Genomic DNA, 57,671 nt, shown 5'->3' on the forward strand with positions numbered 1-57,671 from the left:
CGCTGAAAAAGTAAAACAAACGAATAGCTATGATTTAGCTTTTGAAGAGCTTGAAAAAGAAAAAGACTTCTTACAAGTGATTGTCAAAGAAGATAATGAACAACTACCTGCTGATCAAGGTGCTACACAATTGGTAGAAGAATTGCGCACAGAAATTCAAAAAATGCGTGAAGAACGTCAAATGCTCGGTCAAATGATCAGCCAAGTTCACCAACAACAAACGGAATTAAAAGAACTTCAAAATCAAATCACTGAAAAATTAGATACTCACAATCAATCATTATTAGCTATTCAAAATTCACAAGAAGCCATCCAAACAGCTCAAAAAGAGCAATCTGAATACACTAAAAATAATTTAGTTAAAGAAATTAATGATAATAATCAACAATCTATCGATACTTTAAAAGAAGATATTAAAACGCAATCTTCTCTTAATAGACCTAATGATGAGAAGAAAGGTTTCTTTGCGAGATTATTTAATTTATAAAGACTTCAATTATTTAATGATTGATAACAGGACCTATTTGTCGCAATACTAACTCTTTATACAAAGGTGAGACAGAATTCATTTTGAATTCATTGTCTCACCTTTTTTCATTTCTATATTAATATGATTAACGATTTAAATCTTTAAATTATTTTAATTCAATTAACTATTGTGTGTTTTCAAAAACTTATAATTTATACTTTTTATTTCAACCTATTGAAATATAAAATAAATAGTATTATCCTTATTAAGTATGTCGGAATTAGAATATTCAAAGGAGACTAATTATGGGGACTTTTTTTACAGTTATTAATATTGTCGTTATGATATTGTTTTTAATTGGGTTATTCATAATGGCTAAAAAGCACGTCTCATTCCCTAAAAGAGTATTTACCGCATTAGGATTGGGAATTGTGTTTGGTATAGCGTTACATCTTATTTATGGAGCAAACTCCAAAGTACTTGAAACAACTACTGACTGGTTTAGTATTGTGGGAGACGGCTATGTGGCTTTGTTACAAATGATTGTAATGCCACTAATATTCATTTCAATTGTGTCAGCATTCAGTAAAATACAAATTGGTGATAAATTCGCTAAAATTGGTACTTATATTTTTATGTTTTTAATTGGTACTGTAGCTATAGCCGCTATAGTAGGAATTTTTTATGCCATTGTCTTTGGACTTGATGCCTCAAGCATTGATTTAGGTAGTGCAGAAAACTCAAGAGGAAGCGAAATTAGTAGCCAAGCCAAAGATCTGACTGCTAATACGTTACCACAGCAAATTCTTGAATTATTACCTAGCAATCCGTTCTTAGATTTCACTGGTCAGAGAACAACTTCTACAATTGCAGTGGTTATTTTTGCAATCTTTGTAGGATTTGCATATTTACGTGTTGCTCGCAAACAACCAGAAAGTGGTAGTTTGTTAAAACGCGGTATCGATGCTATATACGCATTAGTAATGTCTATCGTTACATTCGTTTTAAGACTAACACCATATGGTATCATCGCGATTATGGCATCTACAATCGCTACGAGTGATTTTCAAGCGATATGGACATTAGGTAAATTTATGATTGCATCTTATGCAGCATTAATCACAATGTACATTATCCATTTAATATTATTAGCAGTAATGGGAATCAATCCAGTGCGTTACGTTAAGAAAACTTTAGAAGTGCTTATATTTGCATTTACTTCTCGCTCAAGTGCTGGTGCATTACCTTTAAACATTCAAACTCAAACACAACGATTAGGTGTACCAGATGGTATCGCTAATTTCTCAGCATCATTCGGCTTATCAATAGGTCAAAATGGTTGTGCGGGTATTTATCCTGCTATGTTAGCCATTATGGTAGCACCAGTTGCAAATGTAGATATTGATTTACCATTTGTTCTTACATTAATTGGCGTTGTTATAATCAGTTCATTTGGTGTAGCTGGTGTCGGCGGTGGTGCAACTTTCGCATCTATCCTAGTATTATCAACTTTAAATCTACCAGTTGCACTTGCAGGGGTACTTATTTCAATAGAACCAATTATTGATATGGGACGTACTGCCCTTAATGTTAATGATTCAATATTAGCAGGTACTGGAACTGCAAAACTTACAGGTAATATGGATAAAGATAAATTCAATTCAAATGAATATGGAGATTTATCAACAAATTAATATTTAAAAAAAGCGTAGCTAAAACATTACAATGTTTATTTCGAACAATTGTAATCATTAGCTACGCTTTATTTATAAATAGCTTATTTTTTCATTAATCCAGATTTATTTAGCTCTTCCAACATATCTAAACGTGTTTTACCACTTAAGAACCCAGCAACTTGTTGTGACCATGTTTCTTGACGTTTTCCATTCGTACGTTCTTTATAATACTCACTGATTTCCTCATCATATTTCTGAATAGCTTCTCTTTGTTCTTTAGCATTGCTATTGTAAACGTTTTTATGGAATACATGTTCAAACGGTAAACGTGGCTTAGGTGCACCATTTTCATCATCTGCTGGCTCGCCAACAGCCATTCCAAATAATGGAAAAGCATATTCAGGTAAATCTAAAATTTCTTTAACACGCGCAACATCATTTCGTAGTGAACCTAAGTAAACAATACCATAACCCATATCCTCAGCAGCTAAAGCAACATTTTCAGAAACTAATGCCACATCAATAGCCCCTACTAATAATCCTTCTGCCGATTCAAAAGAAGTTTGCATATCAAAGTCTACATTTTCATTTATTAAATTATGACGATAGTAATCTAAAACAAATACAAATAAATATCCATTATCGACAACATATGGCTGTCCTGAAACTTCTTTCAATTGTTTTTTAATTTCAGGATCATCTACACCTATAATTGAATATGTTTGTAAGTAACTAGACGTTGATGCGCTCTGCCCTGCTTCTACTAACTTTTGAACTGTTTCATCACTTAGTGCTTTATCTTTAAATTGTCTCACTGAGTGGTGTTTTTTCATCAAATCGTAAACATAGTCTGACATGATATCTACTCCTTCAAGTCTATTTATTACATCGTAACAATTTATATTTCATTTTGCTTTTATAAAGGTTTAACTATCTTCCGTAAAACATTTGCATGATAATAATTTTATAGTTATCATAATAGTAACAATTTTCAGATATTTAAGGAGAGATATCATGAGTCAAGCAAACAAAGAAGTATCAAACGCTTTATTTCAAGCATACATTTCAAAAGAACCTATCGAATTTGTAAGCAAAACATACAATCTAACTGAACCAGAAGCTTATAAAACACAAGATGATCTTATCCATCAAATTCAAGCCGAGAAGAATGTACCTGTCAAAGGTTATAAAGTTAGTATGACGAGTGCTGCAACTCAAGCAATTGCTAATACTAATGAACCAGCATACGGTACTATTTTATCTCATCAAGTCGTAGAAAACGGTCATGGTGTGTCTCTTACAACGTTATTTGCACCATTATTGGAGCCTGAAATTATTTTCGAATTAACTGCAGATTTACCTGAAGATGCTGATACACAAACGATATTAGAAAGCGTAAAAATCGCACCAGGCATCGAAATTCCAGATGCACGTTATAAAGATTGGTTCCCAAATTTCACTTTAGGTGATTTAATTTCTGATAATACAGCTACTGGACTTATTGTGGTTGGTGAACGTATCACACCTCTTGATTACGAGGCATTTGCTGATATTAATTTAAAGTTATTCAAGGATGATAACCAAATTGAAACGGGTCACTCTAGTGAAGTGCTTGGCAATCCAATTGAATCAGTAAAATGGTTAAACAAAAAATTACATTCTCATGGTAAATCATTAAAAAGAGGACAATTTATTTCTTCTGGAACCTTCATTTCTCCTTTAAATTTAGAAGAAGGTACTTATACTGCTGACTATGATAGAGTAGGATCTGTCACAGTTAAAGTTATTGATTAACTGACTATTTAAGTTATAAAGAACCAACCCATACATTAGCCATTATTGAACGGGATATGAAATCTTCATAATTAATGTTGATTTCTATTCCGTTTTTTTAATTATTCATATTATTTATTATCAAAAAAATAAGTTTAGTTGAGAATGGAAAAGGTTAATTGATATTCAGAAGCACTTTTAAAATAACATTTTCAAAATAAACACTAAAACTTTAACACATATTTACTTTCTCAATATATGATTCAAAAAACCTATTTGAACAATGTTAAATCAACATTTTAATGGTTATAAGTGCATTAAGTTGACGAATAAGAAATAGCATGTGATAATAATACTTAAGAAATTAGAATTATTATAAACAAGCAATAATTATTATGTAGTTCTAATTAATATTCATGATAATCAGGAGGAATTTAAGTTATGTCATTAATCAATAAAGAAATTCTACCATTCATAGCGCAAGCTTATGATCCTAAAAAAGACGAATTCAAAGAAGTAAGCCAAGATGATTTAAAAGGTTCTTGGAGCGTAGTATGTTTCTACCCAGCTGACTTCTCATTCGTATGCCCAACTGAATTAGAAGATTTACAAAACCAATATGATAAGTTACAAGACTTAGGTGTAAATGTATTCTCAGTATCAACTGATACTCATTTCGTACACAAAGCTTGGCATGATCATTCAGATGCAATCAGTAAAATCCAATATCAAATGATCGGTGACCCTTCTCAAACAATCACTCGTAATTTTGATGTATTAGATGAAGAAGCTGGTCTAGCTCAACGTGGTACTTTCATCATTGATCCAGACGGCGTTGTTCAAGCAGCTGAAATAAATGCAGATGGTATTGGCCGTGACGCAAGCACATTAGTAAATAAAATCAAAGCCGCTCAATATGTACGTCAACATCCAGGTGAAGTATGCCCGGCTAAATGGGAAGAAGGTTCTGAATCATTACAACCAGGATTAGACTTAGTAGGTAAAATTTAAGGAGGCATTAAAGAATGCTTAATGCTGATTTAAAACAACAATTACAACAACTTTTAGGACTAATGGAAGGCGATGTAGAATTCAGAACTAGTATCGGTTCTGACGACAAATCTAAAGAACTTAAAGAACTTTTAGATGAAATCGCTGAAATGTCTGAGCATATAACAATCGTAGAAAAAGAATTAAAACGTACACCAAGCTTCTCAGTCAGCAAACCTGATGAAGAAGCTGGCGTAACGTTTGCCGGAATTCCATTAGGTCATGAATTTAATTCACTTGTATTAGCAATTTTACAAGTAAGTGGTCGTGCACCTAAAGAGAAACAATCAATTATTGATCAAATTAAAGGTTTAGAAGGTAAATACAACTTTGAAACCTACGTTAGTTTGACATGTCAAAAATGTCCTGACGTTGTTCAAGCATTAAATCTAATGAGCGTTGTTAACCCTAATATCACTCATACAATGATTGATGGTTCTGTATTCCGTGAAGAATCAGAAGATATCATGGCTGTGCCAGCTGTATTCTTAGATGGTGAAGAATTCGGCAATGGACGTATGACTATTTCAGATATCTTAACTAAATTAGGTAGTACCCAAGATGCTTCTGAATTCGAAGGTAAAGATCCATACGATGTTTTAATCATCGGTGGTGGTCCAGCTAGTGGTAGTGCCGCAATTTATACGGCTCGTAAAGGATTACGTACAGGTATTATTGCTGACCGTATTGGTGGTCAAGTTAATGATACTGCTGGCATCGAAAACTTTATCACTGTAAAAGAAACAACAGGTTCTCAATTCTCAGCTAATTTAGCTGCTCATATTGAAGAATATGATATTGATACAATGACAGGCATCCGTGCTACTAATATCGAGAAGACAGACCAAGCTATTCGTGTAACACTTGAAAATAATGCAGTTTTAGAAACTAAGACCGCTATTATTTCAACAGGTGCAAGCTGGCGTAAACTTAACATTCCTGGTGAAGATCGCTTAATCAATAAAGGTGTTGCTTTCTGCCCTCACTGTGATGGTCCTTTATTTGAAAACAAAGACGTTGCAGTTATCGGCGGAGGAAACTCTGGTGTTGAAGCTGCTATCGACTTAGCAGGAATTGTTAAACATGTTACTTTATTTGAATATTCATCAGAACTTAAAGCAGACACTGTATTACAAGATCGTTTACGTTCACTATCAAACGTAGATATCCACACTAATGCAAGAACTGCTGAAGTATTAGGTGAAGATCATGTAACTGGTATCAGCTATGAAGATTTAAATTCTGGCGAAATGAAAGAATTAAGTTTAGATGGTATCTTCGTTCAAATCGGACTAGTTCCAAACACAAGTTGGATTGGTGATGCAGTTGAACTAAATAACCGTGGCGAAGTTGTTATTGACCGTAATAACAACACAAACGTTCCAGGTATATTTGCTGCTGGTGACGTTACCGATCAGAAAAATAAACAAATTATTATTTCTATGGGTGCAGGTGCCAATGCGGCATTAAATGCATTTGATTATATCATTAGAAACTAATAATCTTTTTAGGATATTTTAGAAGTTTATTTACTTCACATTTATCCATATTAAACACTTAACCTATCAAATATCTTCATATATAGCAGAGACGTTTCTTACAAGCGTCTCTGTTTTTTTATGTGATGGTTGTCTTATTGATTCTAAAGATAAGGATCTTGTTTTGCTAGATGTTTTATTTTAAATTAAAAACAAAATATATAAATCGATAAATGCCACAAATTGTTCATAGATGACTATGAATTTAAGTACTTAACGTTCAATTATTTTTCGATAAATGATAATCTATTATTATGTAAAATTATAGTTGCGTTACTAATAAAGGAGATTTATAAACCTATGAAGAAGAATATATTAATAGGTCTCTTTTTATCATTATTACTAACATTAAGTGCTTGTGCACCTGAGGATGATAATGATACAACAGACCATCATAGTAATGGCGTCAATGCACCAAAACACGCTAAAAATTTAACAGAAAGTGATATTTTCACTTCAAATAAAGAGAACCAAAAACTTAGCGAAGATGAAATGAATAAAGCCATTAAAAAATATTTAGATGTTAATAGCGATATTTTAGATAATAAATACGTGATGCAAAGTCAAATTGACCGACAAAGTACAGGACAAACAAGAGTCACTGATAAACAAGCTAAAAAGCTCAGCAAATTATCAAACTTAGCTGTTAAAAATGATTTACATTTCAAAAAATTCGTTAAAAACAATACCTTACCTTCTGGGTATAATGAAAACACTGAGCGTATTATTAATTATTTCCATGCCTTAAATAGCACAATCGCAGACGTAGATAAGAGCATTGAGCAGCTTAATTATGAACCACAAAATACAATTAACGTTGTCGATGTGCCTACACATTATGCAGGTGATGTAAATGGTAAACAACAAGATAAAATTCAAAAATTCTTAGACGATAAAAATATTAAATCTGACGTTTTAGATAAATAAAACGTTGTGACTGACGTACTTTTCTAGGCACATAAAAATCCAAACCGTTAAAATATGCGGTTTGGATTTTTGCGTGTTAATTAATTGTTATTATACATTTTACACTTCTAAAAAGTATGGTTTACAATTTTCGACATTGTAATCTAATGCTTCTTCTTCACCAATTACATTGAAATATGCAAATATACAACGAATAACTACTTGATGTGCTACGATTACAATTGTTTCATCGTCACTCATATTCATTTGTTCAAAGAATTGATGAACTCTATGATATACATCTCTATAACTTTCACCCTTAGGCGCTTTTTGAGTGAAACTATGACGAAAATCTTTATATTCAGGATCGTTAAAGTAACGATGATATTGCGCATCTTGCATTAACTTATCTTTATACTCACCTTCAAATACGCCTAAAGAACGTTCTCGAAGCAATGAAGTGACAGTAGAAGGTATGTCATAAGGAAAGATATAACGATAGGTTTCCTGTGTTCGTGTTAAATCAGATATATAAACATGATCAATACGTTTGTCTTTGAAGTAGCTTTCCAAATTTTTTGCGCCTTCAATACCTTTCTTAGTTAATGGCACATCTAATTGACCACAGAAATAAGCTCGATTATGTTTATTATCATAATTTGATTGTGATTCTCCATGTCTCACTAAATATAATTTCATATACTACAATCCTTTACTGAAATTTAACTACTCTTGCTTAATAATAAATTAATTGATAATCCAATTAAAATAAAACCTACAGTATAATCAAATATAGCTTTTACTTTAGGCTGACTGAATAATAATTTAATATATTGAAATACAAATACACAGAATAAAAACCAAATTAAGATAACCATAATGACTGCTAAAGATAAAATGGCTACTTGTGATTTCACTTCAATTCCGCCAGTTGACAAAAATTGTGGTAAAACACTCACATAATAAAGTAACGCTTTAGGATTCAAAATTGTGCTTAGAAAGCCTTGTCGATATGAGGTAAAACAACTCACATCATTGACTTTAATACCACCCGTATTAAAGTTCATCGACTGACGAGCTGAACGAATACTTTGTACGCCAAGATAAATCAGATAACAGGCACCTAGTATTTTTATAATCAAAAATACGTAATATAAACTTGTAAGAATATATATAATCCCCAATACAGCTAACGATGAATAAATGATATGAGCAGAAGTAATACCTAAAGCTGCCATAGAACCATTTAGTTTGCCCGAATGGATTGTGTTTTTCATGACAATCAAAAAGTCTGGACCAGGTACAATGATAATAAGTAGTGTAATAGTAATAAACGTTATTATGCCATCCATATATACATCCTCTTCAATCAAATATTATAAAAATTATGCCATAACTTAAACAAATATGTAAGCCTACGGATAGTTTAAATGTTAATAGGCGACACAATCATTTTAAGTTTAAAAAATAACTTGAATATAACTTTTTACAAATAATAGTACTAAACGAAATTTTTTTATATTTTAAACACTTTTTATTGTCATTATGGTAGGTAACATGATAGTATTAGGGTGTAGTTAATTAATAACTACAAAGTCTTTTATATTCATGAACATAATACTCCTGGGTGACGCCTTAACCCGACGTCACCCTCTTTTTATGCCCAATTTTAAACTATAACCCCTCAAAAAGATAAGTGAAATGATAATCATTAACATTTAAGTAAAATTACTGTCATCATGCATTTTTACACGCTACATTATAACTAAGTAATCACACTTATTGGGGGGAATCAATAATGGAATTACTAGGTTATAAAATGGTAAACGACGAACTCATGGCAACTGTTAAATCGGATCACGGACATATATTTAGGTATTCATTTAAAATTGAAACGCCTGAGTATGAAATTCTGGAAGTATTAGAAGAAGTTAATAGGCACGTTGATAATGGTAGACATCCACTAGGATGTGAGATTATAAAGAACTATGATTTTGAAGATATTCATAACAATCAGGCTTTAATTAATTAAAATTTCATTAAATCAAAACCACCCGTGTGAACGGGTGGTTTGTTCTACGGCTATAAGCCTTCCTTTTTATTTCTACCTACTGTATCGACATAAAATCCTTTACATCAAAACTTTCTATTACCATATCTATATTTTAAATTAGCATGTCTATCAAAAATCATTAAACTACTTTTACCTTTTAAATATCCAACAAATGAGGATACTCCTAATTTAGGCGAAATACTAACTAACATGTGAATATGATCTTTACATGCTTCTGCTTCTATTATTTCTACGCCTTTTCTTTCACATAGTTGACGCAAAATAACTCCAATATCCCTTTTTATCTTTCCGTATATCACTTGTCTTCTATATTTTGGTGCAAAGACTATGTGATACTTACAATTCCATTTTGTATGTGCTAAACTGTTTGTGTCGGATGACATTAAATAGCATCTCCTCGTGTTGAATATTTGGTTGGCTGACCAATATATATTCTAGCACGTAGAGATGCATTTTTTTAGATAACGGTGAAACCTTTTCTGGAGTCCGGGACATAAAGTAAAAAGTAAAGAAAAAAATAGCTACTTTTGTCTTCAGAAATGTTTTGTTTTTGGAAATATTACAAACATGAGAGTCTTTTTAAAGAGTATTTGACATGAGCATAAGGAAATCCAGTACCACCTTTGGTGGTATTCAGCATAGCTGAAGGATTATCCTACTAGCCATTTTGCTCATGTCCTCTCAAAAAATCGTTATAAATACTGTTATTTCAATATTTATAGCCTATACTATTATCACTGAGATTTAGTGTAAAATTAACTAATATTACAGACTCATTACAATCATGACAAGACCACTTTTAATTGTCAGAAGACTCCTTTTTTTGTTGATTTCATAGTCCTCAGGCGACGTCGAGACTCTTAAGAGTCTTAATTTTTTTAGCCAAAGACTCTTAAGACTCCTACTTTTAGTATTAATTTCAACAACAAAATCACTAAAAGAGTAATCTAAGTAATTCATACATTTGTTTCACTTTTTGAAATTGATTAAATACTTTTTTCTCAATATCAAATTCAATAATGATCATATTCTTTATTTTTAAATTCAAAAAAAGAGAAAGAATAAAACAATTTCTATACGTTTCTATGCTCAATTTTATTAAAAAGTGACTCGAAATAAAGAGCTAAGTATTATTTATTTTAGACTGTCTAAAGAAATAAAATAGAACGGAAAACATGCCAAATTGCATTTTCTAAAAGAAGGTGATTTGACAGTATATTTTTATATTTGGAATAAAAAAGAGTATTTAACGAGTGAACTTTTTGATTTAACAGAAAGTGAAAAACAAGAAATTAATCATCAAGTGATTGATGAAATTGAAGAAGAAAAATAAAAATAAATTTTCTTAAACGTTAGAAAAGGTTAACGTTTTTTGTTGAAAATACGCTAAAAATGGCGGGGACATTTTGGGTACAGACACAATATGATATGGGTACATTCTGGGTACAAAACAAATTTTAGGCACCTAATGTAAAATGTTGTAACCCTTGAAATGTCTGGCTTCGACAGACCCACCTTTTTAAAAGGTGGCAAATTCCCCTTATGCTCTTACAAAGAATTTGGAGTCAATTCAAAATTTTGGTGTTTTAAAAGAAAAATGTCTCTGCAAGAACTAAAAATCAGAACTACTTTTTGAATGATTTTATGCCAATTTTTAATTTGCATGTAGATGGGCAGTGTCTAAAAAAACGACAATGGTTAAGTAAAAAAGTTTAGGTTTGTTTTTCTGATTTTTAAATTTAGCTAATATTTTCGTTTTAAGGGTCATTAAATAGTTTTGGGCACAAAATATATAAAACAACCTCTACTTGTTCTAAAAAGTATCTTAAAATTGCAAATAAGGGTATTTTATATTTTAAAAATTCTTGTGATAAATTTTGTTAAAAATATTTTATAAATCTTGTAACTTAAATAAGAGTTAGGATAAGGAGACAGAATGAATTTTATTATTAGGAAAGAAAAAAAAGAAGATTATAAGATTACAGAAGAAGTTGTAAAAGAAGCGTTTGCTAATGAAGAGTATAGTGATCAGAGTGAACATAGATTAGTTGCGAGTTTGAGAAATTCTGATGAGTTTATTCCAGATTTATCTTTAGTAGCATTGCATAAAGATAAAATTATAGGTCATATATTGTTATCTAAAATTTTTATTGTTAAAGGTGAAAAATCTATAGAATCATTAGCTTTAGCGCCTATTTCTGTTTTACCTAATTATCAAAATAAAGGCGTAGGCCAAAGTTTAATACAAAGATCTTTAGAAATAGCAGAAGAGCTTAATTTTGATTCGGTTATAGTGATGGGACACTCAGAGTATTATCCGAAATTCGGGTTTAAAAAAGCTTCTAACTGGTGTATTCAAGCACCTTTTGAAGTACCAGACGAATTTTTAATGGCTATTGAATTAAAGAAAAATGCTTTGGATAAAACTTCTAGGATAATTCAATATTCAGATGCTTTTTTTGAATGAAAAATTTATTTTTAAAATCGACTGAATAGATAAAGACCACGCATTTATGCCGAGAAAATTTATTGTACGTTGAGAAGAACCCTTAACTAAACTTGTAGACGAATATCGGCATAGCGTGAGCTATTAAGCCGACCATTCGACAAGTTTTGGGATTGTTAAGGGTGCCGAGGCTCAACGTCAATAAAGTAATTGGAATAAAGCAATGTTTTTAGTAAATTAAAAAGAAAAGGGGTTTTTTTATGAAGCTGTACGTTAACGAAATTGTTAGAACAAATAACTTTGAAGATGATGATATTATGAATAAAATTTTAGGGATGTGGGATACTTTTTATAAAAATAATGATGATTATAAAGGGAAAGTATATGCAATTTATCATGATTATGAATCGGATTATAAAGGTGATTATTCATTAGCTTTGTGTACAGAAGATATTTCGGCAGATAAATTTTTCGAAGTTGACTTTGCTAATAGTATTGAATACAAGTGTTCTGGAAAAGATGAAATTGTAAACGTATGGAAACGTATTTGGGAAGATGAAGAAGAGAACAAAATTCAAAGAAGATATGATATTGATTGCGAAGAATATAAAGAAGATGGATCAGTTGTTATACATCTTTTTTAGGTTTTATGAAACGAGTTTCTTCTTGTCTTGATTTTGAAATAAAAAATCGACTAAGGTCGATTATGGTTTTGCACCGTTTGGAACAAACGTATAAGTGCGCCCTTGTGATAAAGTTTGTTAAGAAAAGGAGGTATTAATTTGATATTTATATATATAATATTTTCGGCTATTTTACTTTATTATGCTTTAAAATATGGAATTAGAAATGGTTTTGTTGAACTTGAAGCGAATAAAGACGGTTTAGTTTACTATAAAAAAAGTGCGAGTTTACTTGAAGAGATAGGAAATATTTATAGTAGGGTTTCTACATCTAAATCTAAAGAAGCGAAAGCTATCTATAATGAGGCTTTTGACATATTGCTTTCTGAAAAAAACCGAAGATTATATTTAAAGAATTAACTGAGAAGAAAGAAGAAATTTTTAAATTGAGTATAGATGACTAACTAACTTTAAATGACGCATTTATGCCGACCATTCGACAAGTTTTGGGATTATTAAGGATTCCAAGGCTCAATGTCAATAAAGCAATTTTATTTTTTGAAAAGAAAACAAAAGGAGTTTTTTGTATGAAATTTGGGAATTATAAAATTGATTCGTTTTACTTAATTATGATTATAGGTTTTTTAGCTACTTCTTTATTTTTCCCATTTATGCTTTTGTCTATTTTTGTTTTATTGATTATTGGTTTAGAAAAAGACGATAAAGAGGGTTAATTTTAGTTTTCGATTTTGATTTTTGAAATGAGTTGAAAACGAGTTTCTTCTTGTCTTGATACTATAAAAATAAGCAAATATATAACATAAAATGACTTATCGGAAGTACATATGCTTCAAAAGATGCAGATGGTATAATAATGGAGTCGCCTATCTCTCAGGCGTCAATTTGACGTAGGGAGGAGGTGTTATTCATGTTGGAAATCCTTGTTCACATCACGACCACAGTCATCAGTGGTTGTATTATTGCGTTATTTACGCATTGGCTGCGTAATCGCAAAGACAAATAGGCGACAATAGCCACACCTACAAAAATCCCCTCACTATTTGCGGTAGTGAGGGGATTGGTGTATCCATGCTGGATTCCTTGTTAAGTGCATTATAACATCATAGTGTAGAGGAATGCAAAATTCTATTTTAAGTAGCTACTTTAGTTTCATAATTATATTATAATTATAATAATAAAGAAGTTGGAGGATATTTATGACTATACCTACAAAAAAATTGGATTATTGGTCTCAAAAAGGTGCTACACAAGCACCTAAAAATTTAAGAGAAAAAATAGAGAAAGTACTTACTGCTAATGAATCGAAAATTAAGAGGAAAAATCAACTTGATATCTATCTTCAAGGATCTTACCGAAATAATACGAATATCTTTGGGAGTAGTGATGTAGATATTGTTGTTCAAAGTAATGCTACTTTTTTTAGCAATATTTCAAAACTAGAAGCTTATGAACGAAAAATATATAACCAAACATTTGATGAAGCAACTTACACTTGGAGATATTTCAAAAATGATGTAATAAAAACTTTACAATATGCTTTTGGAAGTTCAAATGTTGAAATTGGTAACAAATCAATAAAGATATTTACAGAAGACTATGAAGCTGATGTTATACCATGCTTTGAGTATAGAAATTACTTGTCTTTTGGAAATAGTGAAGAAGATAGAGAATATATTCCTGGAATTAAATTTTTTACTACTGACAAAGGGGAGAGTATCATTAATTATCCGAAAAAGCACTACGTCTTTGGAGTTGATAAAAATGAGAGAACAAATAATTACTATAAACCTACTATAAGAATATTTAAAAATATAAAAAAACAATTAATTAAACAAAAAAGAATTACAAAAAAAGTAGTTTCATCTTATTTTATAGAAAGTTTATTATATAATGTTCCAGACCGATATTTTTGTATTGATAATGCTTCTAATAGAGTTGCAGATATTCTTAATTGGTTAACTAAAAATCAAGATTCTTTTTCAACATTTATATGTCAAAATGAGCAAATGAATTTGTTTGCCTCTTCGCAAGAACAGTGGAATGAAGAAGATGCAGATAAATTTATTTTTGAAATAAATAAATTTTGGAATGAGTGGTAAATAATGCATGAGTACAGTGTTGATGTAGAAAATAATAAAGTCATCTTTTATTTATCTATAGTCTCAATTTTTATTTCGAGTGTTTTAACTATGATTATAAATTTATGGATAGAAAAAATTCCCTATATTGAGATTACTATATCTATTACAACAATCAGTATTTTTGGCATTTTATATTCTTTATTTGATAAATTTATTTGGAAATGGAAAATTCTTCATAAATTAGGGATAATTAAAATTCCAAATTTGAATGGAAAATGGAAAGGTAATTTTCAATCTTCTTACCATGATTTCAAAGAAAATCTCCCAGTTATATTAATTATTGAACAATCATGGTCAAAAATTTGTATTAAAGGAAAGTTTAATCATTCTAAATCATCAAGTGATACAGCTTCAATAAAAGTTAATTTAGGTAAAGAAATTATGTTACATTATTCTTATTATAATGATAAAAAACCAGAATATTATAAGATGGGAACTAGTAATCATAGAGGATATGCAAATTTGGAAATAAATGGAAATTCAATGGAAGGAAATTATTTTAATGATCCTTCTAATAATAAAAATTGGGGTAAGCTAAATTTAAAAAAAGTTATTGAATCATAAGTGTATTGTAGAGGTACACCATAATCATACAAAATAAGTTATTGAATTTATAGTAACTTGTCACTTTATTCGATATATGAGAATGACTTTACCTAATCAATGAGAAAAGCAACGCACTATATTAAAATGCGTTGCTTTTTCTATTATCGAATACCTATAACTAAACTATCTCTAACTGTTTCTATAACTTCTGTACTTATTTTATCTAAACCATTTATATCCATAATTTAATTTCTTTTTGGAGGCCACACAAAATATGAAATACAAATAATTAAGTCTATAATAATAACAATTGTCCAAATATGGATAACACCATCCATAGCTTCTGTACTTATTTTATCATTAATCAAATAAACAACTAAATGTAAAATCCCAGTACCTATAATGTAAGACAGTAAATGTTTCAACCAACTTTTAGCATAGTTTTTAGAGTAATCTAAACCGTCAAGTTTATAAGGTTTGGAACCTTGCTTCATCACATAATATCTAAATCTATCATCTGCCCAATTTATCATGCTTTTGCCAAAGACAAGAGAAATTGAAATATAAACTGCTGCTATAGCATGTGGCATTTCAGCTGTTGCACCATTCATAAGGTCTACAACCGTTGTTATAATAAGTATTAAATCTATAATAGGCGTAAGTGCAAGGAAGAATAAACCCAATGTTTGTTGATTTAAGATATATCTTGTTACTAAACCAAGTAATATTACAAACCAAAAGGCTATTTCACAAAAAATTATAAGCCATGCTATAAAGTTCACGGGCCGTCCTCCTTTATTGCGTTAATCTAACTATTTCTTCATCTACAATGATTTGAATATCATCGTTTGAAACACCGTTTGGATTAAGCAATTTATGTAAAGCTAAACCGTCAATTAATGCATGTAATTTCATCGAATTAAGATGAATATTCACATTGTTCTTCAACAAATGATCGTTTTTTAATAATGTCAAAATACTATTACATAATTGGTCTAACCCATCATCAAGTGTACTTTGACCGTACTCATGTATGTCATTGCGAAACGCCATCCAAACTTCCATATCAGCTAGTCTCTCTTTATCCAATGGTAGTACTGTTAATAAACTCGCTTTTGCTTTATCTATTGTAGTAAGGTTTTCAGATTTAAATATTGCTTCAATTCTCCTCCTTACTTTTAATTCTACTGTAGACATTACAGCATTTAATAACTCTGAATGATTCGGAAAATAATATCTAATCTGTCCAGGTGTCATATCAGCTAATTTCGCAATTTGTCTTACAGTAGATCCCTTAACTCCTTTTTCTACAATGGAGTCGAAAGCGTATTGAATGATTTGTTTTTTCTTTTCTTTATGATTAATTATTTTTGGCATACCTATATGTTAACACATTTTAATACACTTGTATTAAAAAAGTGTACAGAATACAACCATTTTCTGTACACCCTCTTTTTATATCTAGATATATAGCTAGTATACATATTTTAGTGTTCAATAACCCAACATAAAATCTATGTTCATAAATATGGTTATAATTAAGTTATGGTACAATGAAAATACATATAGGAGGTTCGTATTTTGAAAATAGGTTATGCAAGAGTTTCAACTGGTTTGCAAAATTTGAATTTGCAGGAAGATCGATTAAATCAATATGGTTGTGAAAAAATATTTAGCGATCACATAAGTGGAGCAAAAAGTAAACGTCCTGGTTTAGATAGAGCCATTGAATTTGCGAGGTCAGGAGATACGATTGTTGTTTGGAGACTAGATAGACTAGGACGTAACATGGCAGATTTAATCACATTAGTTAATGAACTTAATAATCGAGGCGTGAGTTTTCATAGTTTAGAAGAAAATATAACAATGGATAAATCAAGTTCTACAGGACAATTGTTATTTCATTTATTCGCAGCATTTGCAGAATTTGAACGTAATTTAATTTTAGAACGTTCTTCAGCGGGGCGAATTGCAGCTCGTGCTAGAGGACGCTATGGAGGTCGACCCGAAAAATTAAATAAACAAGATTTGACTTTACTCAAAACACTTTATGATAATGGAACTCCAATTAAAACTATTGCAGAGCAATGGAAAGTTTCACGTACAACTATTTATCGTTACCTCAATAAATTAGAGAGACAAGAGAATAAACACAAGTAGAGTAACCAATCAATTTTATGAAAAAGAATCTAGTAAATAATTATATATATCGTTAACATATAAAAACACCTTGTTTCAATATTGTTCGATGCAAATGAAGCCTTCTCTCAGCGTCTAGAAATCTTGTATTGTTGTTAAAACGATATTTTATATATAAAAAGAAAGCTGAGCAATTTTTGGCTCAGCTTTTAAAATTTTCATCATCTTACTATAATTGTAATAATTAAATAAATAACTAAAAATTTTAAACGTTTCATCATTTTCCCTTTTCAAAATATATAATGTATTTAAACTTCATCAAACTTAAAATATAAAGACGTATTTATAATATATTAACCACCAATACTTAAATTGAAAATACAATTTATATTAAATTTTGATTTCAGTTCGAAGATCTTAATCTTTAGATTTTCATCAGAACATCTTCGTATAAATGGGATTGAGGTTATCGAAAAGACTATACAACTTCAAAATAAAATCCGTCATACTTTTCTATTTCTTAATCATACTTCATAAAAAAATGCCGACAAAGTATACACTTTTGTCGACATTTCAAGACATTTATTAAACTATTTAATTATATTTTAATTAGTATAAGCCTTTTGTTTCATTACTTGTATCAATAAAGATGTTTTTAACTTGTTGATAGTTTTTAATTGCATCTTTATAAACTTCACGGCCGATACCAGATTTTTTATAACCACCAAATGGTGCACCAGATGGAATTTGATTATACGTATTAACCCAAATACGACCAGTACGAATTGCTTTTGCAACATTTAATGCACGAAGTAAGTTTGTAGTGAAGACACCACCAGCTAAACCATATTCTGAATCATTAGCAATGTTAATTGCTTCTTCTTCATCTTCGAATTTTTCAACAACAATAACAGGTCCAAAAATCTCTTCTTGAGCTAATTTATGACTATTATCTGAAAGTTCAATGATTGTTGGTTCGAAGAAGTAGCCCTTATCTAAACCATTATCAGTAATACGATGTCCACCCGTTAAGATATTTGCTTTGTCATCTTCTTCTGCTAATTTAATATAACTTTCGATTTTTTCAATTTGTTCTGGACCAGTTTGTGCACCCATTTTTGTATCTTCAGCGAATGGGTCACCCACTTTAATATTTTCGAACGCTTCTTTTAATTTTGGTAATAATTTATCATATAAAGATGATTGTACTAATAAACGTGAACCGGCACTACATACTTCACCTTGGTTGAATAGAATACCAAATTGAACGCCTTCAATGACTTGATCTAAATTTGCATCATCAAAGATAATATTAGCACTTTTACCACCAAGTTCTAATGTAGTTGGCACAATACGTTCAGCGCCTACTTTAGCAACACCATAACCTACACTTGTTGAACCAGTGAATGACAATTTATTTACACCTTCATGTTTGAAAATCGCATCGCCTGATTCTGAACCTTTACCAGTAATGACGTTGACTACACCTTTAGGTAACACATCTTGAAGAATTTTAGCTAATTCAATTAAGCTTAATGGTGTAGAAGAAGAAGGGTGAATTACCACTGTATTACCCGCTGCTAATGCTGGACCTAATTTCCAAGATGCAAGTAGGATTGGGAAGTTCCATGCTACTACTGCACCTACTACTCCCACAGGTTCATTTACAACTAAACTCATCGTGTTATGATCTATTTGGTTAACCGAACCTTCATCAGTCGTTAATACTCCTGCAAAATATTTAAATTGTTCAGCTACTTGAGGAACATCAATTGTTGATGTTTCACGGTAAGGTTTACCATTTTGAAGTGATTCAACTGTTGCTAAGTGTTCCTTATTTTCTTCAATACGACGACTAATTTCTAATAAATAATCTGCACGTTCTGCTTTAGAAATTTTACTCCAACTATCAAATGCCTCATGTGCTGATTGCACTGCTTTATCAACATCTTTTTCATTTGCTTTAGCAACTTTGGCTAATTCTTCACCATTTGCTGGGTTAGTTACCGTAAGTGTTTCTCCACTTTCACTTGGTTGGAATTCACCATTTATAAATAAATCATATTGTTCATCTAAAAAATCTCTAACATTTACTTTTGCCATACGTTTTCATCCCTCTTTCTTTGTTTATAAATCATAACGTAATTCTATATAAAGTAATGTTAAATTCACTTCATTCATTGATACGTTTTGTAGGATTCTCTTTTCTATAACCAAAAGCTACCATAACTGAAGGTGCAAACTGATTACTATCAATGATCCCTTCATGTTCTAATAACTCAGTTACGCCATCTAAATCGAAACCTTCCATTAAGATTTATTTGTAAAAATTCAATTTTTAAAAAAGTTTTCATCGATAAAATCTTTTGCACTCATTGTCATAATGAATCGCTCATTTTTAATTAAAACATCGTAGATACATGTGGACAAATACCAATATTATGTGTTAACTTCACTGTTTTTTTCTTGGTACTGGATAGAAATCATCATTTAAACGTTTCCAAAGTTTCGGTGGTAAATCGTGTTTATCTTGGCGATCTTCATCGAATTCGGAAATGATTGTTTCATCTTTACCATTTACAATTTTGTTCACAAAATTGTGGTCGATAAGAAGTTCTCTTCCTAAGGCAATCATTTCAATGTAAGGAGATTCAATTGCTTCTAAAGCTTCTTCAGCAGTAAAGATGGATCCAATACCAATGAGAGGCATACGACCATTTATCCAACCATGAAGTAACTTGATTCTTTCTTCGCCAGTGTATTTACCTTCGCGTGTTTGAGAATGAACATCCATAAGTGATACGTGAAGATAATCCAAAGGCTGCTCTCTTAATTGTTTAATCAAAGATTCTGTAATTTCCATTGTTATACCACCATCTTCAGGCTCTTCAGGTGAAAAACGATAGCCTACAATAAAATTTTCTAAATCATGAGATTTAACTGTTCTAATAACTTCATCAATGACAGCTAATGGGAATTTAAATCTATCTGTACCCCACTCATCATTTCTGCGATTGTAATAAGGTGATACAAATTGTTGAATGAGATAATGATTTGCACCATGAATCTCAACGCCGTCAAATCCTGCTTGAATTGCTCTACGTGTCGCTTCGCCGAAAGCTGTAATTGTGTCTAGAATTTCAGTTTTAGTCATTTCTCGTGCATCGTGTGGCTGTGTTTCATCATAACTCTTCATTGTGATTGGACTAGGGCCAGCAACATCGCCATTTGGTGTTAAACGAAGTAGTGATTGCACACCACCATGGTGAATTTGGATAATTGCTTTAGCACCATTCTGTTTCATCGCTGTTGCTAATTTAGTTAATCCTTCTAAATCAGAATCATGTGCGACGGATGGTTGACCAGGGAATGCTTTTCCTAAGTCTGTAACATTACTGGCAGCAGTAAGTGCAAGACTCACATCTGATGAACGTTGAGCCATATAAGTGATTACATCATCATTAATGGTACCGTCATCATTAGAAGATTCATGTGTTAAAGGTGCTAATACAAAACGATTGCGCAATTCTAAACCGTTGGGTAACTTCAATGTTTCAAAAAGTGGTTCAAATGCTTTCTTCATAATAAAAAATCCTCCTCAAAAAATATATGCATGAGTCATACATATAAATTAATCCTAAATTTTTTTATGTCAAGAAAAGGAAGAGGGAGCGAAATCAAATTTTCTTATTGAGATTTTGTAGCCCGCCCCTGCCAGGATGACTAGGGTTAAAAAAGAGTCTGAGACATCTATATATGTTCCAGACTCTTAGTTACTTTATATTAAATTGATTGAACAAAATTTTTCATCAAGACCTCTACATCTACAGAACCAAAATGTTTTGCTAAGATTTCTCGGAAAATATTCAAACTGCCTGTTAATTTTTGTTCACCGATATCGGTAATTCGCGTATATGTCCCTCTACGGTCATCATCGCAGATACATTTTTCTAACGCACCGCATTTACTTGATTCCATATTTGTTACAATTCTAGAAAGAGCACTCTGACTTAATAAAATTAATTTTTGTAGTTCTTGTAATCTTAATTTTTTGTCAGGCGCAATAGAAAGATAGTAAAGTACATAAAACTCTTTTAATGATAAATGATATTCGTATTGTAAAACACCTTCTAATTCTTTTTTGACAATACTTTGAATATCATCCATTTTAAGCCAATAAGTCATAAAATCATTATTTGAATCCATCTGATGTCACCTACTTTACAATTTAATGATACATTTCTTTTGAAAATGATGGATTAGCTATTGTTATATACATTCATTACATTTTGAGCGTCATGCTTAAATTTGAGATTTCTAATTATGGGACAGTTGGGTTTGTAAATAATTACCCCTAAAAGCTGATAAGTATAAAAAGTATAAGCCTTTACTATAAAAGATAATACCATATATTTCAAATTGAGCACGTTTTTAAATTCAAGCAATTAGTTTATCTTTTTATAATAAAAATATCAAATTTCAAAGCACAACCCTCCAATATACGTATTTAGTGTACAATAATTTAGTTTTAACCATATTTTTTCGGTTTTTGAATACTCACTTATTAAGAAACAAAAAAGTGTATAGAAAAGGATATTTTCTTAACAAGCTATTTTAATACAACTTACTTGTTAAAAGATAAAGCATTAGAGAAGTTCAAATGTAATTATAATTACATTAAAGAAAAAATTTTTATAAGTAATCGACACTTTAAGATTTAAAAGGATAGTTCTTAGCTATCCTTTTTCTCATTTATTAGGGAAATAATTTTCATATATCAAGTAAAGTTACAGTTGCGATAATTTCAACAACTTACTTTGTATGATTAGGGTGTACTCAAGTTAGGCACTTATAATATTTTCATTCTTCATCTATAAAAATATAAGTCTTCGTAAACCAATAGCTATCATATTAATGATATATAAATTTAAAGAAGAAAATACGTTTAAAAGGAACCAATATCATTGTTCAAAATGTCTATTAAACAAACACAGTCTTAAAAATATTATTTATTGCATATGTGAGTTCTTTCGGTGATTCTTGTCTGCCTCTTTGAACCCAATCTTGTAATACACCAAAAATAGCATTACTCATAAATATTATTAGTAAGTACTTTTCTTTATTTGTTAGTGAATTAGTATTTATTATAGGTACTAAATGAACTTCAATATTTTGTTGAAAATTTTTCTTTATTGCTTGATGAATAATGTATGCACTCTCATCTTTTAATAGTAGTAACAATAATTCCCCTTCATAAAGCCAAAAATTTAATACATATTCAAAAAATTGTATTCGTTCTATATGTTCATTTTTTCTCAACCATTTTTTCAATTTTTTCATCATTTCTTTTTGATATTGATATAAAAAATCATCTTTATTTGTATAATGCTGATAAAAAGTCCCTCTACTAATACCACTTTCTCGACAAATATCTTTGACATTTATATCTTTATAAGGTTTGTCCTCTAATAGTCGAATCATATCGTTTTCAATTTTAGTTAATGTTTTATATACACGCTTATCTATAATATTTTCATTCATTTATTGAATTCTCCTAAACGTTTTTGAACACTTATTATTATTGTGTTTGATTATTTTTAATTAATACACTCTAACTTAGAAAATTAACTTATATTGAATATACAGTAATTAAACACAGTGTCAAATAAGGAGGAAAAATCATATGGCACAAACGATTGCAAAATTAACTGATGCAGTAAAGCAGTACGATAAACATAAAGTATTAGATCATATTAGCTTAAATATTCAAGAAGGAGAGTTAATCGGTCTCATAGGCCCTAGTGGATCTGGTAAAACCACGACAATCAAATGTTTACTTGGTATGGAAAAATTAAATTCAGGAACGACAGAAATATTTGAACAACGTATGCCTAACCGTCAAGTGTTAAGCCATATTGGTTATATGGGGCAGAGTGATGCACTCTACGAATCATTATCCGCTAAAGAGAATCTTATCTTTTTTGGTCATCTAGCGGGAATAAAAGGCAAACAGTTAATAAGTAGTATTAATCATAATATGGGGCTAGTTAATTTGGAAGAGAAATTGAATAAGACTGTTAATACATTTTCAGGTGGTATGAAACGTCGTTTATCATTAGCAATCACACTTTTATCTGACCCAAGTCTCATCATACTAGATGAACCTACAGTAGGTATTGACCCTAAATTAAGACAACAAATATGGAATCAATTAAAGTATCTAACTAAACAAGGTAAAGCGGTTATCGTTACGACACATGTCATGGATGAAGCTGAACGTTGTGATAAAATCGGCCTCATTGTAGAGGGTCGACTCTTCGCAATAGGTACACCAAATGAATTAAAACAAAAATTCAATGTTGAAACAATAGAAGAAGTCTTTATTAAAGGTGAGGAGGTTAAAAATCAATGAAACTTTTAGCAATGATTCAACGTGTCATCATTGAATTATTAAAAGATAAACGTACACTAGCACTTATGTTTTTAGCACCTTTATTAGTCCTTACATTAATGTATTTTATTTTTAATTCAGATGAAGATACAACATTAACTATTGGTATTGACAACTCTGTATCAACTCAAATTACAGATTCTATTGAAAGTAACAATGTTAAATTTAAGGATTTTACATCAAGCCAACATATTAAATCTAAAATTGAACATCATCATTTAGATGCTTTTATTTATCAAAATAATCAAACCATACATGTTACGTACACTAATGAAGATCCAAGTAAATCGGCTTCGATTAAACAACTCCTTCATCAATCCATTCAAAAAAATAAAATGAATGATATAAAAAAAGTAATGGTGTCTTTACCACAGTCTGCTAAAAATAAAGACACTAAAGATATCCAATTAGATAATACCTATTTATATGGTGATGAAGATAGTAATTATTTCGATAAAATGTTCCCTATTCTCATGAGTTTCTTTGTCTTTTTATTTGTTTTTCTTATCTCAGGCATAGCACTTTTAAGAGAGCGCACAACTGGAACAATAGAACGTGTACTAGCGACACCAATTAAAAGAAGTGAAATTGTTTTTGGTTACTTAATTGGATATGGTATTTTTGCTATAATTCAGACTTTAATTATTGTACTTTTCTCAATATATTTATTAAATATCAATTTAGCAGGCAGTCTGGCTTACGTTATACTTATTAATATTTTATTAGCTATTGCAGCATTAGTAATGGGAATTTTCATTTCGACCTTTGCAAATTCAGAATTTCAAATGATTCAATTCATACCTATTGTTGCTATTCCACAGGTATTCTTTTCTGGAATCTTCCCATTAGAAAATATGTCACCATGGTTAAGTAATATTGGCTACTTATTCCCACTACGATATGCTGGTCATGCCTTAACAAATATTATGATTAAGGGTCAAGGATGGTCTAATATATGGTTTGATGTATTGATACTTTTTGTTTTCATTATAGTATTTACTACTATGAATATTATTGGCTTAAAACGATATAGAAAAGTCTAATATGACTTTAATTTTAAAATTTTATCCATCAATGAATGGGATTTTTATGCCTTTTCTTTCAAATTTCATACAAAATAGGAGTATATTATTGAATCCAACGGCTATAGTGATTACGTCATTATTAAATTGCTTATATCTAAAATAATTCATAGAGAGCGCTCTTTTTTGTTAAATTTAATACTATAAATTGACTTGGCAATAGAACCATATTATGAGGATAATCTTATGAACTCTCATTATACATCTTTTTGCATTCTTCTACTAACCAGTGTTATAATTTAGACAACAAGAGCTTCGTGCATTATATGCACCAATCCCCTCACTACTCGCAATAGTGAGGGGATTTTTAGGTGCTGGCTAATATCGCCTATTTTTTCTTATTGTTACGTGTACGTAGCCAATACGTAAATAACGCAACAATACAACCACTGATGACTGTGGTCGTGATGTGAACAAGAGCTTCGACCATCTGATATGCACCTCCTCTCTGCGTCTAAATTGACGCCTGAGAGATAGGCGACCTGTATATTATATCATCTGTACTAGATGAGTTACAGATAACTTCCGATAAGCCGTCTTATGTTATATAACTTTGTTTTTTATGGTATCAAGACAAGAAGATCATCCTCCAAAAACTTGTCGAATGGTCAGTTTAATAGCTCACGCTATACCGACATTCGTCTCCAAGTTTAGTTAAGGGTTCTTCTCAACAATCAATAAATTTTCTCGGCATAAATGCGTGTCCTATTATTTATTTTATTCACTTTAAATAAAAAAAACGTGAAGTAAGCGAATTTGCAACTTACCTCACGGTTTATACCTAAAATGTCTTATTCACTCATAATTTGACATTTATTCACATAGCCATTGTCAATATAAAATCGGACATTTTTATTACCAATTTTGTACATATATACCTCACCCCATGCTGAAGTAGGAGAGTAATAATTTGGTTGACCATAATTTTGAATTAAAGTATTTTCATTAATAGAGTTTCCATCGAGAGAAAAGAAAACACCATTAGCTTTATTCTCAGATACACTATAAAGTGTTTGATCGTATAAATTTATTCGATTGTCACCAGTTGGATTCTTTGATATTTGATATCCGTTGATAGTAAAATTATCGTATTTCAATGACTCTTTGAAATTTTTGTCTAATATAAATCCACTTTGATACGCAGTATAACCATCATAATTATAATAAGGTTCGATAGACTCTTGCGCCTGTGCTTCCGTTGCATTAAATAGTTCGGGCGTTACAGAGAAACCCAAAACAATACCACTAGCTAGAACAATTTTAGAAAATTTCTTCATAAAAACCCTCCTAATTATTTATAATACATCTATTATTATTACATATATATTACAAAAAACATCAAAATTACAAAAAAATTACAAAAATTACAAAAATATCTAAAGTTATTACTTTATCAACTTCGAAATTTAAATCATCAATCATTTTTTGTGACGCTCATAGTTAAACTCTGTTTACTTATAAACTCTTTTTATGTGATACCTATAGACAATTGAAATTCCAAAACAAAAAATGAGTCCGGGACATAAAGTTCTTGGATAAGTGAAAAAAAGACAATTTCTATTGAAATAATATAGAAATTGTCTTTTTTATAAATTTTTTGATTATTTTCAGCTCGTTGAGCTACTACTTTTCTTATATTAAGTGCCATTAATACAAAACCAAGTTCTCTTTTGACTTTATTGAGTCCTCGGACAGACATCCGAGTGAAACCCAAAATAGCCTTCATAAATCCAAAAACAGGTTCCACATCAATTTTTCTTTGACTGTAGATATTTTTTGTTTCTGGTTCTGAAAGCTTTTTGTTAATTTGGGATTTAAAATATTCCCAGTTATAATTCTTCATTATTTTTTTGTTTGTTTTTGAATTGAAGTTCATACATTGATTTTTCAGAGGACATTCTGAACAATCATCACATTCATATAATTTGAAGTCTCGCTTATAACCATACTTATCATGACGATAGGCATATCTTTTAAAACCTAGCCGTTTATTATTCGGACAAATGAATTCGTCATTAATTTCGTCATAGTTCCAATTTTGAGTATTAAAGATGTCACTTTTATATTTTTTAGTTTTATCTTTTATAAACATTCCATATGTTATGAGTGGCGTTCGATTAAAGTCATCTATAATTGCCTTATAATTTGATTCACTACCATAACCTGCATCAGCTACAATATATTCAGGTAAATGACCGTAGGTCTCTTGAATTGAATTTAAAAATGGAATCATCGTTCTAGTATCCGTTGGATTTTGATACACATTATAAGATAAAACAAATTGGGAATTTGTCGCTATTTGTAAATTATACCCTGGCTTAAGTTGTCCATTTTTCATGTGATCTTCTTTCATTCTCATAAATGTCGCATCATGATCTGTCTTAGAATAACTATTTCTATCCTTTAAAATAGATTTTTGAAATTCGTATCGATACTTTCGCTCAAAATAATCATTGATTTGCTTTTTGTATTTTTTGATTTTAGTTCTTTTGAGACGTATTTGTTTTCTTGTTTTAGTACATTTTTCATTGTTGATATGTTGGTTTAAATCTTCGATTTCTTTATCTAAGTGACTACCAATCAAATCTATTTCTTCTTTTGTTAATTCATTATCATGATCTTCTTTAATTTCCGGTATGATTTTATTGGTTACCAATTCATGGTAGAGGGCTTTAGAATCCTCATTCATCTTTGATTCATGGTTTTGAATACTCTTTTTCCATACAAATGTATATCGATTGGCATTTGCTTCAATTTTTGTACCATCAATAAAAATAGCTTTATCATCTATAAGATTTTGTTTTACACACTGACTGTAAAATTGAATAAATAAAGATTCTAATAAAGCATCTACTTTTGGATTTACTCTAAATCGATTAATTGTTTTATAAGAAGGTTTTTGATTTTGTGATAGCCACATCATTCGGATGCTATCATTAAGCATTTTTTCTATTTTACGACCTGAGAATACAGATTGTGTGTAGGCATATAGAATCACTTTTAACATCATTTTAGGATGGTACGAAGTTGCACCACGGTGATGTCTGAATTCGTCGAATTCATTGTCAGGAATTGTTTCAACAATATCATTTACATGTCGTGAAATATCATTTGTGGGGATAAGAACTGAAGTTTCCATTGGTAGAGTAAGTTGAGTCATGTTATAATTTTTATACATAAGGCACCTCGTTAATTTAGTTTAGTGATGTTTATTAAATTATACGAAAGTGCTTTATTTTTTTAAAGTATTACAATGTAAAATTACATATAAATACAAAGTATTTTGGCGAGACTCTTGAGGGAACAGGACAAGCTGAAGACTACAGGCTGAAGCTGTCCCCTAAGAAAGCGAGCCAACAATACGGAGTATTGTAAATAAAGAAGCCAGTAAATGAATTTGTTAAAACTCATTTACTGGCTATTTCTCTAGGGTTTATGTCCCAGACTCATTTTTAATTAGTTTATTCAATTTTTCAATATAAAAGATACTATTGATATTATACTCTTGACGATTATAGATAAATTTAATATTCAATATTTGGTATTTTATTTACATGTTTTTGATAGCGCTTAAGTACACTATAACCAATAGTACAAATAGCTATTGTTACAAATAATTTTTTCAAATTTGTCATTCCTTTTCTCTATTTGTTTTCATAATAATTTAATTCTAAGTCTTTAGATGTTTGTTTTCGAATGCTTCTCATTAATCCAATATCATTAACTAATGATTGACCGTAAGATGGTATCATTTTTTTGATTTTTGGTGTCCATTTTGATTCATATTCTGAGAAGTTTTTTTCAAGTACTTCTAAAGCTACAGAAACTGAAGTTGAAGCTCCAGGTGACTCTCCTAGTAAAGCAATAACTGAGTAATCTTTAGAATTAACTACTTCCGTTCCAAATTGAATATAACCTTTTCCATGGGCAGGTGTATCTTTAATGACTTGTACACGTTTACCAGCAGTATATAACTGCCAATCTTCATCACGTGCTTCTGGATAAAACGTACGTAAATGATTCATACAACCTTCTTTAGTCATTAATATTTGATCAAACGAATATTTAATTAAAGGTAAGTTTTTTACTGCGGCAGATAAAAGCGTTGAAATATTATATGGTTTAATTGATTTAAATAAATCTAAATTTGAACCGTTTTTTAAGAATTTAGGACCTACACTAGCAAATGGGCCAAATAATAGTGTACGTTCACCATCAATATAACGCGTATCCAAGTGAGGTACAGTCATAGGTGGTGTACCTTTGGGCTCTTTACCATATACCTTAGCGTCATGCTTGGCTATGATATCAGGGTTAGTACAAATTAAGAATTGACCTGTAATTGGGAATCCTCCCAAATTTTTACTTTCTGGAATACCTGTTTTTTGTAGTAATGGAATTGCTCCACCACCAGCACCAATAAATACATAATCAGCAAGTTCTGTTTGCACATCACCACTATTGCGTTGACGTATTTTAACTTCCCATTTACCACCTTTTTGATGATTAAAATCTATGACTTCATGATTATATTGAACATTAGCATTTGGATGTTGTTCAATATTTTTAGCCATTTTTCGAGTAAGCTCACCAAAATTAACATCGGTACCTTCATTAATTTTACTAGCGGCCATAATATCACTCGAATTATGCCCTTTCATCATTAAAGGAATCCATTTTCTCATTTCCTCAATATCTTCCGTATATTCAATATTGTCAAACATCGGAAAATCTTTCATCGCATAATAGCGATCTTTTAAAAATTGAACATTATTTTTACCTCTTACAAAGCTAATATGAGGTAAAGGCTGAATAAATTCTTTAGGGTTAGAAATACTTTTATTTTTAACTAAGTGACTCCAAAATTGTTTCGAAATTTCGAATTGCTCATTAATTTCTTTTGCTTTTTCAATATCAATTGAGCCATCAGGTTTTCTTACTGTATAGTTCAGTTCACATAAAGCAGCATGACCAGTTCCAGCGTTATGACGTTCATTAGAACTTTCAATTCCTGGACGATCTAAACGTTCATATAGTTTAATATTCCAATTAGGTTCTATTTCTTTAAGCATAGAACCAAAAGTAGTACTTAATACCCCGGCACCAATAATGACAACTGTTTTTGACTCTTTAGTATTCATAAATGATTCCTCTTCCTTTTTTGTGACTAAGTAGTAGTGTAATACAATTCATCTTATAATAAAAATACTCATTTTTAATACGACCTATTCCATAAAAGAATAGATTTAAAAGCAACTAAAAAGCTCTAAAAGGTGCATTAAAGTTTTGTAAAACTTTAATGCACCTTTTTTGGTGAAAACTTCTGATAATTGTAGGTTCTCTCGTTATCTATGATTATTACTTTTAACTGTATCTAGAAAATCATCTCCCCAATCACAAATTGAAAAGACTACTTTATCAAGCTTTAAACCTATTTCAGTCAATCTATAATCCACTTTAGGAGGGACTACTGGATAAACCGTCCTTTCAAGAATTTTATCTTGTTCTAGTTCTCTAAGTTGTCTTATTAACATTCGTTGGTTGATATCAGGTAGTTTATTTTGTAATTCACTTAATCTTAAGCGCTCATTTTGTAAAAGATGGTAAACAATGGCAATTTTCCATCTTCCACCAATGACAGACAGGGCTAAATCTTTCGATGTATAAAATTCTTTATTATTATATTCAATTAACAAAACAAATCCTCCATTTTATATAGTGACAAAAATGTCAGTATTGTTATTTGAAGTAACTAATACCATAATAGCATTATAAAAGATAGAGAGGAGAAACTTTAATGAAATTACAATTAGCAATCGATCTATTAGACCAAAAAGAAGCAGCAAAATTAGCTCAAGAAGTAGAGGAATTCATTGATATTGTAGAAATTGGAACACCAATTGTTATAAATGAAGGACTATCTGCTGTTGAACATATGAGTAAATCAGTCACTAACACACAAGTATTAGCAGACCTGAAAATTATGGATGCTGCTAGTTATGAAGTAAGTCAAGCTGTAAAATTCGGTGCTGACATCATAACAATTCTGGGTGTTTCTGAAGATGCTTCAATTAAAAGTGCTATCGAAGAAGCACATAACCATGGCAAAGAATTATTAGTTGATATGATCGCGGTTCAAAATTTAGAACAACGTGCAGCTGAATTAGATAAAATGGGTGCTGACTATATTGCAGTACATACTGGTTACGATTTACAAGCTAAAGGTGTATCACCTTTAGAAAGTTTACGTACTGTTAAATCAGTTATTTCAAATTCAAAAGTAGCCGTAGCAGGTGGTATCAAACCCGATACAATTAAATCAGTGGCAGTTGAACAACCAGATTTAATTATTGTTGGTGGTGGCATAGCAAACGCTGACGATCCAAAAGCTGCTGCTAAACAATGTCGTGATATAATTGATGGAAATGCTTAACCATTTTTAATATATGTTTAAACTCCCCCCTTCTTAGTGTATATAATATCTAGATTTAAAAATTATAATTGAAAGGTAATGTTGTAATATGACTAAAAAAGTAGCAATCATTTTAGCAGATGAATTTGAAGATATAGAATTAACTAGTCCAAAAGAAGCATTAAAAAATGCTGGATTTGAGACTGAGATTATTGGTGATACAGCTAATCATGAAGTTGTTGGTAAACATGGTAAAAAAGTAACTGTAGATGTTAGTATCGCAGATGCTAAACCAGAAAATTATGATGCATTATTAATTCCTGGTGGATTTTCACCTGACCATTTACGTGGTGATGAAGAAGGACGTTATGGTACCTTTACTAAGTACTTTACTCAAAATGATGTACCAACATTTGCGATTTGTCATGGTCCACTTTTACTAGTTGATACTGATGATTTAAATGGACGTACAATAACTGGTGTTATCAATGTACGTAAAGATTTATCTAATGCAGGAGCACATGTTGTCGATGAATCAGTTGTAGTAGATAACAATATTGTAACAAGTCGTGTACCAGATGACTTAGATGATTTCAATAGAGAGATTATTAAACAATTAGAAGCATAAATTAAGATACATTATAAATAATTATTTGATAGATTAGACTATCGTCAAAGATCTAAACTTTGTCGATAGTTTTTTATTATTAATTTTGAAGCTCCAATTTTATTAAGATATATACATCAAATAATTCATAACGTCGTATTACATATTTTGCATTCCTATGCACTATGATGTTATAATACATTTAACGAAGATTATATGCATATATGCACCAATCCCCTCACTATTTGTGGTAGTGAGGGGATTTCTGATGCGGCTTAACGTCGCCTTCTATTTATTGCGTTTACTACTAAGCCAGTAAGTAAAATACGCAACTGCACAGCCACTAATGATTGGTGCAATGATGTGAACGAAGATCATAAGCATATTAAGCACCTCCTTCCGTCGAAAATACAGCCGGAAGTTAAGGCGACTCTATTATTATATCATCTGTAAACACGTAAGCATATCCACTTCAGATAAGTCATTTTATGTTATATCTTTGCTTTTTTATAGTATCAAGACAAGAAAAACTCGTTTTCAACTCATTTCAAAAATCAAAATCGAAAACTAAAATTAACCCTCTTTATCGTCTTTTTCTAAACCTATAATCATAATTAAGTAAAACGAATCAATTTTATAATTTCCAAATTTCATACAAAAAACTCCTTTTGTTTTCTTTTCAAAAAATAAAATTGCTTTATTGACGTTTAGCCTCGGAACCCTTGACATTCCCTAAACTTGTCGAATGGTCGGTTTAATAGCTCACGCTATACCGACATTCGTCTACAAATTTAGTTAAGGGTTCTTCTCAACGATCAATAAATTTTCTCGTCATAACTGCTATGTTATAATTAAAATATTCTTTCTTGATTTTTAATACTTTACCACTTTTTAATCAGCCAAAAAGTGAGTAAGAGCTACTTAAATTTTAAATGGTAGCTCTTTTTTATATTCTACTTTATTACAAATCAGAATACCTTTATTTTTAATTTTAAGGCAATATTTTGAAAAATTTGAGCAATCATTCCTGTTGAACATTTTAATTATAAAAGTCATTAAAAATAAAAAATAACGCCAGCTTTTTGCTAACGTTATTCCAAGTGTATAAAATATATTAAGTCAAAATTAGTCTTCTTTTTCTTTAAAACCTTCTTTTTTCATTTCCTTCTCAGTTTTCTTCATACTAAAACCATTCCCTGTATTACCAGACATACTAACAATATCTTTAGATTTTAAAGTATCAATATCAGCATTTTTTAAATCTATAGTTATAGTTTCTACAATCCCTTCATCATTCTCTTTAACAGTTTCCTTTACGCCTTTAACGTCTTGCATTTTTTTACTTTCTTTCTCTATTGCTTCCTTCATTATTTTTTTAGATGTATCATCATTCAGACTAAAATCGCTATATTTCAAAGTATTTACAGATTTTTGTTTAATTATTTCGTCCCCTTTATATGTATAAGTTACCTCCATTTTCACATTAGATTCTTCTCCAACAAATGTTTTAGTTTTTTCAGCTCCACAAGCAGATAAAGTAATTAAAAAAACAATACTTACTACCAAACCAGTAACTTTTTTCATAATTTAATCTCCTTTGTTTTAATATTATATAAAATATTATATACCATTCATCCTAAAAATATGACCCTTACTTTAGTTAAAAATATATTAAATTTAGCGAAAAAAGAAATTGTTATAAACAACAAAATTCAATAATTTTATTTATTTATCACTTTATGCTTTTATTTTTAATTTTAAAGGAGAATTTTGAAAAATTAGAGTTATTTATATAGTTTTTTATACCCAAAAACTTATATTGGCTCTTAAAACGCAAATGAGAGCCAAATAAATATATTTTAATTTCACAAACAAAAATTTGAGCAAAACCAGTGACGATTTTTAGACACTGACCAGCTATATGCAAACTAAAATTTTGCATAAAATGGCTCAAAAAATCATCAACTTTTTTAGTTCCTGCAGGAGCAATTTCTTTCAAAAAACCACCGAATTTTGAATTGGCTCCAAATTCTTTGTAAGAGCATAAGGGAAATTTGCATACATTAAAAAATGTATGGTCTGGCGAAGCCAGACATTTCAAGGGATACAGAGATTTTAAAAAGGTATACATTTTTTGCGTTTTGTACCCCGATTGTACCCAGGCATTTTTAACATATTTTCAATCAAAGAGTCCGGGACATAAAGTTCTTGGATAAGTGAAAAAAGACAATTTCTATTGAAATAATATAGAAATTGTCTTTTTTATAAATTTTTTGATTATTTTCAGCTCGTTGAGCTACTACTTTTCTTATATTAAGTGCCATTAATACAAAACCAAGTTCTCTTTTGACTTTATTGAGTCCTCGGACAGACATCCGAGTGAAACCCAAAATAGCCTTCATAAATCCAAAAACAGGTTCCACATCAATTTTTCTTTGACTGTAGATATTTTTTGTTTCTGGTTCTGAAAGCTTTTTGTTAATTTGGGATTTAAAATATTCCCAGTTATAATTCTTCATTATTTTTTTGTTTGTTTTTGAATTGAAGTTCATACATTGATTTTTCAGAGGACATTCTGAACAATCATCACATTCATATAATTTGAAGTCTCGCTTATAACCATACTTATCATGACGATAGGCATATCTTTTAAAACCTAGCCGTTTATTATTCGGACAAATGAATTCGTCATTAATTTCGTCATAGTTCCAATTTTGAGTATTAAAGATGTCACTTTTATATTTTTTAGTTTTATCTTTTATAAACATTCCATATGTTATGAGTGGCGTTCGATTAAAGTCATCTATAATTGCCTTATAATTTGATTCACTACCATAACCTGCATCAGCTACAATATATTCAGGTAAATGACCGTAGGTCTCTTGAATTGAATTTAAAAATGGAATCATCGTTCTAGTATCCGTTGGATTTTGATACACATTATAAGATAAAACAAATTGGGAATTTGTCGCTATTTGTAAATTATACCCTGGCTTAAGTTGTCCATTTTTCATGTGATCTTCTTTCATTCTCATAAATGTCGCATCATGATCTGTCTTAGAATAACTATTTCTATCCTTTAAAATAGATTTTTGAAATTCGTATCGATACTTTCGCTCAAAATAATCATTGATTTGCTTTTTGTATTTTTTGATTTTAGTTCTTTTGAGACGTATTTGTTTTCTTGTTTTAGTACATTTTTCATTGTTGATATGTTGGTTTAAATCTTCGATTTCTTTATCTAAGTGACTACCAATCAAATCTATTTCTTCTTTTGTTAATTCATTATCATGATCTTCTTTAATTTCCGGTATGATTTTATTGGTTACCAATTCATGGTAGAGGGCTTTAGAATCCTCATTCATCTTTGATTCATGGTTTTGAATACTCTTTTTCCATACAAATGTATATCGATTGGCATTTGCTTCAATTTTTGTACCATCAATAAAAATAGCTTTATCATCTATAAGATTTTGTTTTACACACTGACTGTAAAATTGAATAAATAAAGATTCTAATAAAGCATCTACTTTTGGATTTACTCTAAATCGATTAATTGTTTTATAAGAAGGTTTTTGATTTTGTGATAGCCACATCATTCGGATGCTATCATTAAGCATTTTTTCTATTTTACGACCTGAGAATACAGATTGTGTGTAGGCATATAGAATCACTTTTAACATCATTTTAGGATGGTACGAAGTTGCACCACGGTGATGTCTGAATTCGTCGAATTCATTGTCAGGAATTGTTTCAACAATATCATTTACATGTCGTGAAATATCATTTGTGGGGATAAGAACTGAAGTTTCCATTGGTAGAGTAAGTTGAGTCATGTTATAATTTTTATACATAAGGCACCTCGTTAATTTAGTTTAGTGATGTTTATTAAATTATACGAAAGTGCTTTATTTTTTTAAAGTATTACAATGTAAAATTACATATAAATACAAAGTATTTTGGCGAGACTCTTGAGGGAACAGGACAAGCTGAAGACTACAGGCTGAAGCTGTCCCCTAAGAAAGCGAGCCAACAATACGGAGTATTGTAAATAAAGAAGCCAGTAAATGAATTTGTTAAAACTCATTTACTGGCTATTTCTCTAGGGTTTATGTCCCAGACTCTTAATATGGCTATTATTTTCTAAGTGCTTTTAAAATTAAAGAAACAACGAAAATAACAATAATTGCACCGATTAGTGCTGGAATGATTGGTACGCCACCCCATACAGGTCCCCAAGTACCTAACAATTTACTACCTACAGCTGAACCGATTAAACCAGCGATAATGTTACCGATGATACCACCTGGAATATCTTTACCCATGATCATACCGGCAACCCAGCCGATTAATCCTCCGACTATTAACATAACAATAAAGCCCATATTCAGAACTCTCCTTACATCTTCTATTTTTGTATACTTCTTTTATATACCACGCATCAATATGAATAAACATTAGGATATAATTTTATTATATTTTTATTTAAACTTATATCAAATCTCATTATAAAAATTATGGATAATTTATATATTCGTTTTCCACTACTACAAATTCGATTTTCATTCTGAAATTCTGTAAAATTTTAATGTATTTTTATAAAAGATCTTCTCTTGTGTCTCTTCATCAAAATGCTTTTGAATTAACTCAATATCTTGTTCACTAAAAGGGCGCTTTGCTCGCGTGGAAGGTAAATCTGTACCAAACATAATGGCATCAGGATTAATGTCAATCAGTTCCTTAATGGCTGCAATAGGCTCAACTTCTATACGTCCAAATCCTGTTGCTTTAACATAAACACCTTGTTTGACTAATGCTTTTAAATCTTCAAAACCTTCTACGGTCAAGCCAAGATGATCGATTGATACTTTAGGTAACGAACTTATAATTTCTTTATAATCTTTTAATTGTTTGGATTCAATATATATTTCAGAATGCCAGCCAACTAAATCATAGACTCTTTACGCAAACGTCTTAATAAGCGCTATATCTTCAGACCCACCACGTTTAACATTAAATCGAATAGCTCTAACTCCTTCATCATGTAATCGAAGAATTTCATCGTCAGATGTTGAGGCAGGTAGCTGCGTTATCCCAACAAATTAACCCTGAAGTTGATTTAAAGCCGATATTAAATAATCTTGGTCAAATCCTTGAAATGACCCTGATAAAATTGCGCCACCAACAACATTTAATTGCTGAGTATGATTTAAATAGTCATTAACCTTAAATGATGGAGGTATATAGCCGTTATTTTCCTTCACCGGAAAATCATAATCAATGATATGAAAATGCGAATCAAATATTTTCATTATAAATTTCTCCTTTATTTATATTTTTTGAAATAAAGATAACATAATTAATATTTATCAGCTAAAAGACTTGATAATTATTGTGAACAAGACTAGTATAGTTAAATAACTTAGGTTGTATATAAAAGACTCAATTATTTACTTATAATTAATTAAATTGGAAAGTAAGTAAAAATAATTTAAATTCAAACTTGTTTTTTAGGAGGTTATGTTTCATGAGTTCACATACACTTTTTAATTTAAGAACTAAACGAAATCTTGAAATTAACGAATTAACAGAATTAATTAATAAAAAATATGGTACACATTATGAACCCCATCAATTATGGGAATGGGAAAATCATCAACACGAACCTAAGTTTAAAGATGCAATGATTCTTGCAGACTTCTTTGACACACCTTACCAAATGTTAGTCGAAAGTAAATACAAAGAATATCAACAGCAAATTGACGATATCGATATTCGTTTATAATTTCTATTAAATGCCTGTCATACTATATATTTAGTGTATGACAGGCTTTTTTATCATATTTTTCGTTTTAAATAAAATTAATCACGATATAATGACTTGAATTTAAATTAATGTCATAAAATAAATTTAATAGCTATTGTATGTAATTTTTAATTTATGTATGATTGTAATAAGTGTTAACCAACTACAAGGAGGATATTTTAATGGCGTTTAATGAAGAGCCACCAAATAATACCAATTCATCCCAAGAACAATCACAAGAAACCAATATATATAATCAAGATAAAAATGAAAGTGTGAGTAATAATGAAAGTACTCAAAACGATGATTCCAATAGTTCGAATAAAGGGAAATATTGGCTTATTGGATGCGGCGCCGGTTGTGGCTGTCTAGTTATTTTAATTATATTAGTACTAGCAGCTTGTGTGATTTTTATGAAAGTCTCAGACTCAATTTCATCAAGTGATAGTGAAAATGCAACGCATGAATCCAAACAAGAAGGTAACTCTCGTAAAACTGGCGGGAATGATAAAGAAGAAGCTTTGCAACGTGCTGAAACTTATGCTAAATCAATGTACATGTCTAAAAAAGGTATCTATAATCAATTGACTTCTAGTAGTGGTGATAAATTTAATTCTAGTACAGCTAAATATGCTGTTAATCATTTAAAAGATGTAGATTATAAGGAAAATGCGTTAAAAACTGCAGAAGAAAGTAGTGATAACTTACATTTTTCGAAAAAAGAATTAACTGATTATCTTAAAAATGATGAAAATTCAGGTCAATTTACTAGTGAACAAGTAGATTATGCAATGAAGCATGCAAAAATTGACTATAAAGAAAATGCATTAGAAACAGCAAAACATATTAGTGACCAATCTTATTCTTCAAAATCGCAACTTGAAGACGAACTTACGTCTAAAGATGGGCGTCAATTTACGAAAGATGAAGCAGATTACGCAATGAAACATTTGAAGACGGATTTTAAAAAGAATGCATTAAAAAATGCCCAACGATATATGCAAGACTCTATCGAATCAAAAAGTGAACTTTATAATAAGTTAGTAGAATACGACGATTTCACAGAAGATGAAGCAAAATATGCTGCCGATAATGTAAAAGTAGACTACAAAGAGAATGCACTAGAAAGAGCAAAATCTTTATCTAAAGATGGCGATACTTCTAAATCAGATATTAAGGATATGTTGTCTTCTAAAGATGGTTTCAAATTTACTGAAGAAGAAGCACAGTATGCCGTTGATCATTTAAAATAATGATTTAATGACAATAAAATATTAGTATTTATAATATCGAATCCCCTTCAAGCTAAATTATTAATTTAGTATCGGTGGGGATTTTCTTGATATAGTACAACTTAGTGTTTAATGTAAAATTATTATTATATCCTTTTTCTGTCCTTTCCCTAAAATTCAAAGCAAAAAAGTAACCCCATAAGCCTTAAGCCTACGGGGTTTAACCAATACTTATATATTAGTTTTCGTCTTTAACATATGGTAATAAAGCCATATGACGAGCACGTTTGATAGCTGTAGTCAACATACGTTGATATTTAGCTGAAGTACCAGTTACACGACGTGGTAAAATTTTACCGCGTTCTGAGATAAAACGTTTTAATAATTCAGTGTCTTTATAGTCAATGTGTGTAATACCATTTGCTGTGAAATAGCATACTTTTTTACGACGACGTCCGCCTCTTCTTGGTCCACCTGCCATGGTTAATTACCTCCTTTGGAATATTTTTTTATACGTTCATTTTGTTATTAGAATGGTAAGTCATCATCACTAATATCAATCGGTCCGTTTGCGTTTGCAAATGGATTATCAGATTGTTTATTATTTGATGAATTATTGTTATTGTAAGATGTATTTTGTCCTGATTGTTGACCACCAAATCCTTGACCGTAGTCTTGGAAATCATTGTTATTACTTTGATTACGTTGGCCACCTTGAGCATTTTTAGGTTCAAGGAATTGAACACTATCTGCTACAACTTCAGTAACAAAGATACGACGACCTTCTTGATTTTCATAACTGCGTGATTGTATGCGACCATCAACGCCAGCTAGACTACCTTTGAATAAATAATTATTCACATTCTCTGCTTGTCTTCTAAATACAACAACATTGATGAAGTCAGCTTCGCGTTCCCCTTGAGCATTCGTGAAAGTACGATTAACTGCTAGAGTAAATGTCGCTACACTTACGCCTGAGGGAGTGGTTCTGTATTCTGGATCTTTAGTTAAACGACCTACTAATACAACTCTGTTTATCATTAAAACGCCCCCATTAATTTATTACTTATCTTGGTCTTCACGGATAACGATATAACGGATGATATCGTCACTGATTTTAGCTAAACGTTGGAATTCGTCTGTGGCTCTGTTGTTATCAGTTTTAATGCGTACGATGTTATAGAAACCTTCTTTGAAATCTTCAATTTCATAAGCAAGACGGCGTTTACCCCAGTCTTTTTCTTCTAAAACTTCTGATCCTTCTGAAGCTAAGATACCGTTGAAGCGTTCAACAACTGCTTTTTTAGCATCTTCTTCAATGTTTGGACGTACGACATACATAATTTCATATGTTCTCATTTTATACTTGCACCTCCTTGTGGTCTATGCGGCCTATCGAATACTAACGATAAGCAAGGAATAATTTTCATTACTCACAATCAAGAATTATAGCACAGAGTATTACTTTTTACAATATATTTTATTCAGCATCAGTTCCGCTAATTTACATTGTTTATAATCTTATTTTTCAACATATGTGTCGTGTCAATTATAAAGTTGCGAATCATTAGTTTTTGTACTACCATCACAACTGCATTTTGCATATTAATATTATTTTTAAAAAATAAAATATCTAAAGGAGAGCTCAAATGTTCAAGAAAACAACATCATCTATTGCATGTTTAACTATTATGGCGACTTCTATAGGTGCGTTAAATGCAAACGCTTCTGAACAGACTGAAGGTAGCCAAAAAGGAACGATGGGGTATGGATATCAAAAATATCTAAAAAATCATCCCAATGAACAAAGCAACGCTACTAGTAACCGTTCAACCTTTTCAACAAAATCTAAAGTAATCACAACACAAAATGGCGATCGTGTGTTAGATATTTCAGAATGGCAAGGAAACTTAACGGATTCGCAAGTTAAACAACTAAAAAAAGATTATAATTTCATCATTATCAGAGGTCAATATGGTTCTGAATATGTTGATCAATGTTTGGAGAATAATTCAGCTTTATTAGATAAAAATAATATGAAATTCGGCGTCTATTCATATAGCCTGTATGAAAATGCTGATGATGCTCGAAATGAAGCTCAAACGCTTTATAGTCGTGCACCTAAAGCTTCATTCTATGTAAATGATTTTGAACAAAATTCAATCACTTCTGGTGATGCTGACACTGCTACAAAAGCTTGGGCTGATGAAATGAAACAACTTGCAGGGAATAAAAAAGTATTATTTTATTCTTATGAGAACTTTATGACCAACAACGTTCCGAATGCTGTAAGTGCCTATGATGGTTATTGGTTAGCAGCTTATCAAGAGCAAGAACCTAATAGAGAGAAAGTTTTATGGCAATACACAGATAGTTACTATGCCCCTGAACTAAACCAAAACGTTGATGCTAATTACATAGATGCGAATGTTACTGCTGATTGGTTTACTAGTTAAAAAATTTATACATAACACTTTATTTTTACGAACACTTGTTCTATAATATAGTCGAGGTGTAAAACATGCAATTAGATTTAGATTGGAATAAAGATTTTCAAGAATTTCAAGAAGTCTTAAATTGCGGTATCAATCCAGAATGGTTATATTGTGCGAAAGCCAATATGATTCTTGAACCTGCATACACTGGAGAAGGTAAACAGTTTTTTAGCACCAAAGATATTATTGAAGCAAGTAAAGTTATACCGTTCTTTTAAGATATAATGAAATAAACAATATAAAAAAAGCAATGTAAGTCTCCTGTCATTCAAGCCAAGCGAAACTTACATTGCTTTTTATTTTTTTATCAAATATTTAATTTTTACTATGCATATCGCTATAATAATTGGATGTGATTATTAAACGTTAAATCTAAAGTGAACGATATCGCCATCTTGCATAATATATTCTTTACCTTCTAAACGTTGTTTACCCGCTTCTTTAGCACCTTGTTCGCCGCCATGCTCAACATAGTCATCATAACTTGTCACTTCGGCACGGATAAATCCACGTTCAAAGTCAGTGTGAATAATACCTGCACATTGTGGTGCTGTCATACCTTGTCTGAACGTCCAAGCACGCACTTCTTGTACACCTGCAGTAAAGTATGTTGATAAACCTAATAAATCATATGTTGTTCTGATAAGTACGTCTAGTCCTGGTTCTTCAATGCCTAAATCTTCTAAGAACATTTCTCTATCTTCGTCATCTAATGTAGCGATTTCTTCTTCGATTTTTGCACTAATAACGATAACTTCAGAATCTTCTTTTGCTGCATATTCTCGAATTGCTTTTACTTTATCGTTATCTTCATCACCAATCTCGTCTTCTCCAACATTGGCAATATATAACATTTTCTTAGACGTTAGTAATTGTGCTTGGTTAACGTATCTTTGATCTTCTTCATTGAAGTCTAAGCTACGTACAGGATCGCCATTTTCAAGTGCTTCTTTGATTCTAGATAGAATTCTCATTTCCATTTCAGCAGTTTTATCTTTTTGACGCGCCATTTTTTCAATTCGAGGCAAACGTTTTTCAACTGATTCTAAGTCTGCTAATACTAATTCCATATTAATAACTTCAATATCGTCTAAAGGATTTACGCGTCCTGATACGTGCGTTACATTTTCATCATCAAATGCACGTACAACTTGGCAAATTGCATCTACTTCACGAATATGTGAAAGGAATTTGTTTCCTAAACCTTCACCTTTAGAAGCACCTTTAACAATACCTGCAATATCAGTAAACTCAAAAGTTGTAGGAATAGTTTTTTTAGGTTTAACCATTTCTGTTAATTTATTTAAACGTGAATCTGGCACCTCTACGATACCTACGTTTGGATCAATTGTTGCGAATGGATAGTTAGCGGCTAATGCTCCCGCTTTTGTTATTGCATTAAATAATGTAGATTTACCTACGTTCGGCAATCCTACGATTCCTGCTGTTAAAGCCATTAATCATTCTCCTAACCTTCAGTATCTTGATTTGATACTAATATTTTCTTTAATTTTTTATTGAACGTTTGACGTGGAATCATAATACTTCGTTGACAATTCTCACATTTGATGCGAATATCAGCACCCATACGAATAATTTTAAATCGATTAGTTCCACATGCATGTTGCTTTTTCATTTCTACTATATCATTTATTCCATAATTTGACGTCATGAAATTACCCCTCAATAATAATTAAGATTTGCCTTGTTGATTATTATTTTTAATATAAATTGGTTGTGGTAATTTAATACCTTCTTGAACAAATACTCTTTGAATTTCTTTACGTAATATTCTTGAGCCGGATACCCCTTCACCTGGAATAGTTTCAGCAGATATTCTAAACGTTACTTTAGTTTCATCCAACGAATCAATACCTTCTACGACTGGATCAGTGATAAATAAGTAATATTTGCTACGCATTGCAGTAAATAGTTTATTTAGACGCTTTTCTACCTTGTCTAAGTTTTCTTCTACAGATACCGGAATTTCTACTATAGAGAAACCATTAGTAATAGAGAAATTAGTAATTTCTCCCATACTACCATTCGGTAAAATCGTTAATTCACCAGTGATTGTGTTAATTCGTGTTGATCTTAAGCCAATAGATTTTACTGTTCCTTCTGCTACTGTTGTACCACCGCTATTGATTTTAACATAATCGCCAACGTCAAATTGATTTTCAAATATAATAAAGAAACCAGTGATGATATCTTTAACAATCGTTTGAGCACCGAAACCAACAGCTAAACCGACAACACCGGCACTGGCGATGATACCTTCAACACTAATTCCAAATTTACTTAAGATAGTAGTAATCACAATGAACCAAACAATGTAGCTCACTACGTTTTGCACAAGCGAAATAAGCGTTCGAGAACGTTTCTTATTACCTTTGCTACTGCGATTTTGAATTTTAAATGCTTGTTCAATTACTTTGTTTAATATTGCTATGACGATAAGTGCAACAATAATATATATGATAATTAGTGCTATTTTAATAGATAAATTTTCATATGTTTCTATTTTAGTTAAAGGTTCAAATAATGAAGACAATACATTTTTGACCTGATTCATGTAATAGTAACCTCCCTATTCAACTTTTCTATAATTAAATTATTATACTCATTTATTGCGCAATATGTATCCGTCTTAAGCTTTATTTTATTACTTATTTCCTTGGCAAAGCCTAAGATGTAACACATCTTAACTCACTCTTTCATAGAGTATCACTCTATCAATACGATTGATTACGTATCATACTTCGTCATTGAGTTTTTGAATGAGTCGTTTAAATTCTTCTTCTGTTTTGAATTCAAATGTTATTTTACCTATATTCTTGCTAGTTGAAATGTCTACTTTAGACCCAAACTTTTCTTTTAGTCGACGTTCTTGCTTTTGAATAAACATAGGTTTTATTTGCGTTGTTGCTTTGCTTTTTTTAGACTGCCCACCGTCTTGTAATTCATTTACAACCTGTTCAAGATATCTAACACTCCAATTTTCACGTATGGCTTGTTGGCTTATCTTTTTCATCATAGTGACATCTTTAATGCCTAACAACGTGCGTCCATGTGCACTAGATAACGCACCTTCTTTGACTTGATTCGAAATATCTTTGGGTAAATTTAGCAATCTTAGCATATTTGCGATATATGGTCGTGATTTGCCTAGTCGTTCCGCTACTTTTTGTTGTGTTAATCCTAAATCATTCATGAGGCGCTGGTAACTTTCAGCTTCTTCAATGGCATTGAGATCTTCTCTTTGTAAATTCTCGATAATTGCTAATTCCATCATGTCAGAATCGGACAATTCTTTAATAATGGCAGGTATCTCGGTTAACCCTGCTAATTGAGATGCTCTAAATCGTCTTTCGCCAACAACTATATAGTAGCCCTGTACAGTCTGACACAATACAATGGGCTGTAATACACCATGAGTTTGTATTGACATTGCTAAATCACTTAATCTATCATCGTCAAATGTTTTACGAGGTTGATATGGATTGGCTTTAATTTTAGAAAGATCAATTTTTTGAATTTGTTCATTTTGACTTATCGCCAATCGCTCATCTTGATTATGACTCACTATTTTCACCCCTCTAAGCCATTATTAATATCGTATTTGGATCATTATCTAAGAACTCGTCTTTTGTAATCACAGCAAACCAACTTATTTTTACATTATAAATTCAATGGCACGCATTTTTTAGTACTTATTTATTTTAAAAAATATAGAATAGGTTTAACAAGTAAATTAGACAAATGAAATGAAAAAATTAAATTTTTTTATGTAGAAATATCGCTATATTATCAATACTTTAAGCGTTTTCTGAATTACCTTTATAATCTTAATTTTCAGAAAAGTTATTGACAAATGTAATTTAGGTCTGTAAGCTATGAATTAACTTAAAAAAACACAAATTACACACTGTAATAAGGAAAGTAGAACTTACACTGCTAATACAGAGAGTCTCCAAAGCTGAGAAGAGACATTGAAAGAAAGTTTGAAAATGGCCTTTGAGTGTTGATGCCAATACGAGGTGTCAACGGGTTCGCCCGTTATAGCGATACAGTATTAACATTTATTGTTTAATGGCGTACTGGAATTCTAGACGTCGCTAATCATCGTTAATACTCATTTACTTATAATCAAGTTAAATGAGTTTTTTAATGTGAACCTTTCATTCGACTAAAGTGTCACATAACGATTAAATTAGCGTCCACTATCTCAGTACACTTTTATTCACAAAATGGCGTACTGTTTGAGGTTACTTTAGCAATAAAGTAATAAATAAAGGTGGTACCGCGAAACAGGCTTTCGTCCTTTACATCCGATGCATATCGGGTTTAAAGGACGGGAGCTTTTTTTATTGGACAAAAAATTGAATGGAGGATTTGACATGAAAGATACTCAATTAGCACAAATATCATTAACTAAAGATATTACTGGCGCAATAGCCAACCCTATCTATTTGTCTACTGCATATCAACATCCTCACCTTGGTCAGTCAACAGGCTATGATTATACAAGAACAAAGAATCCAACACGTTCTGCATTTGAAGAATCCTTTGCGAAATTAGAAGGAGGTATTGCTTCATTTGCCACTTCAAGTGGCATGGCTGCAGTACAACTCATATGTAACTTGTTTCAACCAGGTGATGAAATATTAGTCGCTTTCGACTTATATGGTGGTACATTTAGATTATTTGACTTTTATGAAAAACAATATGGTATCAAATTTAAATATGTTGATTTCCTAAATTATGAAGAAGTTGTTAACGCTATTACGCCCAATACAAAGGCACTTTTCATAGAACCTATTTCGAATCCACAAATGATCGAAATTGACGTTGACCCTTATTACATCTTAAGTCAACAGCATAATCTATTAACAATTATCGACAACACGTTTTTAACACCTTATTTATCAACGCCTTTAGAAGACGGTGCAGACATTGTACTCCATTCAGCAACTAAATATATTGGCGGTCACAATGATGTATTAGCTGGGGTTGTAACTGTTAAAGATGGATCATTAGCTGAGCAACTTGGACAATTGCATAACATGATTGGAGCAACATTGTCTCCTATCGATAGTTATTTATTACAACGTGGTTTAAAAACATTACATTTACGTATTGAACGGTCAGAGGCAAACGCTAAAAAGTTAGCCGAGCGATGTAAAGTTTCTAGTGCTATAGACGAAGTGCTGTACAGTGGTAAAACGGGCATGCTGAGTTTACGTCTAAATAAAGACTTTAGCGTTGCTAAATTTTTGGAAAATTTAGAAATCTGTATCTTCGCAGAAAGTCTAGGTGGAACAGAAACATTCATTACTTTCCCATACACACAAACGCATGTCGATATGCCGGATGAAGAAAAAGATAAACGTGGCATAGATGAACACCTTATACGCTTATCCATTGGTATTGAAGATTATAACGACATTGAGTCAGATATTTTACGAGCATTGGAGAATTCTAAAGTAGGAGTGATTTCATGAGCTTATCAAAAGAAACCGAAGTTATTTTTGATGAACACAGAGGTGTAGATTACGATTCAGCAAACCCACCACTTTATGACTCTTCAACATTTCATCAAAAGGTGCTTGGTGGCAATGCAAAATTTGATTATGCCAGAAGCGGCAATCCAAACCGCCAACTTCTTGAAGAGAAATTAGCGAAACTTGAAGGAGGACAATATGCATTTGCGTACGCCTCAGGTATCGCAGCAATTTCAGCGGTATTACTAACATTAAAAGCAAATGATCACGTCATTCTTCCTGATGATGTATACGGTGGTACATTCAGACTTACAGAACAAATTTTAAATCGCTTTGATATTCAATTTACGACTGTTAATGCTACACAACCTAAAGAAATTGAGCGTGCGATTCAGCCGAATACCAAACTCATCTACGTTGAAACACCATCCAATCCTTGTTTCAAAATTACAGATATACGTGCAGTAGCGGCGATTGCTAAGCGTCATCACTTACTTTTAGCAGTAGATAACACATTTATGACACCGTTGGGTCAATCACCACTTGCACTTGGCGCTGATATTGTGGTTCATTCAGCTACTAAATTTTTAGGTGGCCACAGCGATATTATCGCAGGCGCTGCCATTACAAATCGTAAAGACGTCGCTGATGCATTATATCTTTTACAGAATGGTACGGGCACTGCATTGTCAGCGCATGATAGTTGGACATTAGCCAAACACTTAAAAACATTACCTGTGCGGTTTAAACAATCAACATCAAATGCGGAGAAACTTGTAGCATTTTTAAAAGAAAGAGAAGAAATTGCCGAAGTATATTATCCAGGAAACAGTTCATTACACTTATCACAGGCAAATAGCGGTGGTGCCGTGATTGGATTCCGATTAAAAGATGAAACGAAAGCACAAGACTTTGTAGATGCTTTAACTTTACCCTTAGTTTCAGTAAGTCTTGGGGGTGTAGAAACGATATTATCTCATCCGGCCACAATGTCACATGCTGCTGTTCCTGAAGATGTTCGAAATGAACGTGGCATTACCTTTGGCTTATTCCGATTAAGCGTAGGTCTAGAACAACCTCAAGAATTAATTGCTGACCTCAACTACGCATTAAAGGAGGCTTTCAATGAGTCGATTATTGAATCAATTACAGAACAACGTTTTAGTAGCTGACGGTGCAATGGGAACAATTCTCTATTCAGAGGGTTTAGATACATGTCCAGAAGCTTATAACTTAACACATCCAGAAAAAGTAGAGTCTATACATCGTTCTTATATAGAGGCCGGTGCCGATATTATCCAGACCAACACGTATGGTGCTAACTTTGAAAAGCTAAGACGCTTTGGCTTGGAACATAAAGTAAAGGACATTCATAAGGCAGCTGTAGCCATCGCAAAACGTGCCGCACGACCTGATACTTTCATACTTGGCACAGTAGGTGGTTTCAGAAGTTTACAGCAAGAGGAATTGCCTTTGTCCACCATTCAGTATCACGCTGAAAATCAAATCGATACACTCGTTGAAGAAGGTGTCGATGGGTTATTATTCGAAACTTACTACGACTTAGAAGAACTGACAAATATTGTTACAACAACACGTCGTAAATACGATATACCTATCATCGCGCAATTGACCGCTTCAAATACGAATTACTTAGTCGATGGTACTGAAATCAATAAAGCTTTACAGCAATTAGTTGCTTGTGGCGCCAATGTTGTTGGATTAAATTGCCATCACGGTCCACACCATATGCAACGCTCATTTTCACATATTGAGTTACCAGAAACGGCTTACTTATCATGCTATCCAAACGCAAGTTTACTGGATATTGAGAATAGCGAATTTAAGTATAGCGATAATGCACAATATTTCGGAGATGTCGCACAAGAACTTATTAATGAGGGTGTGAGATTAATTGGAGGATGTTGTGGCACAACACCACAACACATTGCATATATCAAATCATCTGTAAAAGATTTAAAGCCTGTTAAAAATAAAAACGTCATTCCGATCAATCGTCAGACAAATCGAGCAGTCACACATACGTATAAACATAATTTAACAACAAAAGTTAAAAACGGACCAACAGTTATTGTCGAACTCGATACACCTAAACATTTAGATACAGATCTCTTCTTTGAGAATATTGGCAAACTTGACGAAGCGAACATTGATGCTGTTACCCTCGCTGACAATTCACTTGCTACTGTACGTGTTAGCAATATCGCTGCAGCGAGCATCATACGCCAACGTTATAACATTGAACCCCTCGTGCATATTACATGTCGAGATCGTAATTTGATTGGCTTGCAATCACACTTACTTGGCTTATCGCTTATTGGCGTTAATGAAATTTTAGCGATTACAGGTGACCCTTCAAAAGTAGGCCACCTACCCGGTGCCACGAATGTCTACGACGTAAATTCAAAAGGATTAACCGAATTAGCATTAAGATTCAATCAAGGTATTAATACTGATGGTGATGCGCTGAAGAAACATACAAACTTCAACATCGCTGGTGCATTTGACCCTAATGTACGCAAACTTGACGGTGCAGTAAAACGCCTTGAGAAAAAAGTAGCTGCCGGTATGAATTACTTCATTACACAACCTGTGTATAGCAAAGAAAAAATTAAAGAAGTATATGAGGCGACGAAACATCTTAATGTCCCTCTATTTATAGGTATCATGCCTATCGCAAGCTATAACAACGCACTTTTCCTACATAACGAAGTGCCTGGTATTAAAATGTCTGAAGACGTATTAAGCCAATTTAAAGCAGTAAAAGATGATAAAGAAAAAACAAAAGCATTAAGTTTGAGACTTTCTAAAGAATTGATTGATACAGTGCATGAGTATTTCAATGGTTTATATATTATCACACCATTCCAACGTATCGATTATTCATTAGAACTCGCAGCATATTCTAAAGCAATTACCCAAAACAAGGAGGCAATATCATGACAACAATTACAACTTCAAATTTAGGATTCCCAAGATTAGGTAGAAAAAGAGAATGGAAAAAAGCCATCGAAAGCTATTGGGCTAAAAAAATCGATAAAGCAGAATTAGATCAAAAGATAAGTGACCTACATAGAGAAAATTTACTATTACAAAAGCACTATAATTTAGACAGTGTACCTGTCGGCGACTTCTCATTGTATGATCACATTCTCGATACATCATTATTATTCAACATCATCCCTGAACGTTTTCAAGGTCGCGAAGTTAACGATGATTTATTATTCGATATTGCTCGTGGTAATAAAGAACATGTCGCGAGTGCATTAATTAAATGGTTCAACACAAATTACCACTATATTGTTCCTGAATGGGATAATGTTGAACCTAAAGTAAATCACAACGTTTTATTAGATCGTTTTAACTATGCGAAATCCCTTAACGTTAATGCACACCCTGTGATTGTAGGACCTATTACTTTTGTGAAACTGTCTAAAGGTGGTCATCAATCATTCGAAGAGAAAGTTCAAACACTATTACCATTATATAAAGAAGTGCTTCAAGCATTAGTTGACGCTGGTGCAGAGTATATCCAAGTTGATGAACCAGTATTAGTTACTGATGAAAGCGAAGCTTATGAAGCTATTACTAGAGAAGCTTATGACTACTTTGATAAAGCAGGTTTAGCTGACAAATTAGTCATTCAAACTTACTTCGAACGTGCCAATGTTAAATTCTTAAGTTCATTACCAGTTGGTGGTTTAGGATTAGACTTTGTACACGACAACGGTTATAACTTAAAACAAATTGAATCAGGTGACTTCGATTCATCTAAAACATTATATGCAGGTATTATTGATGGCCGTAACGTGTGGGCTGCAGATATCGAAGCTAAGAAAAAATTAATCGAAACGTTACAAGGACACGCAAAACATATCGTTATCCAACCTTCATCATCTTTATTACACGTTCCAGTATCATTAGATGATGAAACTTTAGAGCAATCAATCGAAGAAGGTTTAAGTTTTGCCACTGAAAAGTTAGATGAATTAGACGCGCTACGTCGACTATTTAACCAGAACGACAGCGCAAAATATGACAAATTAAAAGCACGTTATGAACGTTTCCAAAGTCAGTCATTCAAAAACTTAGAGTATGATTTTGACAGTGTACCGACAAGCCGTAAATCACCTTTCCCTGAGCGTAAAAAAGCACAAGACGCACGCTTACACTTACCTGACTTACCAACAACAACAATTGGTTCATTCCCACAAACACAGGAAGTACGTAAATATCGTGCCGATTGGAAAAACAAACGTATCTCAGATGAAGCCTATAACAACTTCTTAGAAAGTGAAATTGCACGTTGGATTAAAATCCAAGAAGATATCGGTTTAGATGTATTAGTGCATGGTGAATTCGAACGTAATGACATGGTTGAATTCTTTGGAGAGAAACTTCAAGGTTTCTTAGTAACAAAATTTGGATGGGTACAATCATATGGTTCACGCGCAGTTAAACCACCAGTGATTTACGGAGATGTAAAATGGACTGAACCATTAACAGTCAAAGAAACAGTATATGCACAAAGCTTAACTGACAAACCAGTTAAAGGTATGCTAACTGGTCCTGTAACTATCTTGAACTGGTCATTCGAACGTGTAGATGTACCACGTAAAGTCGTTCAAGACCAAATCGCTTTAGCCATTGACGAAGAAGTATTAGCGCTAGAAGAAGCGGGTATAAAAGTAATCCAAGTCGATGAACCTGCACTACGTGAAGGTTTACCATTACGTTCTGAATACCATGAACAATATCTTGCAGATGCAGTAAATTCATTCAAATTAGCAACATCTTCAGTACAAGATGAAACGCAAATTCATACGCATATGTGTTATTCTCAATTTGGTCAAATCATCCATGCTATCCATGAATTAGATGCTGATGTAATTTCTATTGAAACATCACGTAGCCACGGTGATTTAATCAAAGATTTTGAAGATATTAACTACGATTTAGGTATTGGCTTAGGTGTTTATGATATTCATAGTCCACGTATCCCTACTGAGGATGAAATCGCTACAGCAATCGATCGTTCTTTACAACAAATTGACCGTTCACTTTTCTGGGTTAACCCAGACTGCGGCTTAAAAACACGTAAAGAAGATGAAGTAAAAGATGCTCTAACTGTACTTGTAAATACAGTTCGTAAAAAACGTGCATCAAATAACCAAAACAAACCCGCGTAGGAGGGAGCAGGGAGCCGTACAGAAATCACTTGTGATTTCGTCGTACGGCCCCGGCACAGATGACTAGAACTGAAGCGAGCTTTTCCTAAAGCGATGAGTCGGTTCAGTCAGCCACTGCCATAATCAACATAGAATAACAATTGGAGGTGTTTTACATGCCAAACTATCCATTATGGAATCAACTAAATCAACTGAAAGAAGCAACTTGGGTGGATTTAACACATACCTTTGACCCGGAAATACCTCGCTTTAGTGAATTTGAAAAAGGTGAAGTTTCTACTCTTTTCACAGTCAAAGAGCACGGCTTTTACGTGCAACGTTGGAATATTGTCACTCAATATGGTACACACATTGATGCCCCTATTCACTTTGTTGAGAATAAACGTTACTTGGAAGATTTAGACTTAAAAGAATTAGTATTGCCCCTTATCGTTTTAGACTTTTCAAAAGAAGCTGCAGAAAATGCTGACTTCATCGTCACACGTGACCATTTAGAGGCATGGGAAGCTAAAAACGGACGTATTGAAGAAGGCACGTTTGTAGCATTACGTACAGATTGGTCAAAACGTTGGCCAGATATTGAACAATTTGAAAATAAAGATGCTGAAGGTAATCAACATTTACCGGGTTGGGGATTAGACGCCTTGAAGTTCTTAATCGAAGAACGTGGCGTAAAATCAATTGGCCACGAAACATTCGACACAGATGCGTCGGTAGATACTGCAAGAAATGGAGATATTGTTGGAGAACGCTATATTCTTGGACAAGACACATTCCAACTTGAATTGTTAACGAATTTAGACCAATTACCAACGCGTGGTGCAGTCATTTACGCGATTAGTCCGAAACCGAAAGACGCACCTGGTTTCCCAGTACGTGCATTTGCGATTAAACCTTAAACAATGACACTTTTTAGGCTTGATATTGAGCAATCAAAGCCATAACTTTCCTAATATTAATAAAAATCCTGCCACATCAACCGTTACGTGTAAGTGCCGGTATATGGCAGGATTATTTTATTGATACGTTTTTATAATATTGATAATGTCTTCGTGAATATCTGGATGCGCAATAATTGCACCCTTAACGTGATTTAAATCGATAGCGTTGCCTTGAATGTCTGTCACAATTAGTCCTAACTCTTTCGCATATAATAATTGCGCACTCATATCCCACAGGTTTGCGCCCATATCGATACTTGCTCCGAAATCCCCTGTAATTGTTCGCAACGCACCAATGCCACCAGCACCAATAAATCGAAAGCCATGCGATTTTGAAATCAATGCCTTTAATAACTCGGAACGCGCACGTTTTGGATCAATAGAAATCAAAGCATCGTTGAGATGATGATACTTGTCTACATGAAGTGGCACACCATTAATCGTCACACCTTGACCTTGAACAGCTTTATATAATTTCTGTTGATAAAATTCATATGTATAGGCTAGTAAAGGCTCGCCATCGTAGAATAAACATACAATTAAACAATAATCTTTACCTTGCTTAACAAGATTGGTTGTTCCATCAATGGGATCTATCGCCCAAGCATAGCCACGATACATATCTACTTCACTGTTACTTTTTTCCTCACCCATAATCTGATGTTCTGGGTAATTCTCTTCGATAAACTTAGTAAAATCAGCTTGAACTTCCTTGTCGATATTCGTCACTAAATCTAAATCATGCTTCTTTGTTTCAACAGCCACATCATTCAACATCATATCAACCTTACGTGCAATCTGTGCTATCCATGCTTCAATACGACAATCAATCTCTTGAATTGCGCACACGCCCTTCTCACCTCTCTATTTTAAAAAACTTATCTGATTGGCATTCTCCACTATCTATATGTCAGAAAGTCTATCCTACCGCAATTTGAACACTTTAATCATACATAACAATATTAAGTAAGTAAAATGACTTTATTTGAGTTCCGCTTTATGAAATCAGTTGTTTAATGTAAAATGACTATAAATTGTATTTTAGGAGGTGTCGAAATGTTTCTTATAGCATTTTGTTGCAGATTTCTACAAATCATTCGCAACAAATTTTCGATTGTAATTTCAAAATTGGTGAAGTATGTCTTTTTTGAAGTTATTAATCGCTCTATAAGGAACGGACACTAACATTTCCTTCCTTATAGATAATATGGAGGAAGGAAATTGAATATATTAAATGCTACGGATGTTACTAAAAAGTTTCTTGATGAAACATTATTCGACAATGTTAAGCTAACCCTCAATTCTGGTGACACTATTGGCTTAGTCGGTCGAAATGGTGAAGGAAAAACAACATTATTAAGACTTCTATGTGGGTCAGAATCTCCCACGACAGGTATTATAAGCTGGAAAAAAAATATAAAAATTGGTTATTTAGATCAAATTCCTAATTATGCTGATAATGAAAAAGTTTATACTTGTTTAAAATCAGTATTCGGCGAATTAAACATCATCTCTGAACAACTTAAATTATTAGAAGAAAAAATGAGTATGGATGTGAATGATATAGATGAATTAATGCTTCGCTATGGGAATTTGCAGTCATATTATGAGGAACATGGCGGCTATGAAATAGATGCTAAAATACGTAGAGTAGCCAGTGGCTTAAATATAACTCATCTACTTGAATCACAGTGGAAAGATTTATCTGGTGGAGAACGAACAAAAGTAGGTATCGCTCAGATATTAATTAAGCCGACAGATTTATTACTCTTAGACGAACCAACGAATCATCTTGATTTCAAATCTATTGAATGGTTAACCAATTATATAAAAAATTATCACGGCGCTACAGTAGTTGTCTCACACGATCGCTATTTTTTAGATGAAACAGTAAATCAAATTATAGAAATCGATCAAAAAAATCTATATCCATATAATGGCAACTACTCATATTTTGTAGAAGAACGCGAAAAAAGATTATTAATTGAATTCGAAGCATATAAAACACAGCAAAAGAAAATAAAAAAAATGAAAGCGTCTATAAAACAATTAAGAATGTGGGCCAGCCAATCTAACCCTCCCAATGCTGCCATGTATCGTCGAGCTAAAAGCATGGAAAAATCATTAAATCGCATCAAACGTTTGGATAAACCAATTCTCAACTCAAAAAATATGAAGATGGAATTAGAAGATGCTACACGCGTTTCTAACAGAGTCATAGAGATGGAAGATGTCACTAAAACGTATGATAAGTTATTATTTGAAAAAGTGAATATGTTGGTTAGAAGAGGCGAGCATATAGCTATAATTGGAGATAATGGTACTGGAAAATCTACCTTATTGAAAATTATTTTAGGAGTCGTTTCAATTGATAACGGTACTATTAAAACGGCAAACAACTTAAAAATAGGTTATCTTTCACAACATGAATTTGAGAATGATGCTGATAACAACACCGTATTAAATAAGTTTCGTGAAGAGGTAAATGTGTCAGAAGCGGAAGCCCGACATATTTTAGCTGACTTTATGTTTTATGGGAAAGATGTTTTTAAAAAAGTTGGTGATTTAAGTGGTGGCGAAAAAATAAGACTGAGATGGGCTCAAATTGTACACACTGATTATAACTTACTCATTTTGGATGAACCCACTAATCATTTAGATATAGAAGCAAAAGAAATCATTGAAGACGCACTATTAAATTATGAAGGTTCAATTATTACGGTTTCACATGACATCTATTTTCTCAATAAATTATTTAACACTACTTATTTATTAAAAAACAAATCTTTAAAGAAATTCGAAGGTAATTATAACTATATTAAAGAAAAAGAATATTTATAAATAACTCATCATTCATACGATTAAAGGGATAGTTGATAATCAGCTATCCTTTTTCCTATATTTTAAAACTTTGCATATCAAATCCATGAAACCAATATGCGCTATTCGCTAAATAAAACTAGCACTTTAATCGTAATGCTTATAACTCCTATTTAACGGGTAGACGCTTAATAGTCAATCCTTTAAACATGTGGGAGGAAACACAAATGAGTACTAAAACAGTCTATGATGTGATTGATACTGGTGTGAACTACTTACTGTCAGTTTATGATAGTTGGAACATTGAGGACGTATTAGATAAAGAAAATGATGTTTTTCCCAATACATTACATTGGCAATTTGGACATGTTTTAACTATTTTCGATTCTGCTTTATCAATGGGCGGTCAAAATGCCGTTGATATCGAAACGTATACTAAATTATTTGGTTATGGTTCTAGTCCTGCAAATTGGGAGGGACAAGACATACCATCAATTGAATCGATTAAAGAGGACTTAAAAACAATTCCAGATCGTGCTCGTCAACTTACTGATGAACAACTATCACAAGAACTTGAACAACCGATTGCTGGCTGCAAAACACTTAACGAATTATTAGTGTTAAATGCCATTCACGTCCCATTACATGCAGGTAAAATTGAAGAAATGGCTCGTGTGCTTAACCAGACCAAGTAATCCAAGTTTCATAATAAATACTTTGAGGGGATAAATATGAATATTATTGCGAATAGTATCTTTGTAGATAATCAAGAAGAAGCTTTACAATTTTATACAGACATTTTAGGCTTTGAAAAGAAAATAGATGAACCTGTAGGCGAAGGATTTAGATGGCTTACTTTAGTATCTCCGAATCAACCAGATGGTGCTCAATTGGTCTTAGAACCAAATGGCAACCCTATTGCAGGTGATTATCAACAACGTCTATTCGAAGCCAACATACCTATTACGATGTTCGGCGTAGAAAATGTACAACAAACCTATGATGCATTAACGCAAAAAGGCGTTCACTTTACCGTTGAACCGACTACAATGGGTAGCGCTAAAATGGCCATTTTTGATGATACATGTGGTAATTTAATTCAAATTGTAGAACAAAAATGGAGTCTGGGACATAAACCCTAGAGAAATAGCCAGTAAATGAGTTTTAACAAATTCATTTACTGGCTTCTTTATTTACAATACTCCGTATTGTTGGCTCGCTTTCTTAGGGGACAGCTTCAGCCTGTAGTCTTCAGCTTGTCCTGTTCCCTCAAGAGTCTCGCCAAAATACTTTGTATTTATATGTAATTTTACATTGTAATACTTTAAAAAAATAAAGCACTTTCGTATAATTTAATAAACATCACTAAACTAAATTAACGAGGTGCCTTATGTATAAAAATTATAACATGACTCAACTTACTCTACCAATGGAAACTTCAGTTCTTATCCCCACAAATGATATTTCACGACATGTAAATGATATTGTTGAAACAATTCCTGACAATGAATTCGACGAATTCAGACATCACCGTGGTGCAACTTCGTACCATCCTAAAATGATGTTAAAAGTGATTCTATATGCCTACACACAATCTGTATTCTCAGGTCGTAAAATAGAAAAAATGCTTAATGATAGCATCCGAATGATGTGGCTATCACAAAATCAAAAACCTTCTTATAAAACAATTAATCGATTTAGAGTAAATC

Annotated in this window: 58 protein-coding genes and 7 pseudogenes (2 of these 65 running past the window's edge); 33 read left to right on the plus strand and 32 right to left on the minus strand. The window is 31.9% G+C overall.

Features of this window, described 5'->3' with window-relative positions; translation table 11 throughout:
* Nucleotides 1–335, plus strand: a pseudogene (locus EQ029_RS11725) (DNA-binding protein); its annotated part reaches 164 nt to the left of the window's first position; the annotation flags it as partial.
* A gap of 439 nt (nt 336–774) precedes the next feature.
* The gene (locus tag EQ029_RS11730) at nt 775–2,163 is read left to right on the plus strand and encodes an L-cystine transporter (RefSeq protein WP_011276835.1); all 1,389 of its coding nucleotides are present in this window, start codon (nt 775–777) and stop codon (nt 2,161–2,163) included.
* Nucleotides 2,164–2,246: 83 nt separating this feature from the next.
* Here the strand turns inward: EQ029_RS11730 and nfsA are convergent, their stop codons facing one another.
* A complete protein-coding gene (gene nfsA, locus EQ029_RS11735) occupies nt 2,247–3,002 on the minus strand; it encodes an oxygen-insensitive NADPH nitroreductase (RefSeq protein WP_011276836.1) in 756 nt (251 codons plus the stop codon).
* Between the two features lie 157 nt (nt 3,003–3,159).
* Between nfsA and EQ029_RS11740 the strand changes: the two genes are divergently transcribed.
* The 4 genes from EQ029_RS11740 to EQ029_RS11755 all read left to right on the plus strand — a co-directional run bounded on the left by EQ029_RS11740 (nt 3,160) and on the right by EQ029_RS11755 (nt 7,433).
* Entirely contained in the window at nt 3,160–3,939 is a 780-nt protein-coding gene (locus tag EQ029_RS11740) for a 2-keto-4-pentenoate hydratase (protein WP_016931189.1), read from the plus strand.
* Between the two features lie 420 nt (nt 3,940–4,359).
* On the plus strand, nt 4,360–4,929 hold the full coding sequence (gene ahpC / locus EQ029_RS11745; protein ID WP_011276838.1) for an alkyl hydroperoxide reductase subunit C: 570 nt from the start codon (nt 4,360–4,362) through the stop codon (nt 4,927–4,929).
* A gap of 14 nt (nt 4,930–4,943) precedes the next feature.
* Nucleotides 4,944–6,467: an alkyl hydroperoxide reductase subunit F gene (gene ahpF / locus EQ029_RS11750; RefSeq protein WP_011276839.1), complete on the plus strand. Its 1,524-nt coding sequence runs from the start codon at nt 4,944–4,946 to the stop codon at nt 6,465–6,467.
* A gap of 339 nt (nt 6,468–6,806) precedes the next feature.
* Nucleotides 6,807–7,433 carry an NDxxF motif lipoprotein gene (locus EQ029_RS11755; RefSeq protein WP_011276840.1) on the plus strand — a complete coding sequence of 209 codons (627 nt, stop codon included), beginning with the start codon at nt 6,807–6,809 and terminating at the stop codon, nt 7,431–7,433.
* 99 nt (nt 7,434–7,532) lie between these two features.
* Here the strand turns inward: EQ029_RS11755 and EQ029_RS11760 are convergent, their stop codons facing one another.
* Nucleotides 7,533–8,111, minus strand: a complete 579-nt coding sequence (locus EQ029_RS11760) for a histidine phosphatase family protein (RefSeq protein WP_016931186.1) — start codon at nt 8,109–8,111, stop codon at nt 7,533–7,535.
* Between the two features lie 23 nt (nt 8,112–8,134).
* A complete protein-coding gene (locus EQ029_RS11765) occupies nt 8,135–8,764 on the minus strand; it encodes a LysE family translocator (protein ID WP_011276842.1) in 630 nt (209 codons plus the stop codon).
* A gap of 446 nt (nt 8,765–9,210) precedes the next feature.
* Here EQ029_RS11765 and EQ029_RS11770 point away from each other — a divergent pair, with 446 nt between their 5' ends.
* A complete protein-coding gene (locus EQ029_RS11770) occupies nt 9,211–9,444 on the plus strand; it encodes a hypothetical protein (RefSeq protein ID WP_016931184.1) in 234 nt (77 codons plus the stop codon).
* 107 nt (nt 9,445–9,551) lie between these two features.
* Here the strand turns inward: EQ029_RS11770 and tnpA are convergent.
* Nucleotides 9,552–9,869: pseudogene (tnpA, locus tag EQ029_RS11775) on the minus strand (IS200/IS605-like element ISSep3 family transposase); the annotation flags it as partial.
* Nucleotides 9,870–10,693: 824 nt separating this feature from the next.
* Here tnpA and EQ029_RS12795 point away from each other — a divergent pair.
* The 8 genes from EQ029_RS12795 to EQ029_RS11815 all read left to right on the plus strand — a co-directional run bounded on the left by EQ029_RS12795 (nt 10,694) and on the right by EQ029_RS11815 (nt 15,281).
* Nucleotides 10,694–10,819: a hypothetical protein gene (locus EQ029_RS12795; RefSeq protein WP_031886468.1), complete on the plus strand. Its 126-nt coding sequence runs from the start codon at nt 10,694–10,696 to the stop codon at nt 10,817–10,819.
* 603 nt (nt 10,820–11,422) lie between these two features.
* Nucleotides 11,423–11,953, plus strand: coding sequence for a GNAT family N-acetyltransferase (locus tag EQ029_RS11790; RefSeq protein ID WP_011276845.1), 531 nt, complete (start codon nt 11,423–11,425; stop codon nt 11,951–11,953).
* A gap of 239 nt (nt 11,954–12,192) precedes the next feature.
* Entirely contained in the window at nt 12,193–12,576 is a 384-nt protein-coding gene (locus EQ029_RS11795) for an effector binding domain-containing protein (protein ID WP_011276846.1), read from the plus strand.
* Nucleotides 12,577–12,714: 138 nt separating this feature from the next.
* Nucleotides 12,715–12,975 carry a hypothetical protein gene (locus tag EQ029_RS11800; protein ID WP_011276847.1) on the plus strand — a complete coding sequence of 87 codons (261 nt, stop codon included), beginning with the start codon at nt 12,715–12,717 and terminating at the stop codon, nt 12,973–12,975.
* A 167-nt stretch (nt 12,976–13,142) separates the two neighbouring features.
* Nucleotides 13,143–13,289, plus strand: a complete 147-nt coding sequence (locus tag EQ029_RS12635; RefSeq protein WP_000668388.1) for a hypothetical protein — start codon at nt 13,143–13,145, stop codon at nt 13,287–13,289.
* 194 nt (nt 13,290–13,483) lie between these two features.
* Complete coding sequence (locus EQ029_RS11805; protein WP_011276848.1) at nt 13,484–13,579, plus strand: type I toxin-antitoxin system Fst family toxin; 96 nt, start codon at nt 13,484–13,486, stop codon at nt 13,577–13,579.
* Nucleotides 13,580–13,772: 193 nt separating this feature from the next.
* Entirely contained in the window at nt 13,773–14,675 is a 903-nt protein-coding gene (locus tag EQ029_RS11810) for a nucleotidyltransferase domain-containing protein (protein ID WP_057504751.1), read from the plus strand.
* A gap of 3 nt (nt 14,676–14,678) precedes the next feature.
* Nucleotides 14,679–15,281, plus strand: coding sequence for a Cap15 family cyclic dinucleotide receptor domain-containing protein (locus tag EQ029_RS11815; RefSeq protein WP_011276850.1), 603 nt, complete (start codon nt 14,679–14,681; stop codon nt 15,279–15,281).
* A gap of 143 nt (nt 15,282–15,424) precedes the next feature.
* Here the strand turns inward: EQ029_RS11815 and EQ029_RS11820 are convergent.
* The 3 genes and pseudogenes from EQ029_RS11820 to EQ029_RS11830 form a co-directional block, all read right to left on the minus strand.
* Nucleotides 15,425–15,508 (minus strand): annotated as a pseudogene (locus EQ029_RS11820) (AAA family ATPase); the annotation flags it as partial.
* A complete protein-coding gene (locus tag EQ029_RS11825; protein ID WP_057504750.1) occupies nt 15,509–16,045 on the minus strand; it encodes a hypothetical protein in 537 nt (178 codons plus the stop codon). It lies immediately after the preceding pseudogene.
* Nucleotides 16,046–16,058: 13 nt separating this feature from the next.
* A complete protein-coding gene (locus EQ029_RS11830; protein WP_011276564.1) occupies nt 16,059–16,640 on the minus strand; it encodes a TetR/AcrR family transcriptional regulator in 582 nt (193 codons plus the stop codon).
* A 204-nt stretch (nt 16,641–16,844) separates the two neighbouring features.
* Here EQ029_RS11830 and EQ029_RS11835 point away from each other — a divergent pair, with 204 nt between their 5' ends.
* Nucleotides 16,845–17,423, plus strand: coding sequence for a recombinase family protein (locus EQ029_RS11835; protein ID WP_037559009.1), 579 nt, complete (start codon nt 16,845–16,847; stop codon nt 17,421–17,423).
* Nucleotides 17,424–18,011: 588 nt separating this feature from the next.
* On the opposite strand, the gene EQ029_RS11840 is transcribed toward EQ029_RS11835, so the two are convergent.
* The 5 genes and pseudogenes from EQ029_RS11840 to EQ029_RS11860 form a co-directional block, all read right to left on the minus strand.
* Nucleotides 18,012–19,505, minus strand: a complete 1,494-nt coding sequence (locus EQ029_RS11840; RefSeq protein WP_033080169.1) for an aldehyde dehydrogenase family protein — start codon at nt 19,503–19,505, stop codon at nt 18,012–18,014.
* 70 nt (nt 19,506–19,575) lie between these two features.
* Nucleotides 19,576–19,713: pseudogene (locus tag EQ029_RS11845) on the minus strand (NAD(P)H-dependent oxidoreductase); the annotation flags it as partial.
* Between the two features lie 141 nt (nt 19,714–19,854).
* The gene (locus EQ029_RS11850; RefSeq protein ID WP_033080168.1) at nt 19,855–20,985 is read right to left on the minus strand and encodes an NADH-dependent flavin oxidoreductase; all 1,131 of its coding nucleotides are present in this window, start codon (nt 20,983–20,985) and stop codon (nt 19,855–19,857) included.
* Nucleotides 20,986–21,185: 200 nt separating this feature from the next.
* Nucleotides 21,186–21,608: a MarR family winged helix-turn-helix transcriptional regulator gene (locus EQ029_RS11855; RefSeq protein WP_033080167.1), complete on the minus strand. Its 423-nt coding sequence runs from the start codon at nt 21,606–21,608 to the stop codon at nt 21,186–21,188.
* A gap of 774 nt (nt 21,609–22,382) precedes the next feature.
* Entirely contained in the window at nt 22,383–22,943 is a 561-nt protein-coding gene (locus EQ029_RS11860) for a TetR/AcrR family transcriptional regulator (protein ID WP_011276852.1), read from the minus strand.
* Nucleotides 22,944–23,085: 142 nt separating this feature from the next.
* On the opposite strand from EQ029_RS11860, the gene EQ029_RS11865 reads away from it, so the two are divergent.
* Nucleotides 23,086–23,814, plus strand: coding sequence for an ABC transporter ATP-binding protein (locus EQ029_RS11865; RefSeq protein WP_011276853.1), 729 nt, complete (start codon nt 23,086–23,088; stop codon nt 23,812–23,814).
* On the plus strand, nt 23,811–24,896 hold the full coding sequence (locus EQ029_RS11870) for an ABC transporter permease (protein WP_011276854.1): 1,086 nt from the start codon (nt 23,811–23,813) through the stop codon (nt 24,894–24,896). Before EQ029_RS11865 ends, EQ029_RS11870 begins: the two co-directional genes overlap by 4 nt.
* A gap of 367 nt (nt 24,897–25,263) precedes the next feature.
* Here the strand turns inward: EQ029_RS11870 and EQ029_RS11875 are convergent, their stop codons facing one another.
* The 6 genes and pseudogenes from EQ029_RS11875 to EQ029_RS11900 all read right to left on the minus strand — a co-directional run bounded on the left by EQ029_RS11875 (nt 25,264) and on the right by EQ029_RS11900 (nt 30,631).
* The gene (locus EQ029_RS11875) at nt 25,264–25,365 is read right to left on the minus strand and encodes a type I toxin-antitoxin system Fst family toxin (RefSeq protein WP_011276856.1); all 102 of its coding nucleotides are present in this window, start codon (nt 25,363–25,365) and stop codon (nt 25,264–25,266) included.
* Nucleotides 25,366–25,726: 361 nt separating this feature from the next.
* A complete protein-coding gene (gene isaB, locus EQ029_RS11880; RefSeq protein ID WP_011276857.1) occupies nt 25,727–26,212 on the minus strand; it encodes an immunodominant staphylococcal antigen IsaB family protein in 486 nt (161 codons plus the stop codon).
* Nucleotides 26,213–26,414: 202 nt separating this feature from the next.
* Nucleotides 26,415–28,113 (minus strand): annotated as a pseudogene (locus EQ029_RS11885) (IS1182 family transposase).
* A 346-nt stretch (nt 28,114–28,459) separates the two neighbouring features.
* The gene (locus EQ029_RS12800; RefSeq protein ID WP_076690092.1) at nt 28,460–28,570 is read right to left on the minus strand and encodes an SE2200 family small protein; all 111 of its coding nucleotides are present in this window, start codon (nt 28,568–28,570) and stop codon (nt 28,460–28,462) included.
* A 9-nt stretch (nt 28,571–28,579) separates the two neighbouring features.
* The gene (gene lqo / locus EQ029_RS11895) at nt 28,580–30,076 is read right to left on the minus strand and encodes an L-lactate dehydrogenase (quinone) (protein ID WP_057504941.1); all 1,497 of its coding nucleotides are present in this window, start codon (nt 30,074–30,076) and stop codon (nt 28,580–28,582) included.
* Nucleotides 30,077–30,280: 204 nt separating this feature from the next.
* Nucleotides 30,281–30,631, minus strand: a complete 351-nt coding sequence (locus tag EQ029_RS11900) for a winged helix-turn-helix transcriptional regulator (RefSeq protein ID WP_053020040.1) — start codon at nt 30,629–30,631, stop codon at nt 30,281–30,283.
* A gap of 101 nt (nt 30,632–30,732) precedes the next feature.
* Between EQ029_RS11900 and hxlA the strand changes: the two genes are divergently transcribed.
* Together hxlA and EQ029_RS11910 are read left to right on the plus strand one after the other, a co-directional pair.
* Complete coding sequence (hxlA, locus tag EQ029_RS11905) at nt 30,733–31,368, plus strand: 3-hexulose-6-phosphate synthase (RefSeq protein ID WP_053020041.1); 636 nt, start codon at nt 30,733–30,735, stop codon at nt 31,366–31,368.
* An 88-nt stretch (nt 31,369–31,456) separates the two neighbouring features.
* On the plus strand, nt 31,457–31,975 hold the full coding sequence (locus tag EQ029_RS11910; protein ID WP_057504940.1) for a type 1 glutamine amidotransferase domain-containing protein: 519 nt from the start codon (nt 31,457–31,459) through the stop codon (nt 31,973–31,975).
* Nucleotides 31,976–32,242: 267 nt separating this feature from the next.
* On the opposite strand, the gene EQ029_RS11915 is transcribed toward EQ029_RS11910, so the two are convergent.
* From EQ029_RS11915 to EQ029_RS11940, 6 genes and pseudogenes are all read right to left on the minus strand, one after another.
* Complete coding sequence (locus EQ029_RS11915) at nt 32,243–32,338, minus strand: type I toxin-antitoxin system Fst family toxin (RefSeq protein ID WP_115172249.1); 96 nt, start codon at nt 32,336–32,338, stop codon at nt 32,243–32,245.
* Nucleotides 32,339–33,079: 741 nt separating this feature from the next.
* On the minus strand, nt 33,080–33,538 hold the full coding sequence (locus tag EQ029_RS11920) for a DUF1307 domain-containing protein (protein WP_016931397.1): 459 nt from the start codon (nt 33,536–33,538) through the stop codon (nt 33,080–33,082).
* 148 nt (nt 33,539–33,686) lie between these two features.
* Nucleotides 33,687–33,953 carry a hypothetical protein gene (locus EQ029_RS11925; protein ID WP_053020042.1) on the minus strand — a complete coding sequence of 89 codons (267 nt, stop codon included), beginning with the start codon at nt 33,951–33,953 and terminating at the stop codon, nt 33,687–33,689.
* Between the two features lie 184 nt (nt 33,954–34,137).
* Nucleotides 34,138–35,808 (minus strand): IS1182 family transposase, encoded by a 1,671-nt coding sequence (locus EQ029_RS11930; RefSeq protein WP_053022020.1) that lies wholly within the window; start codon nt 35,806–35,808, stop codon nt 34,138–34,140.
* Nucleotides 35,809–36,090: 282 nt separating this feature from the next.
* A complete protein-coding gene (locus EQ029_RS11935; protein WP_011276862.1) occupies nt 36,091–36,339 on the minus strand; it encodes a GlsB/YeaQ/YmgE family stress response membrane protein in 249 nt (82 codons plus the stop codon).
* A gap of 177 nt (nt 36,340–36,516) precedes the next feature.
* Nucleotides 36,517–37,266, minus strand: a pseudogene (locus tag EQ029_RS11940) (amidohydrolase family protein).
* Nucleotides 37,267–37,481: 215 nt separating this feature from the next.
* Between EQ029_RS11940 and EQ029_RS11945 the strand changes: the two are divergent.
* Nucleotides 37,482–37,739 (plus strand): hypothetical protein, encoded by a 258-nt coding sequence (locus EQ029_RS11945; RefSeq protein ID WP_011276864.1) that lies wholly within the window; start codon nt 37,482–37,484, stop codon nt 37,737–37,739.
* 203 nt (nt 37,740–37,942) lie between these two features.
* Nucleotides 37,943–39,013, plus strand: coding sequence for an Ltp family lipoprotein (locus EQ029_RS11950; RefSeq protein WP_052151825.1), 1,071 nt, complete (start codon nt 37,943–37,945; stop codon nt 39,011–39,013).
* Between the two features lie 217 nt (nt 39,014–39,230).
* On the opposite strand, the gene rpsR is transcribed toward EQ029_RS11950, so the two are convergent.
* From rpsR to rpsF, 3 genes are read right to left on the minus strand one after another with little or no spacing between them, the layout of a single operon-like run.
* Nucleotides 39,231–39,473, minus strand: a complete 243-nt coding sequence (rpsR, locus tag EQ029_RS11955) for a 30S ribosomal protein S18 (RefSeq protein WP_002447994.1) — start codon at nt 39,471–39,473, stop codon at nt 39,231–39,233.
* A gap of 47 nt (nt 39,474–39,520) precedes the next feature.
* Nucleotides 39,521–40,033 (minus strand): single-stranded DNA-binding protein, encoded by a 513-nt coding sequence (ssb, locus tag EQ029_RS11960; protein WP_011276866.1) that lies wholly within the window; start codon nt 40,031–40,033, stop codon nt 39,521–39,523.
* Nucleotides 40,034–40,054: 21 nt separating this feature from the next.
* Nucleotides 40,055–40,351 (minus strand): 30S ribosomal protein S6, encoded by a 297-nt coding sequence (rpsF, locus tag EQ029_RS11965; RefSeq protein WP_011276867.1) that lies wholly within the window; start codon nt 40,349–40,351, stop codon nt 40,055–40,057.
* A 290-nt stretch (nt 40,352–40,641) separates the two neighbouring features.
* On the opposite strand from rpsF, the gene EQ029_RS11970 reads away from it, so the two are divergent.
* The gene (locus tag EQ029_RS11970; RefSeq protein ID WP_033079913.1) at nt 40,642–41,448 is read left to right on the plus strand and encodes a glycoside hydrolase family 25 protein; all 807 of its coding nucleotides are present in this window, start codon (nt 40,642–40,644) and stop codon (nt 41,446–41,448) included.
* A gap of 65 nt (nt 41,449–41,513) precedes the next feature.
* Nucleotides 41,514–41,705: a hypothetical protein gene (locus tag EQ029_RS11975; RefSeq protein ID WP_011276869.1), complete on the plus strand. Its 192-nt coding sequence runs from the start codon at nt 41,514–41,516 to the stop codon at nt 41,703–41,705.
* A gap of 141 nt (nt 41,706–41,846) precedes the next feature.
* Here EQ029_RS11975 and ychF read toward each other — a convergent pair whose 3' ends face one another.
* The 4 genes from ychF to EQ029_RS11995 all read right to left on the minus strand — a co-directional run bounded on the left by ychF (nt 41,847) and on the right by EQ029_RS11995 (nt 45,073).
* Complete coding sequence (gene ychF, locus EQ029_RS11980; RefSeq protein WP_011276870.1) at nt 41,847–42,944, minus strand: redox-regulated ATPase YchF; 1,098 nt, start codon at nt 42,942–42,944, stop codon at nt 41,847–41,849.
* An 11-nt stretch (nt 42,945–42,955) separates the two neighbouring features.
* Nucleotides 42,956–43,159, minus strand: coding sequence for a DUF951 domain-containing protein (locus EQ029_RS11985; protein ID WP_011276871.1), 204 nt, complete (start codon nt 43,157–43,159; stop codon nt 42,956–42,958).
* A 21-nt stretch (nt 43,160–43,180) separates the two neighbouring features.
* Nucleotides 43,181–44,062: a mechanosensitive ion channel family protein gene (locus tag EQ029_RS11990; RefSeq protein ID WP_037559655.1), complete on the minus strand. Its 882-nt coding sequence runs from the start codon at nt 44,060–44,062 to the stop codon at nt 43,181–43,183.
* 180 nt (nt 44,063–44,242) lie between these two features.
* Complete coding sequence (locus EQ029_RS11995) at nt 44,243–45,073, minus strand: ParB/RepB/Spo0J family partition protein (protein ID WP_057504828.1); 831 nt, start codon at nt 45,071–45,073, stop codon at nt 44,243–44,245.
* Nucleotides 45,074–45,887: 814 nt separating this feature from the next.
* Between EQ029_RS11995 and EQ029_RS12000 the strand changes: the two genes are divergently transcribed.
* From EQ029_RS12000 to EQ029_RS12020, 5 genes are all read left to right on the plus strand, one after another.
* Nucleotides 45,888–46,991, plus strand: a complete 1,104-nt coding sequence (locus EQ029_RS12000) for a PLP-dependent transferase (RefSeq protein ID WP_011276874.1) — start codon at nt 45,888–45,890, stop codon at nt 46,989–46,991.
* The gene (gene metC / locus EQ029_RS12005; protein WP_037559657.1) at nt 46,988–48,163 is read left to right on the plus strand and encodes a cystathionine beta-lyase MetC; all 1,176 of its coding nucleotides are present in this window, start codon (nt 46,988–46,990) and stop codon (nt 48,161–48,163) included. The genes EQ029_RS12000 and metC overlap by 4 nt, the downstream gene beginning before the upstream one ends.
* Nucleotides 48,117–49,955 (plus strand): bifunctional homocysteine S-methyltransferase/methylenetetrahydrofolate reductase, encoded by a 1,839-nt coding sequence (locus tag EQ029_RS12010; RefSeq protein WP_011276876.1) that lies wholly within the window; start codon nt 48,117–48,119, stop codon nt 49,953–49,955. Before metC ends, EQ029_RS12010 begins: the two co-directional genes overlap by 47 nt.
* Entirely contained in the window at nt 49,952–52,201 is a 2,250-nt protein-coding gene (metE, locus tag EQ029_RS12015) for a 5-methyltetrahydropteroyltriglutamate--homocysteine S-methyltransferase (RefSeq protein WP_011276877.1), read from the plus strand. Before EQ029_RS12010 ends, metE begins: the two co-directional genes overlap by 4 nt.
* 155 nt (nt 52,202–52,356) lie before the next feature.
* On the plus strand, nt 52,357–53,100 hold the full coding sequence (locus EQ029_RS12020) for a cyclase family protein (protein WP_037559660.1): 744 nt from the start codon (nt 52,357–52,359) through the stop codon (nt 53,098–53,100).
* 117 nt (nt 53,101–53,217) lie between these two features.
* Here the strand turns inward: EQ029_RS12020 and EQ029_RS12025 are convergent, their stop codons facing one another.
* Entirely contained in the window at nt 53,218–53,991 is a 774-nt protein-coding gene (locus EQ029_RS12025; RefSeq protein ID WP_011276879.1) for an inositol monophosphatase family protein, read from the minus strand.
* A 372-nt stretch (nt 53,992–54,363) separates the two neighbouring features.
* On the opposite strand from EQ029_RS12025, the gene abc-f reads away from it, so the two are divergent.
* The 4 genes and pseudogenes from abc-f to EQ029_RS12045 form a co-directional block, all read left to right on the plus strand.
* Nucleotides 54,364–55,983, plus strand: coding sequence for a ribosomal protection-like ABC-F family protein (gene abc-f / locus EQ029_RS12030; RefSeq protein WP_057504829.1), 1,620 nt, complete (start codon nt 54,364–54,366; stop codon nt 55,981–55,983).
* A gap of 206 nt (nt 55,984–56,189) precedes the next feature.
* Nucleotides 56,190–56,657 carry a bacillithiol transferase BstA gene (locus EQ029_RS12035; protein ID WP_037559670.1) on the plus strand — a complete coding sequence of 156 codons (468 nt, stop codon included), beginning with the start codon at nt 56,190–56,192 and terminating at the stop codon, nt 56,655–56,657.
* Between the two features lie 36 nt (nt 56,658–56,693).
* Nucleotides 56,694–57,104 (plus strand): VOC family protein, encoded by a 411-nt coding sequence (locus EQ029_RS12040; RefSeq protein ID WP_037559672.1) that lies wholly within the window; start codon nt 56,694–56,696, stop codon nt 57,102–57,104.
* A 248-nt stretch (nt 57,105–57,352) separates the two neighbouring features.
* Nucleotides 57,353–57,671: pseudogene (locus tag EQ029_RS12045) on the plus strand (IS1182 family transposase) (it continues 1,389 nt past the right edge of the window).

Origin of the sequence: Staphylococcus haemolyticus (assembly GCF_006094395.1) — a bacterium.
Taxonomy (GTDB): Bacteria; Bacillota; Bacilli; order Staphylococcales; family Staphylococcaceae; genus Staphylococcus; species Staphylococcus haemolyticus.

Bases quoted from the DNA above. Each gene is read 5' to 3' on its own strand.
- EQ029_RS11930 (WP_053022020.1), bottom strand. From the start codon at position 35,808: ATGTATAAAAATTATAACATGACTCAACTTACTCTACCAATGGAAACT.
- EQ029_RS11860 (WP_011276852.1), bottom strand. From the start codon at position 22,943: ATGAATGAAAATATTATAGATAAGCGTGTATATAAAACATTAACTAAA.
- rpsF (WP_011276867.1), bottom strand. From the start codon at position 40,351: ATGAGAACATATGAAATTATGTATGTCGTACGTCCAAACATTGAAGAA.
- ahpF (WP_011276839.1), top strand. From the start codon at position 4,944: ATGCTTAATGCTGATTTAAAACAACAATTACAACAACTTTTAGGACTA.
- EQ029_RS11815 (WP_011276850.1), top strand. From the start codon at position 14,679: ATGCATGAGTACAGTGTTGATGTAGAAAATAATAAAGTCATCTTTTAT.
- EQ029_RS11765 (WP_011276842.1), bottom strand. From the start codon at position 8,764: ATGGATGGCATAATAACGTTTATTACTATTACACTACTTATTATCATT.
- EQ029_RS11975 (WP_011276869.1), top strand. From the start codon at position 41,514: ATGCAATTAGATTTAGATTGGAATAAAGATTTTCAAGAATTTCAAGAA.
- EQ029_RS11990 (WP_037559655.1), bottom strand. From the start codon at position 44,062: ATGAATCAGGTCAAAAATGTATTGTCTTCATTATTTGAACCTTTAACT.
- EQ029_RS11910 (WP_057504940.1), top strand. From the start codon at position 31,457: ATGACTAAAAAAGTAGCAATCATTTTAGCAGATGAATTTGAAGATATA.
- nfsA (WP_011276836.1), bottom strand. From the start codon at position 3,002: ATGTCAGACTATGTTTACGATTTGATGAAAAAACACCACTCAGTGAGA.
- EQ029_RS11740 (WP_016931189.1), top strand. From the start codon at position 3,160: ATGAGTCAAGCAAACAAAGAAGTATCAAACGCTTTATTTCAAGCATAC.
- EQ029_RS11855 (WP_033080167.1), bottom strand. From the start codon at position 21,608: ATGGATTCAAATAATGATTTTATGACTTATTGGCTTAAAATGGATGAT.
- EQ029_RS12035 (WP_037559670.1), top strand. From the start codon at position 56,190: ATGAGTACTAAAACAGTCTATGATGTGATTGATACTGGTGTGAACTAC.
- EQ029_RS11840 (WP_033080169.1), bottom strand. From the start codon at position 19,505: ATGGCAAAAGTAAATGTTAGAGATTTTTTAGATGAACAATATGATTTA.
- EQ029_RS12635 (WP_000668388.1), top strand. From the start codon at position 13,143: ATGAAATTTGGGAATTATAAAATTGATTCGTTTTACTTAATTATGATT.
- EQ029_RS11915 (WP_115172249.1), bottom strand. From the start codon at position 32,338: ATGCTTATGATCTTCGTTCACATCATTGCACCAATCATTAGTGGCTGT.
- EQ029_RS11985 (WP_011276871.1), bottom strand. From the start codon at position 43,159: ATGACGTCAAATTATGGAATAAATGATATAGTAGAAATGAAAAAGCAA.
- EQ029_RS11970 (WP_033079913.1), top strand. From the start codon at position 40,642: ATGTTCAAGAAAACAACATCATCTATTGCATGTTTAACTATTATGGCG.
- EQ029_RS11870 (WP_011276854.1), top strand. From the start codon at position 23,811: ATGAAACTTTTAGCAATGATTCAACGTGTCATCATTGAATTATTAAAA.
- EQ029_RS12040 (WP_037559672.1), top strand. From the start codon at position 56,694: ATGAATATTATTGCGAATAGTATCTTTGTAGATAATCAAGAAGAAGCT.
- metC (WP_037559657.1), top strand. From the start codon at position 46,988: ATGAGCTTATCAAAAGAAACCGAAGTTATTTTTGATGAACACAGAGGT.
- EQ029_RS11945 (WP_011276864.1), top strand. From the start codon at position 37,482: ATGAGTTCACATACACTTTTTAATTTAAGAACTAAACGAAATCTTGAA.
- EQ029_RS11770 (WP_016931184.1), top strand. From the start codon at position 9,211: ATGGAATTACTAGGTTATAAAATGGTAAACGACGAACTCATGGCAACT.
- EQ029_RS11865 (WP_011276853.1), top strand. From the start codon at position 23,086: ATGGCACAAACGATTGCAAAATTAACTGATGCAGTAAAGCAGTACGAT.
- EQ029_RS11810 (WP_057504751.1), top strand. From the start codon at position 13,773: ATGACTATACCTACAAAAAAATTGGATTATTGGTCTCAAAAAGGTGCT.
- EQ029_RS11760 (WP_016931186.1), bottom strand. From the start codon at position 8,111: ATGAAATTATATTTAGTGAGACATGGAGAATCACAATCAAATTATGAT.
- EQ029_RS11730 (WP_011276835.1), top strand. From the start codon at position 775: ATGGGGACTTTTTTTACAGTTATTAATATTGTCGTTATGATATTGTTT.
- EQ029_RS11795 (WP_011276846.1), top strand. From the start codon at position 12,193: ATGAAGCTGTACGTTAACGAAATTGTTAGAACAAATAACTTTGAAGAT.
- EQ029_RS11805 (WP_011276848.1), top strand. From the start codon at position 13,484: ATGTTGGAAATCCTTGTTCACATCACGACCACAGTCATCAGTGGTTGT.
- EQ029_RS11755 (WP_011276840.1), top strand. From the start codon at position 6,807: ATGAAGAAGAATATATTAATAGGTCTCTTTTTATCATTATTACTAACA.
- EQ029_RS11950 (WP_052151825.1), top strand. From the start codon at position 37,943: ATGGCGTTTAATGAAGAGCCACCAAATAATACCAATTCATCCCAAGAA.
- EQ029_RS11920 (WP_016931397.1), bottom strand. From the start codon at position 33,538: ATGAAAAAAGTTACTGGTTTGGTAGTAAGTATTGTTTTTTTAATTACT.
- EQ029_RS12020 (WP_037559660.1), top strand. From the start codon at position 52,357: ATGCCAAACTATCCATTATGGAATCAACTAAATCAACTGAAAGAAGCA.
- ychF (WP_011276870.1), bottom strand. From the start codon at position 42,944: ATGGCTTTAACAGCAGGAATCGTAGGATTGCCGAACGTAGGTAAATCT.
- EQ029_RS11935 (WP_011276862.1), bottom strand. From the start codon at position 36,339: ATGGGCTTTATTGTTATGTTAATAGTCGGAGGATTAATCGGCTGGGTT.
- ahpC (WP_011276838.1), top strand. From the start codon at position 4,360: ATGTCATTAATCAATAAAGAAATTCTACCATTCATAGCGCAAGCTTAT.
- EQ029_RS11790 (WP_011276845.1), top strand. From the start codon at position 11,423: ATGAATTTTATTATTAGGAAAGAAAAAAAAGAAGATTATAAGATTACA.
- ssb (WP_011276866.1), bottom strand. From the start codon at position 40,033: ATGATAAACAGAGTTGTATTAGTAGGTCGTTTAACTAAAGATCCAGAA.
- metE (WP_011276877.1), top strand. From the start codon at position 49,952: ATGACAACAATTACAACTTCAAATTTAGGATTCCCAAGATTAGGTAGA.
- isaB (WP_011276857.1), bottom strand. From the start codon at position 26,212: ATGAAGAAATTTTCTAAAATTGTTCTAGCTAGTGGTATTGTTTTGGGT.
- EQ029_RS12000 (WP_011276874.1), top strand. From the start codon at position 45,888: ATGAAAGATACTCAATTAGCACAAATATCATTAACTAAAGATATTACT.
- EQ029_RS11830 (WP_011276564.1), bottom strand. From the start codon at position 16,640: ATGCCAAAAATAATTAATCATAAAGAAAAGAAAAAACAAATCATTCAA.
- EQ029_RS11850 (WP_033080168.1), bottom strand. From the start codon at position 20,985: ATGAAGAAAGCATTTGAACCACTTTTTGAAACATTGAAGTTACCCAAC.
- rpsR (WP_002447994.1), bottom strand. From the start codon at position 39,473: ATGGCAGGTGGACCAAGAAGAGGCGGACGTCGTCGTAAAAAAGTATGC.
- hxlA (WP_053020041.1), top strand. From the start codon at position 30,733: ATGAAATTACAATTAGCAATCGATCTATTAGACCAAAAAGAAGCAGCA.
- EQ029_RS12010 (WP_011276876.1), top strand. From the start codon at position 48,117: ATGAGTCGATTATTGAATCAATTACAGAACAACGTTTTAGTAGCTGAC.
- EQ029_RS11875 (WP_011276856.1), bottom strand. From the start codon at position 25,365: ATGGTCGAAGCTCTTGTTCACATCACGACCACAGTCATCAGTGGTTGT.
- EQ029_RS12800 (WP_076690092.1), bottom strand. From the start codon at position 28,570: ATGACAAATTTGAAAAAATTATTTGTAACAATAGCTATTTGTACTATT.
- lqo (WP_057504941.1), bottom strand. From the start codon at position 30,076: ATGAATACTAAAGAGTCAAAAACAGTTGTCATTATTGGTGCCGGGGTA.